Source organism: Luteitalea sp. (genome assembly GCA_009377605.1).
Lineage (GTDB): Bacteria > Acidobacteriota > Vicinamibacteria > Vicinamibacterales > Vicinamibacteraceae > WHTT01.
In genome coordinates, this window is record WHTT01000013.1 from 1 (window position 1) to 57,671 (window position 57,671).

General features: G+C 64.5%; 48 protein-coding genes (1 of these 48 running past the window's edge). 27 read left to right on the forward strand and 21 right to left on the reverse strand.

Going from position 1 to position 57,671, the window contains the following annotated elements; translation table 11 throughout:
- Together GEV06_06145 and GEV06_06150 are read right to left on the reverse strand one after the other, a co-directional pair.
- A partial coding sequence (locus GEV06_06145; protein MPZ17476.1) for a hypothetical protein occupies positions 1–577 on the reverse strand: 577 nt, incomplete at its 3' end.
- Positions 578–1,886: 1,309 nt separating this feature from the next.
- Entirely contained in the window at positions 1,887–2,546 is a 660-nt protein-coding gene (locus GEV06_06150; GenBank protein MPZ17477.1) for an NUDIX domain-containing protein, read from the reverse strand.
- A gap of 156 nt (positions 2,547–2,702) precedes the next feature.
- Between GEV06_06150 and GEV06_06155 the strand changes: the two genes are divergently transcribed.
- Positions 2,703–3,302 (forward strand): hypothetical protein, encoded by a 600-nt coding sequence (locus GEV06_06155; GenBank protein ID MPZ17478.1) that lies wholly within the window; start codon positions 2,703–2,705, stop codon positions 3,300–3,302.
- A gap of 123 nt (positions 3,303–3,425) precedes the next feature.
- Here GEV06_06155 and GEV06_06160 read toward each other — a convergent pair whose 3' ends face one another.
- A complete protein-coding gene (locus GEV06_06160) occupies positions 3,426–4,367 on the reverse strand; it encodes a DUF1080 domain-containing protein (GenBank protein MPZ17479.1) in 942 nt (313 codons plus the stop codon).
- Between the two features lie 228 nt (positions 4,368–4,595).
- Between GEV06_06160 and GEV06_06165 the strand changes: the two genes are divergently transcribed.
- From GEV06_06165 to GEV06_06190, 6 genes are all read left to right on the forward strand, one after another.
- The gene (locus tag GEV06_06165; protein MPZ17480.1) at positions 4,596–5,192 is read left to right on the forward strand and encodes a sigma-70 family RNA polymerase sigma factor; all 597 of its coding nucleotides are present in this window, start codon (positions 4,596–4,598) and stop codon (positions 5,190–5,192) included.
- Positions 5,189–5,809 (forward strand): hypothetical protein, encoded by a 621-nt coding sequence (locus GEV06_06170; GenBank protein MPZ17481.1) that lies wholly within the window; start codon positions 5,189–5,191, stop codon positions 5,807–5,809. Before GEV06_06165 ends, GEV06_06170 begins: the two co-directional genes overlap by 4 nt.
- Before the next feature lie 393 nt (positions 5,810–6,202).
- On the forward strand, positions 6,203–8,335 hold the full coding sequence (locus GEV06_06175) for a DUF1800 family protein (GenBank protein MPZ17482.1): 2,133 nt from the start codon (positions 6,203–6,205) through the stop codon (positions 8,333–8,335).
- A gap of 88 nt (positions 8,336–8,423) precedes the next feature.
- A complete protein-coding gene (locus tag GEV06_06180) occupies positions 8,424–9,653 on the forward strand; it encodes a DUF1501 domain-containing protein (protein MPZ17483.1) in 1,230 nt (409 codons plus the stop codon).
- Between the two features lie 95 nt (positions 9,654–9,748).
- Complete coding sequence (locus tag GEV06_06185) at positions 9,749–10,324, forward strand: Uma2 family endonuclease (GenBank protein ID MPZ17484.1); 576 nt, start codon at positions 9,749–9,751, stop codon at positions 10,322–10,324.
- Between the two features lie 194 nt (positions 10,325–10,518).
- Positions 10,519–11,133, forward strand: a complete 615-nt coding sequence (locus GEV06_06190) for a Uma2 family endonuclease (protein MPZ17485.1) — start codon at positions 10,519–10,521, stop codon at positions 11,131–11,133.
- A gap of 30 nt (positions 11,134–11,163) precedes the next feature.
- Here the strand turns inward: GEV06_06190 and GEV06_06195 are convergent, their stop codons facing one another.
- On the reverse strand, positions 11,164–12,042 hold the full coding sequence (locus tag GEV06_06195) for a PQQ-binding-like beta-propeller repeat protein (GenBank protein ID MPZ17486.1): 879 nt from the start codon (positions 12,040–12,042) through the stop codon (positions 11,164–11,166).
- A 29-nt stretch (positions 12,043–12,071) separates the two neighbouring features.
- Between GEV06_06195 and GEV06_06200 the strand changes: the two genes are divergently transcribed.
- Both GEV06_06200 and GEV06_06205 read left to right on the forward strand, forming a co-directional pair.
- On the forward strand, positions 12,072–12,326 hold the full coding sequence (locus tag GEV06_06200) for a hypothetical protein (GenBank protein ID MPZ17487.1): 255 nt from the start codon (positions 12,072–12,074) through the stop codon (positions 12,324–12,326).
- A gap of 14 nt (positions 12,327–12,340) precedes the next feature.
- The gene (locus tag GEV06_06205) at positions 12,341–13,828 is read left to right on the forward strand and encodes a hypothetical protein (protein MPZ17488.1); all 1,488 of its coding nucleotides are present in this window, start codon (positions 12,341–12,343) and stop codon (positions 13,826–13,828) included.
- Between the two features lie 11 nt (positions 13,829–13,839).
- Here GEV06_06205 and GEV06_06210 read toward each other — a convergent pair whose 3' ends face one another.
- On the reverse strand, positions 13,840–14,958 hold the full coding sequence (locus GEV06_06210; protein MPZ17489.1) for a thioredoxin domain-containing protein: 1,119 nt from the start codon (positions 14,956–14,958) through the stop codon (positions 13,840–13,842).
- A gap of 233 nt (positions 14,959–15,191) precedes the next feature.
- Here GEV06_06210 and GEV06_06215 point away from each other — a divergent pair, with 233 nt between their 5' ends.
- Complete coding sequence (locus GEV06_06215) at positions 15,192–16,766, forward strand: GAF domain-containing protein (GenBank protein ID MPZ17490.1); 1,575 nt, start codon at positions 15,192–15,194, stop codon at positions 16,764–16,766.
- An 85-nt stretch (positions 16,767–16,851) separates the two neighbouring features.
- Here GEV06_06215 and GEV06_06220 read toward each other — a convergent pair whose 3' ends face one another.
- The 3 genes from GEV06_06220 to GEV06_06230 form a co-directional block, all read right to left on the reverse strand.
- Positions 16,852–19,476, reverse strand: coding sequence for a hypothetical protein (locus GEV06_06220; GenBank protein MPZ17491.1), 2,625 nt, complete (start codon positions 19,474–19,476; stop codon positions 16,852–16,854).
- Positions 19,477–19,595: 119 nt separating this feature from the next.
- On the reverse strand, positions 19,596–21,086 hold the full coding sequence (gene amt / locus GEV06_06225; GenBank protein MPZ17492.1) for an ammonium transporter: 1,491 nt from the start codon (positions 21,084–21,086) through the stop codon (positions 19,596–19,598).
- 12 nt (positions 21,087–21,098) lie between these two features.
- Positions 21,099–21,437, reverse strand: coding sequence for a DUF3240 domain-containing protein (locus GEV06_06230; GenBank protein ID MPZ17493.1), 339 nt, complete (start codon positions 21,435–21,437; stop codon positions 21,099–21,101).
- Between the two features lie 336 nt (positions 21,438–21,773).
- Here GEV06_06230 and GEV06_06235 point away from each other — a divergent pair, with 336 nt between their 5' ends.
- Positions 21,774–23,069, forward strand: a complete 1,296-nt coding sequence (locus GEV06_06235; protein ID MPZ17494.1) for a DUF2264 domain-containing protein — start codon at positions 21,774–21,776, stop codon at positions 23,067–23,069.
- A gap of 170 nt (positions 23,070–23,239) precedes the next feature.
- Here GEV06_06235 and GEV06_06240 read toward each other — a convergent pair whose 3' ends face one another.
- A complete protein-coding gene (locus GEV06_06240; protein ID MPZ17495.1) occupies positions 23,240–23,851 on the reverse strand; it encodes an isochorismatase family protein in 612 nt (203 codons plus the stop codon).
- 62 nt (positions 23,852–23,913) lie between these two features.
- On the opposite strand from GEV06_06240, the gene GEV06_06245 reads away from it, so the two are divergent.
- Positions 23,914–25,248, forward strand: coding sequence for a nicotinate phosphoribosyltransferase (locus tag GEV06_06245; GenBank protein MPZ17496.1), 1,335 nt, complete (start codon positions 23,914–23,916; stop codon positions 25,246–25,248).
- 14 nt (positions 25,249–25,262) lie between these two features.
- On the opposite strand, the gene GEV06_06250 is transcribed toward GEV06_06245, so the two are convergent.
- Both GEV06_06250 and GEV06_06255 read right to left on the reverse strand, forming a co-directional pair.
- Positions 25,263–26,252, reverse strand: a complete 990-nt coding sequence (locus GEV06_06250; GenBank protein MPZ17497.1) for a hypothetical protein — start codon at positions 26,250–26,252, stop codon at positions 25,263–25,265.
- Positions 26,249–28,099: a glycoside hydrolase family 15 protein gene (locus GEV06_06255; protein ID MPZ17498.1), complete on the reverse strand. Its 1,851-nt coding sequence runs from the start codon at positions 28,097–28,099 to the stop codon at positions 26,249–26,251. The genes GEV06_06250 and GEV06_06255 overlap by 4 nt, the downstream gene beginning before the upstream one ends.
- A gap of 209 nt (positions 28,100–28,308) precedes the next feature.
- Here GEV06_06255 and GEV06_06260 point away from each other — a divergent pair, with 209 nt between their 5' ends.
- From GEV06_06260 to pdxH, 5 genes are all read left to right on the forward strand, one after another.
- Positions 28,309–29,400 carry a hypothetical protein gene (locus GEV06_06260; GenBank protein MPZ17499.1) on the forward strand — a complete coding sequence of 364 codons (1,092 nt, stop codon included), beginning with the start codon at positions 28,309–28,311 and terminating at the stop codon, positions 29,398–29,400.
- Positions 29,401–29,411: 11 nt separating this feature from the next.
- The gene (locus GEV06_06265; protein MPZ17500.1) at positions 29,412–32,249 is read left to right on the forward strand and encodes a hypothetical protein; all 2,838 of its coding nucleotides are present in this window, start codon (positions 29,412–29,414) and stop codon (positions 32,247–32,249) included.
- Positions 32,250–32,391: 142 nt separating this feature from the next.
- The gene (locus GEV06_06270) at positions 32,392–32,772 is read left to right on the forward strand and encodes a hypothetical protein (GenBank protein MPZ17501.1); all 381 of its coding nucleotides are present in this window, start codon (positions 32,392–32,394) and stop codon (positions 32,770–32,772) included.
- A gap of 425 nt (positions 32,773–33,197) precedes the next feature.
- Positions 33,198–34,235, forward strand: a complete 1,038-nt coding sequence (locus GEV06_06275) for a hypothetical protein (protein MPZ17502.1) — start codon at positions 33,198–33,200, stop codon at positions 34,233–34,235.
- Positions 34,236–34,295: 60 nt separating this feature from the next.
- Positions 34,296–34,877, forward strand: a complete 582-nt coding sequence (gene pdxH, locus GEV06_06280) for a pyridoxamine 5'-phosphate oxidase (protein ID MPZ17503.1) — start codon at positions 34,296–34,298, stop codon at positions 34,875–34,877.
- On the opposite strand, the gene GEV06_06285 is transcribed toward pdxH, so the two are convergent.
- On the reverse strand, positions 34,878–35,897 hold the full coding sequence (locus tag GEV06_06285) for a hypothetical protein (protein MPZ17504.1): 1,020 nt from the start codon (positions 35,895–35,897) through the stop codon (positions 34,878–34,880).
- A 308-nt stretch (positions 35,898–36,205) separates the two neighbouring features.
- On the opposite strand from GEV06_06285, the gene GEV06_06290 reads away from it, so the two are divergent.
- The 6 genes from GEV06_06290 to GEV06_06315 all read left to right on the forward strand — a co-directional run bounded on the left by GEV06_06290 (position 36,206) and on the right by GEV06_06315 (position 42,860).
- Positions 36,206–36,985 (forward strand): ATP-binding cassette domain-containing protein, encoded by a 780-nt coding sequence (locus GEV06_06290; GenBank protein MPZ17505.1) that lies wholly within the window; start codon positions 36,206–36,208, stop codon positions 36,983–36,985.
- Positions 36,986–37,155: 170 nt separating this feature from the next.
- The gene (locus tag GEV06_06295) at positions 37,156–38,754 is read left to right on the forward strand and encodes a hypothetical protein (protein MPZ17506.1); all 1,599 of its coding nucleotides are present in this window, start codon (positions 37,156–37,158) and stop codon (positions 38,752–38,754) included.
- Between the two features lie 71 nt (positions 38,755–38,825).
- Positions 38,826–39,938, forward strand: a complete 1,113-nt coding sequence (locus tag GEV06_06300; protein MPZ17507.1) for a PAS domain S-box protein — start codon at positions 38,826–38,828, stop codon at positions 39,936–39,938.
- On the forward strand, positions 39,935–41,557 hold the full coding sequence (locus GEV06_06305; protein ID MPZ17508.1) for a hypothetical protein: 1,623 nt from the start codon (positions 39,935–39,937) through the stop codon (positions 41,555–41,557). Before GEV06_06300 ends, GEV06_06305 begins: the two co-directional genes overlap by 4 nt.
- A 111-nt stretch (positions 41,558–41,668) precedes the next feature.
- On the forward strand, positions 41,669–41,917 hold the full coding sequence (locus tag GEV06_06310) for a hypothetical protein (protein MPZ17509.1): 249 nt from the start codon (positions 41,669–41,671) through the stop codon (positions 41,915–41,917).
- Positions 41,918–42,143: 226 nt separating this feature from the next.
- Positions 42,144–42,860 carry a CDP-diacylglycerol O-phosphatidyltransferase gene (locus GEV06_06315; GenBank protein ID MPZ17510.1) on the forward strand — a complete coding sequence of 239 codons (717 nt, stop codon included), beginning with the start codon at positions 42,144–42,146 and terminating at the stop codon, positions 42,858–42,860.
- A 73-nt stretch (positions 42,861–42,933) separates the two neighbouring features.
- Here GEV06_06315 and GEV06_06320 read toward each other — a convergent pair whose 3' ends face one another.
- A complete protein-coding gene (locus tag GEV06_06320) occupies positions 42,934–44,796 on the reverse strand; it encodes a PDZ domain-containing protein (protein ID MPZ17511.1) in 1,863 nt (620 codons plus the stop codon).
- Between GEV06_06320 and GEV06_06325 the strand changes: the two genes are divergently transcribed.
- Entirely contained in the window at positions 44,702–45,823 is a 1,122-nt protein-coding gene (locus GEV06_06325; GenBank protein MPZ17512.1) for an acetamidase, read from the forward strand. The two genes, GEV06_06320 and GEV06_06325, sit on opposite strands and share 95 nt — an antisense overlap.
- Positions 45,824–46,024: 201 nt before the next feature.
- The gene (locus tag GEV06_06330; protein ID MPZ17513.1) at positions 46,025–46,852 is read left to right on the forward strand and encodes a hypothetical protein; all 828 of its coding nucleotides are present in this window, start codon (positions 46,025–46,027) and stop codon (positions 46,850–46,852) included.
- Positions 46,853–46,924: 72 nt separating this feature from the next.
- Here GEV06_06330 and GEV06_06335 read toward each other — a convergent pair whose 3' ends face one another.
- The 3 genes from GEV06_06335 to glk are packed head-to-tail and all read right to left on the reverse strand — an operon-like array spanning position 46,925 to position 52,345.
- Complete coding sequence (locus tag GEV06_06335) at positions 46,925–50,548, reverse strand: TonB-dependent receptor plug domain-containing protein (GenBank protein ID MPZ17514.1); 3,624 nt, start codon at positions 50,546–50,548, stop codon at positions 46,925–46,927.
- 33 nt (positions 50,549–50,581) lie between these two features.
- Positions 50,582–51,271, reverse strand: coding sequence for an FCD domain-containing protein (locus tag GEV06_06340; protein MPZ17515.1), 690 nt, complete (start codon positions 51,269–51,271; stop codon positions 50,582–50,584).
- Positions 51,272–51,313: 42 nt separating this feature from the next.
- Positions 51,314–52,345: a glucokinase gene (glk, locus tag GEV06_06345; GenBank protein ID MPZ17516.1), complete on the reverse strand. Its 1,032-nt coding sequence runs from the start codon at positions 52,343–52,345 to the stop codon at positions 51,314–51,316.
- A 97-nt stretch (positions 52,346–52,442) separates the two neighbouring features.
- Here glk and GEV06_06350 point away from each other — a divergent pair, with 97 nt between their 5' ends.
- Both GEV06_06350 and GEV06_06355 read left to right on the forward strand, forming a co-directional pair.
- Positions 52,443–53,153, forward strand: coding sequence for a polysaccharide deacetylase family protein (locus GEV06_06350; protein MPZ17517.1), 711 nt, complete (start codon positions 52,443–52,445; stop codon positions 53,151–53,153).
- The gene (locus GEV06_06355) at positions 53,150–54,031 is read left to right on the forward strand and encodes a tetratricopeptide repeat protein (GenBank protein MPZ17518.1); all 882 of its coding nucleotides are present in this window, start codon (positions 53,150–53,152) and stop codon (positions 54,029–54,031) included. The genes GEV06_06350 and GEV06_06355 overlap by 4 nt, the downstream gene beginning before the upstream one ends.
- A gap of 68 nt (positions 54,032–54,099) precedes the next feature.
- Here the strand turns inward: GEV06_06355 and infA are convergent, their stop codons facing one another.
- The 5 genes from infA to GEV06_06380 all read right to left on the reverse strand — a co-directional run.
- The gene (gene infA, locus GEV06_06360) at positions 54,100–54,318 is read right to left on the reverse strand and encodes a translation initiation factor IF-1 (GenBank protein ID MPZ17519.1); all 219 of its coding nucleotides are present in this window, start codon (positions 54,316–54,318) and stop codon (positions 54,100–54,102) included.
- Positions 54,319–54,484: 166 nt separating this feature from the next.
- Complete coding sequence (locus GEV06_06365; protein MPZ17520.1) at positions 54,485–54,901, reverse strand: hypothetical protein; 417 nt, start codon at positions 54,899–54,901, stop codon at positions 54,485–54,487.
- Entirely contained in the window at positions 54,901–56,130 is a 1,230-nt protein-coding gene (locus GEV06_06370; GenBank protein MPZ17521.1) for a metal transporter, read from the reverse strand. Before GEV06_06370 ends, GEV06_06365 begins: the two co-directional genes overlap by 1 nt.
- Positions 56,120–57,202, reverse strand: a complete 1,083-nt coding sequence (locus GEV06_06375; protein MPZ17522.1) for a multicopper oxidase domain-containing protein — start codon at positions 57,200–57,202, stop codon at positions 56,120–56,122. Before GEV06_06375 ends, GEV06_06370 begins: the two co-directional genes overlap by 11 nt.
- A gap of 120 nt (positions 57,203–57,322) precedes the next feature.
- On the reverse strand, positions 57,323–57,671 hold the 3' end of the coding sequence (locus GEV06_06380) for an AMP-binding protein (protein ID MPZ17523.1). 2,234 nt of this gene lie beyond the right edge of the window; 349 of the gene's 2,583 nt are visible here — the last part of the coding sequence; its start codon lies beyond the right edge, outside the window — the gene reads right to left on this strand; the stop codon is at positions 57,323–57,325.

Consider the following 57,671-nt stretch of genomic DNA (forward strand, 5'->3'; position numbering starts at 1 on the left):
CGGCGATCCAGCCCGCGCGACTGGTCGCTGTCCAGCTGCAGGCGGTGTCAGTTCTCACCGCCACGGCTTCGGAGGTTCGTGCGGCACCGACGGTCCGACTCGCTGGTTGGAGGGCGTAGCTGCAGCCTGGCGGCGGCTCGGGGGACGGCGTCGGTGGCTCCGGCTCGGGCGTCGGTGGATCGGGCTCGGGCGGCTCAGGTTGGGAAGGCGGCTCCGGCGTTTCCGGCGCGCCTTCCTGACTGATCTCGATCTGCTCGCCGCTCACCTCAATCGCGCCCTGCCGCGGTGCAGGCGCCGCGTTCTCAGCAATGCCGTACTGGACGGTTGCATTACCTTGGCCACTGGTGGGCGCGCCGAGCGTGATCCAGTCGGCACCTGCTGCTGCGGACCATGCGCAGTCGCGCGACGTGGTGACGCGCAGCTGTCCGCTTCCACCATCCGGTCCGAACGTCGTCTGCGCATCGGCCACCGACACGCCGCACCTCGTCTCGCTGGGAGCCGTGACGTTGATCGACGAGTCGCTACATCCACCAGCGGCGAGGGCAAACAGCAGGATCGCCGCGACCGTCGTTCTCATGATCGAGATCGGCACTTGGGAGAGAGCGGCGTGCCACTCCCGTACCAACGCTGACCAGGCGCGCAGCCTTGCTTTCGCAGAGTGCTGGTGACATACACGGGGAGAAATCATCTTCAGGCTGTCTTCGTTCGGCTCGAAAGGAGACTTCGATCGCGCGTCATGAGAATGCGCTGCGGAACGCCAGAACGGCACCTTCGGCAAGCGCGCCCTACGGTGAACGAACAATCTCGGCGCGCATATCCCGAGGAGAGCATACGACGTGTCGCCGCCGTTCCTCAAGTTAACCTAGTGGAGTAGGGTATTAGCGCGCAAAGAGCGACCGCTCGCTCGAGCGTCAGTGTTTGCGCGCGTCGCGCGCGAAACGCAGGCGTGTCCGCCGAAGCGAAGCGCGAACGTGGACCAACACCTCAGAGATTACAGGCTGAACGGTGGGAACGCGGACCCTACCTCTGGAGTAGCAACGTTGTCAAACCTTTTTGCGCAGATTGATGGCGCGCGGCGACTCCTCGTCGGCACGCTGACCGCCGTCGTTCAGCGTCACCCGAATGCGCGCGATGATTTTTTTGATGATGACGTTACAGGCGCTGGGGACGTGAGGCAATACCCTCAGACGCCGGCCTCCCTGCCTCCGACAGATCGGAGCGTTGCCATATATAGTAACTGAGCATTAGTTATACTATTTAACGTCCATATTAATAGTTAGATACAGACTTGCTAGTAGCTGTTATTGGCACGGCTCTCGGCTTGTGTGAACGATCGCTCGTCGAACCGACGACGCGATGTTGACGAGAGGGAAAGACCCTACAGGACTTATCTAATACCCACTAATGACTGACATTGCTGTGCTTGACGGCTCCAGAAGTGATTTTCTATGCTCCTCCAGACCTGGAAACTGGCCTGCATGCTTGGGTCCGTTTCTCATCGCAGTCTGTAACAAGGAGAATCGACAATGTTCGAATTGATTGCTGCTATTGGAGTCCCGCTGCTCGGAACCGTTTCGGCTAGCCTTGGCTTCGCCGTGACCCTGCCGGCGCTGCCCTTGATCTAAGAAGCGCGCCACGACAAGAGCTTGGGGAGAGCACTAGGGACCGTGCGTTCGGCGAGCATGCCCTACCATTGCGGCAGGGACGCTCGCCGAGGCGCCCTCTGTTACGGCGCGTTCGGCGAACGCGCCCATCAGGGCCCCAGGGGAGGCGCGCAGGATCATGGGTTCTCCCCAAGCTTGGTTTGCGAACGAATCGATCCGCCGCGAGCTATCGACACCTCTGACCTCAGCCCAACGTAGACACGCCTTCACCCAGACCTCGGATCACTTCTTCAACAGCTGGACGAACTCCGCGAGGATCATCGCGGTCGCGCCCCAGACGATCTCGCCGCCAAGGTCGAAGTACGGGATGTCGCAGTCGCGACCGTGAAGCAACCAGTGTGTCACGTGGACGCGCGCGGGGTCGAGCAACTCGCTGACCGGGACTTCCAACAGGCGACCAACCTCCCGCGGATCAGGGCGGAACGTCAGCGGGGTGTCAGCCACCGCGACGAACGGCTCGACGCGAAACCGGCTGACGGTGATGTGCACCGTCGAGAGCGGGGCGACGACCTGCAGCTGCGAGGGATCGACGCCGACTTCCTCATAGGCCTCGCGCAGCGCGCCTGCCTGGGCCGTCTCTCCATCGGCGACTGCGCCGCCGGGCAATGACACTTGACCGGCGTGTTGGGGCAACGTCATCGCGCGCACTGTCAGAAGCACATGGGCCTCGACAGGCTCTGGGTACACCAGCAGGAGCGCCGCCGCACGGCGTGAGCCGGATGTCCGTCCATCGACGCGCTCCTGGCTGGGTGGATGCGTCTCACCACGCGGCCTCGGCTCCATGACCATCTGAGCCTGCCGGCCTGGGAGCACGCTTGCCGCCGCGCGCAATCGGGTTTCGATGTCAGCAACCGTCAACATCGCGCCTTGCATCGCTGCCAAGATATTCGCTCACTGACGGATCTGCACGAGGAAAGTCGACTCGGGGCTGGCTGCTGCGGCGTGCTTCGGCACGGATCCAGGGGACTCCTCCCCTTTCATGTAGCTATTCAGGCGAGTACTGAGGTGGTATCAATCAGTGGCTAGGGAGGGTTCCGCATGACTGACACATCACTCGGCCGTCGACAACTATTGGCACGCACCGGCGTCGTCGGGGCGCTTGGCGCGCTTTGGGGGACACAGGCGGACGCGCGATCGAAGCCACAGACGTGGCGCTGGCCTGGGCATGTCGTGCTCGACGTCGCGTGTCTCGGTTACACGTTCGCGCCATTCTTCGACGCTGCCCTGTCCGACGAGGACATGCGCGGCGCCAGCTTCTTTGTCGAGGGGAACATCTATCGGGCGAGGACGATTCCCGATGGGCCAGATTGGGACCCCACATCTGCCGACGCGATAGGCCACTGGTTCTGTCGCGGCTGGTTCATCTTTCATCCGGATCGACCGCTGCCGCACGTCATCACGACACAAGAGTACTTACTCGGCATCATCACGGCCGACGAGCCCACACCGGCGGACACGCTGGTGTCGTCTGGGCTCGAAGGCGGTGTCGAGCTGGCGCACCGTGCCGTCATTGGCGGCGCTGGCCGTTACCGCCACGCGCGTGGCCATGTGCTGCAGCAGACGATTGGCACGAACACGACGGTGCTGACAGGCGGGACAGACGCCGCACCGAATTTCCGGTTCGTGTTCCAGTTCTGACCAGGCGACCGGAGGGCAGACGATGGAGCGCCGACCGACGGACGGTCAGTCAGCAACGCTTGCGACTGTGGAGCAGTACATCGGCTTACGTGAAGGGCTAGTGGGCTGTATCAGATATAGCCACTAGCCCGCGCCCATGATGGGTGTCACCGTCACCCGACGAAACCACACCTTGCCGTGGTCCCCCTGTAACATGATGGGGCCGGCCATGGACTCGTTGGCGTCCAGCGCACCGCCCGTGATCGCCTGGATCGCCACGTTGTCATGGACGGTCTGGCCATTGAGCGTGACCGTGACACGATTGCCCACGAGCGTCGCCTCCATCGTCTGCCACTCGCCAGCCGGCTTGCTCGCGTTGACGCGCGGCGGCTCCCATGCGTAGATAGCCATGTGGCCGCCCTCAGCGATCGGCTTGCCATGGTCATCGAGCACCTGGAGCTCGTACCGACCACGCAGGTAGATCCCGCTGTTGCTCTCAGGCTCGAGCTTGTACTCCGCCTGGATCTTGAAGTCTGTGAACTTCTGCTTCGAAACCAAGTTGTTCGCCTTGGCCTGGTTGGTCATGGCGTCATCGACAACCGACCATCCTGAAGGCTGCTCCTTGTCTTGCACCTCCCAAGCATCGAGCGATCGGCCATCGAAGAGCTCCACCGGCGTACCGAAGGCGTGGTCGGCATTTGCATCGGCGTCACCCCATGTCGGAGGGCGCCGACCCAGCCACTTGATGGTGCGATCGCCCTCGGTAACGGTGCCGACGAGCTCGTCACCCTCGATGCGGGCGCGAAACTCCGGCGACGGTCGATCCGCCGGGCTCGCCGCGCGAAAGACCAGCTCTTCACCCTCCACTGAGATCGCCGGCAGAGGAAGTGGGCTTCCGCCACGGTTGAGGAGCGTGCCCGTGAGCGCACCGCCCTCCTCCCTGACCTCGAGCCAATAGACGTAGGTCGGCTCGTGATCAACGCTCGTCAGGTTCCACCGACCGAGAAATGGTGTCGGGTCGGCAGCGACGGGAATCACGTAGAGGACCACCACCAAGAACCCGACAACAGCGCGCGCGCGACGCATGAATGAATCTCCTTGGGTCAAGGGCCTACACAGCCCACTAGTGTAATCGGAAAATGGGAGAGGGCTCGGACCATCCACGCACCGCCCTTTCAACCTGCGGCGGTCCCGGCCGGTCTAATCCAAGTGGAGACGCTGGGTGAGTGGGAGACGAGAGTCGGCATGCTGAGCTACGCCGGGCGCGTGCCCTTCGCAGCGCTGCCGCGGATGGGCGAGAGTACTAGGCGTGAGATGCGCGACGTGACGCCTAGCTCTGCCTCATCGCCCGCTTCCTCGGCTCCTCCTGCAGCAGACGAGCGTCGGTTGGTTGCCGCCGCCGGCGAGGGCGACTGTCACGCCTTCGATGAGCTCGTCGAGCGCCACCAGCGCTTGGTCTACGCAGTCTGTTACCGCTTTGTCGGGAATCAGGAAGACGCACGTGATTTGACGCAGGACGTCTTCGTGCGCGCGTATCGAGGGATTCGCCGATTCCGGGGCAACGCGGGGGTCAGCACGTGGCTGCATCGGATTGCCGTGAACAGGTCCCTCAATCATCTCGCCTCACGGCGTCGAGCCCATGAGCCCATCGAGCCAGAGACGCGCGTAGACGAAGATGCGCCGGCTCCGGACGAGGGCGTGGCCTCCGCTGAGCGCGCTCGGCTCGTTCGCGCCGCCATTGCGAGGTTGCCGCGGGTACAGCGGGCAACGCTCATCTTGCGCCTCTATCGCGACCTGCCGCACGAGGAGATCGCACGTATCCTTGGCAACTCGGTTGGGGCGTCCAAGGCCAACCTCTTTCACGCCCTCAACAACATCAGACGGCAGCTGGAGGGCAAGGACTTACGATGAGACATCTGTCCCGTACCGAGCTCGTCGACCTCGCCGAGGGCCTGCTTGCGGCCGAGCGCGCTGCCCACGTCGACGAGTGTGCTCGATGCCGAGCGGAGAGCCACGCGCTCCGACGCGTCGCGACCAATGTACGGGCCGTCGAGATGCCGGAGCCATCACCGCTCTTTTGGCAGCACCTCAGCGCGCAAATTCGCGGAGCCGTCGATCGCGAGCCGCAACCGAATCGCGTGGACGATGGCGCAGGTTGGTGGGGGACTGTCGGGCGCCGATTCCTGCCGCTCGCAATGGCGCTCGTCGCAGTCATGGCAGCCGGCTTGTGGTGGCTCGCCGCTTCGCGCTCCTCAGTGCCCGCGAGCACGGTGCCGCGGCTCGTCGAGCGTGAATCGCTATCTGCGCCGGAGCGGATCGAGCCCATATCACCGGACGTGGCCTGGGAGCTCGTGTGGAGCCTTGCCGATCAGCAGGGCGCACTCGACGTCGAGGGCCTAGACGTGGAGATCGCTCCGGGCGCGGCAGAACGAGCGGTTCTGGGCTTGACCCCTGATGAGCAGCGAGAGCTCGTGCGGTTGCTGGATGAAGCCATTGCGCATGGTCCGGAACCGACGACAGGGACCTAGCACTAACGATGTCGTCGACACGTCGACTAGCAGGCGCGGCTCTGTTGGTGATCATGGCGTATGCGGTGGTCCCGGCGCGTGTGTGCGCGCAGCCGGCGCAAGGAGCCGCCCGAGCGCCGCAGCGGGCGTTGCCAAAAGACCCGCAAAATCTGTCGCCAGGCGAGCTGCAGCGCCTATTCGATGCATACACGCTGATGAAGGCGCAGGAGGCCCTCAGGCTGAGCGACGATCAATACGGGACGTTCGCCGTGCGCTTGCGCGAGCTCCAGCGCGTGCGGCGCGCGAGCGTCCAGCGGCGTGCGCGGCTCCTGCAGCAACTCAACCACCTGTCGAAACAGACCCCGCCCGCAACCGAGCAGGCGCTGAACGGGGCGCTCGAGGCCTTGCAGGATCATGACGCCACCGCGCACACCGCGCTCAGCCGTGCGTACCGGCGGCTGGACGAGGTCCTGGACGTCGCCCAACGCGCCCGCTTCCGCGTCATCGAGCAGCAGATCGAGCGGCGCAAGCTCGAGCTCATCGCACGAGCCCGGGAACGGCAGCGGTTGGAGCAGCGTGGGCCGCAACGGGATCCTTAAACTCAAACCGCAGTACTCGGGTCGTACTAGGTGGAGGCTGCCCGTGCATCAGATCCACCGTGAGTCGAAACTTCGCCAGCTCGACCGCTCGACCATCGGTGGCGCGGCGGCGGCGGTGCTGCTGTCGATTGCCAGCAGCTCGGTCCTCGTCGCCGACCGAACATCGTCGGCCATACCGAGCGACGCGGACGATCGAACGATTGTCCACGTCTTGAACCGCCTTGGCTTCGGTCCATCGAGCAACGACTTGGAGCGCGTGCGGCGCTTGGGGCTGGAGAAGTACATCGATGAGCAGCTACATCCCGAGCGCATCCGCGAAAATGAGGCGCTCGAGGCAAAGCTTGCGTCGTTTGAAACCTTGAAGCTCAGCACGCAAGTGCTCACGCAAGAGTACGATGAGCCCGTCAAGCAGCTTCGACGAGCGGCCGCTCGGCGACAGTCCGAGGACAGCGACCGGGGAACGGCGCCCATGGATGAAGCCGAGCGACCGAGCGAAGGGGTGCCTCCCGATGCGAGCCAGGCGTCTGCGATGACCGGCCGTAATGAGAACGGGCAGGTTGCGGATCCGGCCATGGATGACTCGCAGGGTGAACGCGAGACCGTCGTCGACAAGCGGTCACCTGAGAGGCGAGACGAGCTGAAAGCGGCAATACACAAGCGTGCGCTGGTCGGCCAAGAGCTCGCGCAGCAGAAGGTCCTGCGTGCGACCTACAGTGAGCGGCAGCTGGAGGAAGTCCTCGTGGACTTCTGGTTCAATCACTTCAACGTCTTTGGCGGAGGCAACACCTACACCTATGTCACCGAGTACGAACGCGACGTGATCCGACCGCACGCGCTTGGCAAGTTTCGGGATCTCCTTGGTACCGTGGCGCACAGCCCCGCCATGCTCCGCTATCTGGACAACTGGCGAAGCGTTGGTCCAAACGCGCCCGGGCCTCGTCGACCGAGCCGCCGATCTGCAGGCGTCGTGCGTCCGCGTGGTCGCGCACCGGTGTGGCGACAACCGCCGGGCAGAGTGGCACGACGCCTACCGACGACTCCGCCCACGCCGGCGGCATCCACCGTCGAGCCGAAGCGCGCGCAACAACAGCCGAAGACCAAGCCTGGTCTAAACGAGAATTACGCGCGTGAGCTCATGGAGCTGCACACGCTCGGCGTAGAAGGCGGCTACACGCAGCAGGACGTCATTGAGGTGGCGAAGTGCTTCACTGGGTGGACCATCCGCCCGCCAAAGCAAGGGGGTGAGGCCATCTTCAATCCTGGCATGCACGAGCCGGCAGCGAAGCGGGTCCTCGGCCACGAGATCGATGCCGGCGGCGAGCGAGACGGAGAGGAGGTGCTGGATCTGCTGGCTCGACACCCCTCGACCGCCACCTTCATCGCGACCAAGCTCGCGCGGCGTTTCGTGGCAGACGACCCGCCAGAGGCGGTCGTCGAGCGCGCAGCCGAGCGCTTCCGCGAGACCGACGGCGACATTCGCGAGGTGGTTCGCACGATTGTCACGGCGCCAGAGTTCTTGGACGCCCAGGCCCATCGGGCGAAGGTGAAGTCGCCGTTCGAGTTCGTGGTCAGCGCGTTGCGTGCAACCGATGCGCGTATCGAGGAAGGCGAAGTGCTCGTCCGAACCGTGCGGCAGCTTGGGATGCCACTCTACGGTGCGCAGCCACCGACGGGCTACATCGACCTCGCGAGCAGTTGGACGAGCTCCGGCGCGCTCTTGGCTCGTATGAACTTTGCGCTCGCGCTCGCCAACAATCGGCTCCCTGGCGTGACCGTTTCGCTCGCGCCGCTCCTCGGCAACGATCCAGCGGCCGCGCACGAGCGATTGCTCACCTCGTTGTTGCTGAACGACGCCTCATCGGAGACGCGCGCCACGACTGCCAAGGGCAAGAACGTCGCGCAGGTCACGGCGCTGACGCTCGGATCACCAGAGTTTCAGCGCAAGTGATCAGGAATCAGGATCGGGAATCAGGAATGGGCATGTAGGCCCGACCTTTAGGTCGGGCGCATCAGGAATCGAATGTGGAGTCAGGACCATGCAGACTCGCAGAATCTTCCTCAAGAACGGAGCCTTGGCGCTGGTCAGCCTTGGTTTTGCGCCCTCGTTTCTTGCCAGGACGGCGTCGGCAGAAACACGGCGCCAGCGCGTGCTCGTCGCGATCTTTCAGCGGGGCGCGGTCGACGGCTTGAACATGGTGGTGCCCTTTGGTGACAACGCGTACTACGCGGCGCGGCCGACGATCGCCATTCGGCAGCCGCGTGGCGAGGGTGGCGCGCTCGATCTCGACGAGTTCTTTGGCTTCCACCCGCGCATGGCGCCGCTGCATCCGTGGTACCAACAGGGGCAGCTCGCCATTGTGCATGCGTGCGGCTCACCGAATGCCACGCGCTCACACTTCGACGCCCAGGACTTCATGGAGACGGCAACCCCCGGAGCCAAGAGCACACAGGACGGTTGGCTCAATCGCTACTTGCAGGCTCGACGTGTCGAGGAGCAGACACCGCTTCGTGCCGTGTCGTTGACGCCGCAATTGCCGCGGAGCCTTCAGGGTACGGCGCCCGCGATTGCCATGACGCAGATCAAGAGATTCGACCTGCGCGCCGCGGCTGGTATGCAGGCTTCGTTCGAAGAGCAGTACGCGGCGGCTGCGGACGAAGCGCTCGGCAAGACCGGCGGCGAAGCGTTCGAAGCCATCAAGATGCTCCGTACAGTAGGCGGGAAGCGCTATCAGCCGGAGAACCGTGCGCGGTATCCCCGCTCCCCGTTCGGACGGGCGCTCACACAGGTTGCACAGCTCATCAAGGCAAACGTTGGATTGGAGATTGCGTTTGCCGAGATGGGCGGCTGGGACACGCACTTCAGCCAGGGCGGGGACGTCGGCCAGCTCGCAACACGCCTGAACGACTTCTCCTCCGGCGTCGCGGCGTTTGCTCGAGATCTCGGCTCGCGACTCCAGGATGTTGTCATCCTGACGATGTCGGAGTTTGGACGAACGGTCAACGAGAATGGCAGCCGTGGAACGGACCACGGCCACGGGAACGTGATGCTCGCGCTCGGTGGGAATGTCCGCGGTGGCAAAGTCTACGGCAAGTGGCCCGGCTTGGCGCCCGAGCAGCGGTTCGAAGGACGTGATCTCGCGATCACCACGGACTTCCGCGACGTGTTTGGTGAGACTGTTGTCCGCCATCTCGGTATCCGTGACCCGAGCCACATCTTCCCTGGTTACACCATCTCACCGGAGAACTTCGTTGGCATTCTCGGTTAGTGTCGCCGCCTCTCGATGCAGGTCTTCAACCGTCCGGGAGGTGTTTCGATTCGAGGGCAGAGCGGGGCGCTCATGGGATGCTAGAATCACGGAAGATGTCCAGCACAGGGCGGCGACTCCACTACACGTATGAGCAGTACCTCGCCCTCGAGGCAGAGAGCTTTATTCGCCACGAGTATCTGGACGGCGAGATCTACGCCATGGCAGGCGGGTCGCCGGACCATGCCGCTCTGGCGGCGACGATCATTGGCCTGCTACGCCCCCAGCCGCCGCCGGGCTGCCGCGCATTCACATCAGATCTGCGGGTCCGTATTCCAGCCACGGGCCTTGCGACCTATCCGGATATCGCCGTCGTCTGCGGACGCACACAGCGGGCAACAGACGACGCGCTCGCGGTTGTGAATCCAGTGCTCCTGGTGGAGATCACTAGCAAGTCGACAGAGGAGTACGACCGGGGCGAGAAGCTGCGCCACTACCAGCATCTCCTGAGCGTTCGAGAAATCCTCATCGTCTCGCACTGCGAGCCCTGTCTCACGCTGCATCGGCGCGAGCAAACGGCGTGGGTCACGATCGAAGCGAGACAACGGCAGGAAGTTGCTCTTGCCGCGGTCGCGGCTCGACTCTCCGTCGATGACGTGTACCGCGACGAGCTCGAAGACGCACACCGATAGCGCTCCTCCGTACGATCGCCTCAGCGCTGTGCAAGGGCTACGACGGGATCCACGCGGGCAAGCTGTGTACCGAGCTCGCCCGGGGCGCGTTGATTGAGTCGACTCGTGTCAAGATGCGCGACACGAATCCTAGTCATGTGCGTCGACTGCAGGTACCGTTTCGGCAGCGCGGGCATCTCGGCTAGACTAGAGGCATGCCTCTCCCGCAGGCGACGTCGTTCTCCAGCGTTGCGGAGTATCTCGCGTTCGAGCGCCAGGCCGAATGTCGCCACGAGTACCTTGACGGGCAGATCTATGCGTTGGCCGGCGAAAGCCTGGAACACAGCGCAATCAACGCGAACGTCATGATACGGCTCGGCGTGCAGTTGGAGGGTAAACCGTGCCGGGTCCTGTCTCCAAACATGAAGGTCCGCACGGCGACGGAGGGTCTGTACGCGTATCCGGACGTATCTCTTGTTTGCGGTGACCCCCGCGTTCACGACGAGCGTCGCGACATTCTGATCAATCCCACGGTCATCATCGAGATCCTGTCTCCCTCCACGGAAGCCTATGATCGCGGGGAGAAGTTCCTGCGGTACCGCCAGATCGAAACGTTGCGAGACTACGTGCCGATCGGCCAGAGTCAGCCGCTCATCGAGCACTACGAGCGGCAACCTGATGAATCGTGGGTGTACCTCGCTGTGAACGACCTCGCGGGCACAGTGTCGATTGCGTCGATTGAATGCTCTCTACGTCTGATCGACGTCTACGATCGGATCACCTTCCCAGCGGTCACGCCAGCTCCGGCCGCCGATACCTTGAAGGGCTGACGCGGGTCCCTTGCGTTGGCGCAAACATTGTCAACGTGGCTGTGCCTTGTTCGCTGCCGGCGCGCCGAGCTCGAGTGCCATGATCGTGGCCCTGTCGCGGAGATAGAGCCGCGTGGCGACCAACGTAGGCGGCGTCCACGATATGCGCTTCAAGAGCGAGACGCGCGACAACACTTGAAAGCGCTGCGGCGTGGCGCGTGCGAGCGCGAGCACGCCATCTTCGTCGAGGATGATGAGCTTGCCGTCCGCATGAAGCAACTGCGCTTTTGCGAAGCCGCGCCTTTGCCAGACGATGCGCCCTGTCTCGAGCTGCACGGCCGTCATGAATGCCGGCCCCGAGAAACCGCTCGACAAGAATGCGTAGCCGCTCTCGGTAATCGCATTACCGAAATGAAGCTGGATGCGGGGGTTGTGCCACAACTCGGTGACGGTGGTCTCGCCGCCGCTCCGTGCGAGCCGCAAGACGCGCGCGCCCCCGCTGTAGGCCGATGAAACGAACAGAAGGTTGCCGTCGGTCCAGACGGGCGTTGAAACGGCGAGGCCGTTTTGTGTTGGGTGGGGGTGACTCCAGAGCAGCTCGCCGGTCTCCGGGCTGAAGCCAATCACCTCGTCCGCGAGAAGCGCCACAGCTTGAGGCTGGCCGTCAACGTTGATCAACAGGGGCGACGAGTGTGCATTGGTAAATGAGAGATCTTGCCAAGCAGTGGCGCCGTTGCGCTGTTGGAACGCCACGGCCGCGCTGCCCTGTCCAAAACCGAAGTACGGCGCCCGGCCGCCAGCCAGATAGATAATCGTGTTCTTGTACGCAAGCCCATGGCAGGAGTATCCGAACGGCAGCTGGGTCGCACGGAGCTCGGCGTACAGTGATCTGCCTAGACGTCGCGGAGTAGACCAATCGCGACGTCGCAGGAGTAAGCTGGAGTCGAGGAGAACGCGAAATGACCCAGCTCCAGGAACTTCTGGAGCGCTGCCGCGAGCAGCTGCACGCCGTTCCCGGGGTGACCGGCACGGGTCTCGGCCTCAAGCAGGGCACCACCAGTGACATCGTCATTTGCGTGTTCGTGCGGCCGAGCACCGACGTTACCAAGGTCAAGGAGGTCGTAGAGGCCCTCGTGGGGACGGATCGAGTCGAGATTCAAGCGATGGATACGCCCGAGGGCTCCTCGAGCCTGCCCCCGACAGACGATAGGTAACCAAGGAGTGGGCCGTGGCCTCAACGGATCGAATCAGTCGAACTGCGTTTGCCCAAGAGCAGCACACGCCGCGGCTGCTCGGCATGTCGAACGTCGTGGGCGTCGGCACGGGGTACAAGGTCCGCGGTGGCAGACAGACGCGAGACCTGTGCGTCCAGGTGTTCGTGCAGCGCAAGCTTCCAGAATCGGCGCTTGCCGCTGACGACCTCGTGTCACGGACCGTCGAGGGCCGTGAAGGGGAAGCCGTACGGACCGACGTGGTCGAGATTGGCATTCCGGAGGCACTCCAGGACACCACGCGCTATCGCCCGGTCCCCGGCGGCTGCAGCATCGGGCCGGAGATGAGCGTCTCGGCGGGCACGCTCGGCGGGTGGGCTTGCGATCAGAGCGACGACACCATCGTCCTGCTGACCAACAACCACGTCATTTCCAACCTCGACACCGAGCCGACACTGCGCCGCGTGGTGCAACCTGGCCGACTGGATGGCGGTACCCTGCCAGCCGATGTGATTGGATCGCTCAAGCGCGACGTGACCGTTTCAACGGTGGTCAACACGCCTACCGCCGTGGCGCCGGTGTCGGTGGTGGACGCCGCCATTGGCACCGTCACCCCAGACCGAACGGACAATGTGATCGACATTGCGCCGGCCGTCTACGAGGTGCAAGCGCCAGGGCTCGGCATGCGCCTCCAGAAACGAGGCCGGACGACCCTCCTGACGACGAATGGGCGGGTGACGAGCGTCAACGTTACCATCAATATCACCTATCGAAATCGGACGCGGCTGGGTCAGATCGCCAATAGCTTCATCATCTCCTCGACCGACGGGAACGCCTTCAGCGCCGCAGGCGACTCCGGCTCGCTCATCTTCAATCACCAGACGGGCGAGGTCGACGGCACGCTCCCGGTCGTCGGGCTGCTGTTCGCCGGCGGCCAGGCCAGCGACGGCACGCCGATTACCATTGCCAACGACATCAACGCCGTGTTCGGCGCGCTGAACCTGACCACGGTCTGCACCTGCGCGGCCCGGGCCGTTCTGGGAGCGATCTTCAGCGCATCCGAGGTCTCAGGGCCGCTGTCCGCGCGTTCGGAGATCCTGGCGTCGAAAGAGCGGCAGTTGCGCCGGCTACGCTTACAGCTCGCGGGCGCCACGGTGTTCGGCAAGCGCTTGGACCGCTTCATCACGAAGGCGGCAGCAGAAGTCGGCCAGGTGTTGACCGAAGACGAGGAGGGCTTCGGCCTCGCGGTACGGCTCGTGGAACCGTGGCTGAAGCACCGCACGAATCTCGATCTGCTCGACGCGACGCTCGACAAGGCAACGATCGAGCGATTTGGTGAGTTCGCCGAGCAGGTCGCCAAGCGCCGACCCGCGGTGAGAGCTCAGATGCGAATGCTCAAGGCGATTGTCGCGCGCTTCGAGGGTGAGACACTGCGGCAGCTGTTCGAGCGAGCGCGCTTTGCCGAAGGCACCTCACGCAGGCGCCGCCGGCCGCTGGCGAAGTGATTGGGTGGCTGTCACCGTGTCACCTGCTCAGCGTTACTCCCGAGCTCTTCGTCGATGATCTCGCTGAATGCGTCGAGCGGGAGCCCGCCGACGAGCGGCCGGCCGTTGATGAAGAAGGTTGGTGTCCCGGTCAACCCAAGCCGTTGCGCCTCTTCGAGGTCGCTGTTAACGCCTGCAGGCGCTTCGGCGCCCGCCGTACACGTCTTGAACTTGGCCTCGTCCAAGCCAATCTTACTGGCGACCTTCTCGAGCGCTGCGGGGCTGGCGTCGTTGCCCGCCTCGAAGAGCCCGTCGTGGTACTCCCAGAACTTGCCCTGCTGCTGCGCGCACCACGCCGCCTCGGATGCCTTCCGAGCCGTCGGGTGGAGCTGGTCGATCGGAAAGTGCCGAAAGACCAGGCGCACTTTGCCTTTGTACTTCGCGAGGAGCTCCATGAGCGTCGGCTGCACCCGCCGGCAGTACGGGCAGTGGAAGTCTGTGAACTCGATGACCGTGACGGGTGCGGAAACGTCGCCTCTCACAGGCGCCTCGTCAACCTCCAGAGACGTGCGTCGCGGAGCAGGTGGGGTCAGACGACGGTCGACGCTGGCTGCCTTCTCGAGCGTGCTCACGTATGCGCGCCGCCGCTCGTCGCGCTTCTGCTCGTGGACCTGGTCTCGGATGAAGGTCTTCAGCCGTTCGGGATTCCCCTGCGCCTGATTTTTGTAGCGCTCGAAGACGGCCGCAACCTCGCTGTCGGATGGCGGCGTCACTCCGGCAGCGATCTCCTGCTGCTCCAGCACCTCGACGGTCATCCCGCGACGTTTGGCTTCAGCGGCGATGAGCCGCTCGGCAATCAGGTCTTCGAGTCGATCCTTGCGCAGGTCGTACAGGCGCTCCTCGATTTCTGAGAGCTGCATGCCGATAGCGCCGTCCAGCTCCGCCTGCGTAATCGCGGAGCCGTCGACCACAGCGACCGCGGTCTTGGCATCCCGCGTCGCGCTGGCGTCGCGCGCTGGTGACCCGTTGGGCTGCTCGGCTGGCGCGTTGTCTGGACTCGGCTGTGCGGCGCTGCCGCAGCCGACTACGCTTACCCACCCCGCGAGGACGGTTGCACCCACTCGGACTGACATTATCGGTGTTCCTTCCATCCTCTTGACCCTACCACGGCCCGGCGGAGACGACTCCGGGACATTTATGGCCCGAAAGCCTCTCTATGGCAACTATTCTGTTGAAATCGCCTCATGGGCCGACACCTGTCGACATTTCCCGTGGATGACCCGGGCCCGCCAGCTCCCATGGACATGATTGTCGGCTTCTCAAAAATGGCGACAATTATGTATGTAGGCTTGTTAGCAACCGCAATTCTGTAGTATCCTGCATCATGCTCTCGTTGAAGGTCACGCGTGAGACGAGCGACCTCGAAGTTCTCCTGGAGCTGAGTCGCACCCTTGGGACAACGACGACACTGAAGGGCGCTTTCGGGCGAGTTCTCGAACACCTGGAGGATGCCTTGGGCGCCACGAGCGCGAACGTGATGCTCCGCGAGACGGATCGCGACGAGCTTCGCATCGCGGCGGCTACTGGCGTCGCCTGGCAAACGGCCCAGCGAGTGCGGTACAAGCTGGGCGAGGGCATCACGGGCCGCGTCGTCCAGAGCGCTAAGCCAGTCGTCGTGCCCCGCGTGAGCAAGGAGCCGCTCTTCCTGAACCGCACGGGGATGACCAAGCGCGTCGGGCCGCGCGAGGCATCCTTCATCTCGGTGCCGATTCCGGGCGACGGGCGCGTCGTGGGGGCGCTCGGTGTTCTCCTCCCGTATCGGGCCGACACGCGCCTCGACCGCGAGGTCCAGCTGCTGCTGGTCGTGGCCGGCATGCTGGGCCAGGCGGTGCGCGTGCAGAGCCTGCTCTCGGCGGAGCGGCAGCGGCTGCTCCAGGAGAACACGCAGCTCAGGCAAGAGCTGCGGGAAAAGTACGACTTCCGCAACGTCATTGGCAATAGCCGGCCGATGCAGGGCTTGTACGAACAGATGGCGCAGGTGGCGCCGACCAACACCACCGTGCTCATCCGGGGCGAGTCGGGCACCGGCAAGGAGCTCATTGCCCACGCGCTCCATTACAACTCGCCGCGCTCCAGCAAGCCGTTCGTGAAGGTGAACTGCGGCGCCTTGCCCGAGGGGCTGGTCGAGTCCGAGCTCTTCGGCTACGAGCCTGGGGCGTTCACCGACGCGCGTACCATGAAGAAAGGCCGCTTCGAAATCGCCAACGGCGGCACGGTGTTCCTCGACGAGATCGGGGAGCTGAGTCCCAGCACGCAAGTCAAGCTGCTGCGCGTGCTGCAAGAGCGGGAGTTCGAGCGGCTGGGCGGCACCCAATCGATCAAGATCAACGTGCGCTTGATTGCGGCGACCAACAGTGATCTCGAGGCGGCCATTCGCGAGCGCACGTTTCGTGAGGATCTCTACTATCGCCTCAACGTGTTCTCGCTCTTCGCGCCGCCGCTTCGCGAGCGCAAATCGGACATCCTGCTGCTGGCGGATCACTTCGTCGAGAAGTATGCGCGTGTTCACGCCAAGGAAGTGCGCCGCATCGCGACCACCGCGATCGACATGCTCATGAGCTATCACTGGCCGGGCAACGTGCGCGAGCTGGAGAACGTCGTCGAGCGGGCCGTGCTCGTGTCCACCGGTGGCGCCCTTCATGCCCATGACCTGCCGCCCAGCTTGCAGACCGCGGAGGTCTCAGGGACGCTGCCGCGCGTCTCGCTCGATGAGGCAGTGTCGTCCCTCGAGCGGGATCTGATCCTCGATGCCCTCAAGTCTGCCCGCGGGAACATCGCCCGCGCGGCCCGGCTTCTCGACTCGACCGAGCGGATTGTGGCCTACAAGGTGCGCAAGCACGGCATCGACGCACTCCGGTTCAAGTCGGCGCCCAAGCCGCACATGATCGTGGAAGGCTAGAACCACGAATTCAGTGACGAGTGAGGGCACATCCGTAGGTGGGGGCTAGCGGCGAGCGCATCGGAGCTTCGCCGGAACCCCAACGTTAGCCGTAGTGCCACGCTGCGCCGGCTCGGCACTCGTCACTCGTCGCGTCGCGCGCGCCGGCCAGGACTTCGAGAAGCTCAGCGCGCAACGGCCGCTGCACATCTCCAGTCAGCTTGCGTCCTTCGCGGGTAATGTGAAAGACGTCAATCGCGCGCCGGCCCTCGGTCGAGATGAGCACCAGGTCGATGTCGCAGCCGTGACGAGAGACGACGCGGCTGACGCGGAAGAGGAGTCCCCAGGCGTTATCGGCCACGATTTCGAGAATCGTGTGGCGCTGGGAGTACTGCTCGTCGAAATGGACCACCGGTTTGATCCGCCGTGGACGATGCCGGCCGAGAAGGCCGCGCGCCTTGCCACGGAGCCTGGACGCGACATCGAGCCGGCCGGCGACAGCCTCCTGCAGCACGCGAATGAGCTCGCGGTCCGCGGCGGCGTTCAGGCGGAGGAAGTCGTCGCCGTCCACGAACTCGAAGAGGTCGAGCACGAGTCCGTGCCGGTTGGTCATGGCCTGCCCCCGCAGGATGTCCATGCCGAAGTACGACAGCACGCCGCAGATGTTGGAGAAGAGCAGCGGCTTGTTGAGCGAGACGACGGTCAGGTGCCAGATGTCGCGGCCACGGCCCCCGTCGTGCTTGCGCGTCAACGCGCAGTGGACTTCCTCCGGTTGGATGTTTTGCGAGAGCCGCACGTGCTCGCAGATCGTAGGCGGGGCGACCAGACGTAAGTATCGACGGGGCAGCCCGTCGAGGAATCTCTCGAGCGTGGCCTCGGACACGTCAGGGAGCCCCCTGGCGAGCTCTTCCAGGTTGTTGTCGGTTGCCCGAATGATCTCCTCGCCGTAAGCGAGCGTCAGGTAGTTGTACGTGTCGACGTACAGCCGCCAGAGCAGATCCTCTTGCCATGGCGTGAGGACGTCGGGGCCCACCGCGTCGATGTCGACCAAGGTCATGAGGCAGAGCAGCTTGAGATTCAGCTCTGTCCCCACCAGATTCGCGAAACGCTTGACCACTTGCGGGTCTTCGATATCCCGCCGAAACGCCACCGCAGACATTTCCAGATGGTTGGCGATGAGGAACTGCACCGTGTCGGCGATGTCCGGTGCCACCTGAAACCGCGCGAGGGGACCCTGCACGAGCCGCACACTCTCGCCGGCGTGCCCGCCGTCGGTCCATTTGCCCACGTCGTGGAACACGAGGGCGAAGACCAGCACCTCTGGCTCCTCGAGCTCCTGAAGGAGTGCGGCAAACCGCCGCCACCTGACGGGCGGCCGCGTGCTCAGGCGCTCGAGGCCGCGAATCGTGAGGAGCGTGTGCTCGTCGACCGTGTACTTGTGGAAGAAATCACGAATGACACGGCAGTACACCTTGCGGAACTCCGGGAACATCTGGCCGAGCAGCCCGCAGTCGTGCATCTCGGAGAGCCGGTCGTACAGGCCGGTGTGGGGACGCAGGAACAGAAGGAACGCGTCACACTCGGCGTCGGTAGGGAGGAACTGTTCGGCGCTGTATCGGCCGACATGGCGCTCGATGCAGAGAAGCGCCTCTGGCGAGACCGGACAACCGCGCTCGAGCGCGACACGAAACGCGCCGGGCCAGGTCTGCGGCTGGAGGGAGGCGCGCGCCATGTCGACGAACCGAACGCCGGACGCAACCAGCTCGAGGTTTTCGCCCGCCTTCGCTTCGCTTCGGCGAGGCAAGCCCGACCTGGCACGCTCGACTGGACGCGGCGCGGCGGCTTGCACGGCCGCCTCCAGCGCCCGGAAGACGAGGCGCGCGTGGTAGAAGTAAGCGCTCATGAGCGCTTCGACCTGGTGGTGCGGCTCGGCACCCGGACAGCCGAACAGTGCGGCCACCCGTTCCTGCAGGGCCGCATCCAGGACGTTCGCGTTGCGGCCGCGCTCCAGATGCAAGATCGATCGAATGCGGAACAGGAAATCCTCCGCCTCGTCGAGACGATTGCCATCGTCCGCCCGGGCCGCATCCATTGGACCGAGCGCGCGAATGGCCGTGACGTCGCGCAACGCGCCGGGCGCCTCCTTGACGTCGGGCTCGAGCTGATAAATGGTCCCGTTGAAGCGTGTGTGCCGCCGATCGATGAGCGAGCGGAGCATCTGGCTGGCCGGCGTCCGCCACGGGGAGCTGTCCTCGAGGCAGAGTCGCGCGAAGGTCTCGTAGACGGCCTTGTCGCCGTCGAGCAGCCTCGCGTCGAGCAGCGCCAGCAAGAACTCGGGATTGTCGTGGTCGACCTGCTGCAGCTCTGCGAGCTCACGAACCTGGTGGCCCACCTGCAACTGCAGGTCCCAGAGCGGGTGGAGCAACGCCCTCACGAATCGCGCTTCGGCGTCGCGGATCGGACCGTCGACCAGCACCAAGATGTCGATATCGGAGTGGAGGCAGAGCTGCCTGCGTCCATAACCGCCCAGAGCCACCAGGGCGAGTGGCGTGTCGGTATGCCGGCGCGCGGTCGAGTACAGACGACGAACAATCTGATCGATGTCGTTGGTATACCGGCCGATTGCGTCGATTCCACCGCGCGCAACGGCGATCTCAGCGGACACGGCCGCGCGGGCGGCTTCGAGCGCCCGGACGAGCGGGAGGTCAGTTTCTGAGGCTTGGACGTTCACGGGAACTAGGAATCGGGCCGGAGCGCGTGACGCCTTGCATTGTATTCTCGTACGTAGCGGGCGAGGGGCCCTGAGCTTGTCGAAGGGACCCCTCGCTACGTACGGATCCTGATTCCTGCCTAGACGTGGGCAATCGAATCGCCCGGGTAGGCCTCCATCCCCATCTCGGTGACGTCGAGGCCTTGCATTTCGCCCTGAGGATCCACGCGGATCCCGCCCAGCGCTTTCAGCACTCCCCAGACCACGAGCGAGAGTGCCAGGGTGAAGACTCCAACGGCCACCACGCCGACGATTTGGCTCCCGAGCAAACCGAAACCGCCGCCGGTGAACAGGCCATTGCGGTCGATGCCGCCAGGCGCCGCCGTGGTGGCAAACAGCCCGACCGCGAGCGTGCCCCACACCCCGTTGGTCAAGTGGACCGACAGCGCGCCGACCGGGTCGTCAATCCGAGCCTTGTCGAAGCCCATCACGCTCAGAACCACGAGCACGCCGGCGATCAGCCCGATGATGAGCGACGCCCCGACCGAGACGAACGCGCACGGTGCCGTGATGGCAACCAGTCCGGCCAGCGCGCCGTTGATCGTCATGCTGAAGTCCGGCTTGCCGAGCACCGCCCACGCGGTGATGGTGGCCGCCAGCAGACCGGCCGCGCACGCGATGTTGGTGGTGACCACGATGTGTGAGACCGCAGCGGCACCTTCGCCTGAGATGCCCATCGTGCTGCCTGGATTGAACCCGAACCATCCGAGCCAGAGGATCATGCCGCCCAGGAACGCGAGCGCCATACTGTGCCCTGGAATCGGGTGCACGCGGCCGTCCCGGTACTTCCCGATTCGCGGGCCGAGCAGCAGAATACCGGCGAGCCCGGCCCAGCCGCCGACCGAGTGCACGACCGTCGACCCGGCGAAGTCCCACATGCCGAGCTCGGCGAGCCAGCCGCCGCCCCAGATCCAGTGGCCGGTCACCGGATAGCCGATGGCCACGAGGACGAACGCGAAGATCATGAAGGCTCGGTAGTGGATCCGCTCAGCGACGCAGCCCGAGACGATCGTGGCCGCGGTCCCGGCGAAGACGAGCTGGAAGAAGAATTTCGCAAACAGCGGCACACCGGTCCAATTGATGGACGAATAGACGCCCTGGTACGCGTCGCCGGTCACGGGGCTGTTGTCCGCACCCAGCAGCATCCATCCGGACGTGCCGAACCAGGACGTGCCATCGCCGAACATGAGCGACCAGCCGACGAGCCAGAACGCGATGGACGAGATGCCGAACACCACGAAGTTCTTGGCCAGGATGTTGACGGCGTTCTTGGCCCGACAGAATCCGGCCTCCACGCAGCCGAATCCGGTGTTCATGAAGAACACCAGGAATCCGGCGACGAGGACCCACAGCGTGTCGACCGCCACGTCGGTCGTCCACACTGTCTCGGCCGCCTCCGCCGCTTCCTGCGCCCATGCGGCGCCAGGGATGGCAAACACCATACCCATGCCGAGCAAGGCCAACGCTAAACGCGGCCGACGCCGGTCCGAAATCTGTCGTCGATCGGTGTGCATCATGACTCCCTGTCCTCGCTCTCTTTCGCCTGGTAATGAAATCGCGCGACCACTCATGGAAGGCGTCCTTCAGAGGGCCTCGGTCCCTGCCTCACCGGTCCGGATGCGCACGGCTTGCTCCACGTTGCAGATGAAGATCTTCCCGTCACCAATGGTTCCCGTCCGTGCCGCTGTGGTGATCGCGTCGACAATCTGCTCCACGCGCTCGTCTGCGGCGACGATCTCCACTTTGGTCTTCGGGACGAAGGCGACGGAGTACTCGGCGCCCCGGTAGATCTCGGTGTGTCCCTTTTGGCGGCCGAAGCCCTTGACCTCGGTGACGGTGAGCCCCTCGACACCCACGCCGTGCAGCGCGTCGCGGACGTCGTCCAGCATGTGGGGCTTGATGATGGCAGTGATCAGTTTCATCGCGTGTTGTTCCTCTCAGGTTCGATGACGGCAGACGCCTGCCGAGACAACCCGTAGAATCCCAGCAAGACGTTGGCCAGGTTAGCTCGACGAGCTGTTTCTGGTCGGATTTCCAATGATTAGCCGCAAAAATGTGGAGATCTCCTGCGAGCGCGGCGAGAGGCATCACAGGATCATTACAACAATTACGTCGCAAGTTTGCCGCATAGGCGACAATCGTGTCAGATTGAGCCGCCCGTCCTTCATCAGCGAAGCGACACACGTTCCCCTTCTTCTCTTCGTCTGCATTCCGCACCCCCCTTTACCGCAGTCCTCCCGTTGGGCACAATGCGAGGGATGGATCGACGCGCATTCCTCGGGTGGGCAGGCGGCCTGGCCGGCGTTGCCGGCTTCCCCCGCGAGATCGACGACACTCCGGCGTTTCGCGTCGACGGTCGACGCGACGTTCCCAGATACAGCTCCAGTGCGACATCTGCGAGCGGCGCCGCGGATCGACAGCGCTGGATCGAGCTCCTCACGCGGCTGGCGGATCCGGTGCTCACCAACCTCGCGGAGGGGCGGCTGAAAGAGCGCATGCCGGTCGAGGCAGCGCCGGAGACCGTCGACGAGCGCCGGCTCTTCACCCACCTGGAAGCCGTGGGACGTCTTCTCGCCGGTCTCGCACCCTGGATTGAGCTGGGAGACGATGGCAGTGAAGAAGGACGGTTGCGTGGGAAGTACGCAGAGCTGGCGCGCCGAGCGATTGCCGTCGGCACCGATCCGGCGTCGCCGGACGCCCTCGATTTCACCAACGGTGGCCAGGCGCTGGTCGATGCTGCCTTTCTCGCGCACGCCACGCTACGCGCCCCACGCGCGCTGAACGACGGGCTCGATACGGCGACGCGCGAGCGACTCGTGGCGGCGTTGGGCGCCGCCCGCGTGCACCTGCCCGGGTTCAACAACTGGCTGTTGTTCTCCGCGACGCTCGAGGCAGCGCTGTGCAGAATGGGTGCGGATTGGGACCGGATGCGCGTCGACTACGCGCTCCGCCAGCACGAGCAGTGGTACGTCGGGGATGGGCTGTACAGTGACGGTCCCAACTTCAAGTGGGACTACTACAACAGCTACGTCATTCAGCCGATGCTCATCGACATCCTCGCATCGTGTGGCAAGGAAAGTAGCCAATGGCTGCCGTTTCGCGAGCCGGTGCTCCGTCGCGCCCGCCGGTACGCCGGCGTCCTCGAGCGGCTGATCGCGGCCGATGGGTCGTTTCCGGCCATCGGACGCTCGATCGCATACCGCTGTGGCGCATTCCAGCTCTTGGCGCAAATGGCGCTCAGGCGCGAGCTCCCGTGGCCGATGCCGCCCGCGCAGGCGCGCACCGCGCTCACGGCTGTCATTCGGCGCACGCTCGAAGCGCCCGGGACGTTCGATGACGACGGCTGGCTCACGATTGGTCTCTGCGGGCACCAGCCGGAGATCGGCGAGACGTATATGTCCACGGGCAGTCTGTACCTGTGTGCCACGGCGTTCCTGCCGCTTGGCCTGCCTCCATCCGACGAGTTCTGGACGGCACCGCCGCAGCCCTGGACCTCCCAGCTTGCCTGGTCCGGCCAGCCGGTTCGCGGCGATCACGCGTTGCAGCCCACATAAAGGTTCGAGGTTCGAGGTTCAAGGTTCGAGGTTCAACGTACGTGCAAGGTTCAACGCCGGAGGTGTCCTTCGATGCTTCAGAGTAAGGGCTTGACGGAAGGGTTCGGCGTTCCAGCCCCGGCGCTCGACGCCAACCCGTCCGCAGGAACTCACCTCCCACCTCGAACCTCTTACCTCGAACCTCGTACCTCCTTCATCAATGCCTCGGAGGAGGCGACCCGCGCGCCGGCGTGCTGCATCGCGTCGATGGCTGCCTCGGCGTCTCCAGGCTTCACGCCAACCGCCGCCACCGCGTCGCGAATCACGTCCACCTCGAGGCCGTGCCGCCGTGCGTCGGTGACGCTGTTCTTCACACAGTAGTCGGTTGCCAGGCCGCCGACGTAGAGATGCGTGACGGCGCGCCGCCGCAGATCGGTCAGGAAATCGGTCCCGTCATGTGTGGTTCCCTCGAACGCCGAGTAGCCGTGGCTCTCCGCATCTTGTCCTTTGCTGATGACGAGCACGGTCTCGGGGAGCGCGAGATCCGGATGGAACGCCGCGCCAGCCGTATTCTGCACACAGTGCACTGGCCATGGGCCGCCGTATGCGGCGAAGTGGCTGGTGCGCGGCGGATGCCAGTCACGCGACGCATACACCGGCCAGCCCTTTGCCCGAGCGTAGTCGATCCATCCATTCAACACAGGAACGACGGTGTCTCCCCGCGATACGGCGAGTGCCCCTCCCTCACAAAAGTCGTTCTGCACGTCGACGATCAACAGCGCAGCGTGAGATTCGTCGCTCATGAGATCATGATAGCCCGGGCGTGACGTCCGGGAGTCTTGAGTCCTCAACGCCTTTGACCCTTATGCGGGTGAGTGCTCTCGTTAGCGATCTGTACGAGCTCACGATGACGGCTGGCTACCACGCGTCTGGCCAGGCGCGTGCCACCTTCGAGCTGTTCGTGCGTGAGCTCCCGCCGACAAGGTCTTTTCTCATCGCGGCCGGGATCGATCAAGCCCTCGAGTACCTCGAGCCGCTGGCGTTCGCCCAGGATGAGATCGCGTACTTGCGCTCGGTACCGGCGCTCGGCAACGCACCGGCGTCGTTCTTCGACGACTACTTGGCGCGGTTTCGTTTCACTGGTGAGGTATGGGCCGTCGCGGAGGGAACGCTGGTGTTTGCGCAGCAACCGCTGCTGCGTGTGACCGCACCCGTCGGCGAGGCCCAAATCGTCGAAACGGCGCTCCTCAGTATTGTCGGATTCCAAACATCGGTTGCCAGCAAAGCCGCGCGGGTGGTCGCGGCGGCCGAGGGGCGGCCCGTGGTCGAGTTCGGCAGCCGCCGCGCGCATGGACCGGAGGCGGCTCGCTACGCGGCGCGCGCTGCGTATCTGGCTGGCTGCGCCTCGACGTCGAATGTCGAAGCCGGCTTCCTCTTCGGCATCCCGGTCTCGGGGACGATGGCGCACTCCTGGGTGATGTCGTTTGCTTCCGAGCTCGATGCGTTTCGGACGTTTGCATCGGTGCACGGACCGGATAGCGTGTTCATCATCGACACCTACGATCCGCTGGTGGCGGTCGGCCGCATCGTCGACGCTGGGCTGCGTCCGTCCGGCGTGCGGCTCGATAGCGGAGATCTCGTGGCGCTGAGCCGTGCTGTCCGCCAGGCGCTCGATGCTGGCGGTCTTCGTGAAACGCGTGTGTTCGCGAGCGGCGACCTCGATGAGCACCGCGTGGCAGCCCTCCTTGCCGCCCAGGCGCCCATCGATGCGTTTGGGGTCGGCACGGCCGTGAGCACGTCGAGTGACGCCCCCGCGCTCGGTGCCGTCTACAAGCTGATCGAGATCGAGCGGCAGGGCGTGCCGGCGCCCGCCATGAAGCTGAGCCCAGGCAAGCGCCTCTATCCTGGGCGCAAACAGATCTGGCGTCTCGTCGAGGATGGCGTGATGCGGCGCGACGTTGTCGCCACGGCCGACGAAGCCGGTCCTCCAGGCGCCACGCCGCTTCTCACGTGCGTCATGCGTGGCGGACGCCGACTCGACGTGCGCGCCTCGCTCGCGGCCCTGCGCGATCGGTCGGCCGCCGAGCAGCTGCGCCTTCCGCCGCGCGTGCGGCAGCTCCGCGACGGCGACCGGTACCCGGTGGCGATGAGTGAGGGGCTCGAGCGCCTCGCCGACGAAGTTGCGGGACGAATACAGTGACCACTGACCACTGATCACTGATCACTGTATTTGATCCGTGTGACTCGGAAGCGTGCGTCGCGCAAGAGCGCCGGGATTCCTTCCGGGCCCGAGAGGTGGAGGGCGCCGACCGCGAAGAAGTGCACTGTGGATGGCTCGGCGCGCCGAATCGCGGCGATGCGCTCCGCCATCCGCCGGTTGCGCGAGACGAGCATGACGTCGTGAAACTTGCGGGCGAGCGCCACATCAGTCGCGGTGTCCATCAGAAGCTCGTTCAGTTGGTGGAGATTGCCAGCGAGATAGGCCTCGACCAGCTCCTCTGCCGGCGTGGTGTGCGTTTGACGCGCGCGATCCAATTCGTCGAGTGCTGCGCGCAGCATGGCAGTCTGCTCGGCGTGGGTGAAGCGGTCGAAGGCTGCAACCTGCTCGTCCACCGTTTCGAGGGCTGCGACCTGTTTGCCGTCTGCGTGGGCGCGTGCATACAGCACGGCGTCGAGCGGCTGGCGTCCTGCGGCAAGCTCAGGGAGGTAGTCGAGCAGCGCGACCTGCCCGAGGGCGGCCCACGGCTTCAAGCGGTCGAGCATCGTTTCGAGTGCGTCGGCAGTGGCGTCCGGCACTGCGGCGTCGCTCATCGCGGTCTGGAAGGTCTTCAACAGCCGTGTGTGTAGCGCCTCCCCGAGAATGTCTTGCAGGCGCTGGTGAGGCGGCAGCGTCACGCGATCGTTGAGCGTCAGCCGCGTCGTGAGATCCATGGGAATCTCGGTGTAGAGCGCGCTCGCCTCGGCAAGCGCGTCGTCGACGGGTACCGGGAGCTGCAGCACCCGCGCGTCTGGGACGTGAATCGTGCCAAAGAGGTAAGCAGGAGCACGACCGTCGACCCGCCAGAGGAGCGGGTCGCTTGCTGCAGGTCGGTCGGCGGCGTCGCCTTTGGGTTGTGGCGCTGCGCCCGTGAGGGCGATCGTCAGCGCGAGCAGCACCGCGGTTGCCGTCGAGACCAATAGCCTCACAGCCACAGACCCCTTTATCCCTTCCTCCCCAGAGCTCTATCGAGATTGAACGCGGCGCTGATAAGGGCCAAGTGCGTAAAGGCCTGTGGGAAGTTGCCGAGGGCTTCACCGCTCGGGCCCGTCTGTTCTGCGTAGAGCCCGAGATGGTTCGCGTAGCCCAGCATCTGCTCGAACAGGAGACGCGCTTCCTCCAGACGCTGGCCGTCGAACTGCCCTGCACGCGTCAGCGCCTCGACCAACCAAAACGTGCACATGTTGAACGAGCCCTCGTGGCCCCGTAGGCCGTCGACGCCGGTGCGCGGATCGTAACGATAGACGGCGCTGCTCGACATCAGGCCCCCCTCGTGAAGTGGCTTCATCACCGCATCGATTGTGCGCAGCATCCGTGGATCGCTCGGCGAGACGAAGAACACGAGCGGCATCAGCAGCGTCGCTGCATCGAGGTCGTCGGAGCCATAGTACTGCACGAACGCGTTGCGCTGCTGGCTCCAGCCGCGCTCCATGATCTCCAGGAACAGCTTGTCGCGCTCGGCGAGCCACACCGTTCGGTTGGAAGGGAGTGAGCGCTTGTCCGCCAGGCGGACGGCGCGATCCAGCGCGACCCAACACATAAGCTTCGAGTAGACGAAAGGCTTCCGTCCACCGCGCACTTCCCAGATGCTCTCGTCGTCTTCGGCCCAGTTCTCCACGACCCAGTCGACCAGGCGGGAAACGGCGCGCCAGAGGTCGGTCGAGATCGGCCGACCGTACTTGTTGAACAGATATACGGCGTCCAACAGCTCACCGTAGATATCCAGCTGCAGTTGTTCCGAAGCGCCGTTGCCAATGCGGACGGGACGTGAGCCGCGGTAGCCGGCGAGATGATCGAGCGTCACTTCCGGCAGATACGGGCGGCCATCGATGCTGTACATCGTTTGAAGGCCCACGTTGGTGGCTTCGTGACATCGCGCTTCGATCCAGCCCATGAAGTCTGCGGCTTCACTGGTGAAACCGATCCGGATCAGCGCGTAGAGGGTGAACGCCGCATCGCGGACCCAGACGTAGCGATAGTCCCAATTGCGCTCGCCGCCGATGTGCTCGGGCAGGCTACAGGTTGGCGCGGCAATGAGCGCGCCGGTTGGCTCGAAGGTGAGCAGCTTCAAGGCGAGTGCCGAGCGATACACCGTCTCGCGCCAGCGGCCGGTATAGGTACAGCGTTCGAGCCAGCGTCGCCAGAATTGCACCGTCTCGCGAAAGAGCGCCTCTCCCTCTTCATGCGCCAGGCATGACAACAGCGGCCTGTCGTCCCGGAGCTCGTAGAGGACGAAGACGTGCTCCTCCCCCTCCTGCAGCACGAACTCCGCCGCGACGCCTGATCCGTCGCGGACGAGCGGCACCGGTCCACACAACGCCAGACGCAGTCGACGGCCGCTGAACCGGGCGCCATCCTGGACCAGCTCACACTCAGGGACCTCGCGCGCGTAGTCGAACATGAGGCGACACTCGAGCCGAAAGCGGATCTCGCCGCGCGAGCAGCGGACGCGGCGGATGATCGCGCGCCGGAACGGGTGATCTTCGGCAACATTGACCGGCATGAAGTCCACGACCTCACCGACACCCTGCGGTGAGAGAAAACGTGTGACGAGCACGTTCGTGTCCGGCCAGTAGAACTGCCTCGTGACGCTGTCGTGATCGGTGTAGATGCGGAACGAACCGCCACGCGCTGGGTCGAGCAGCGCGGCACAGACAGTTGGCGAATCGAAGAACGGCCAGCAAAGCCAATCGATCGATCCGTCGCGACCAACGAGCGCGACCGTGCGCATGTTGCCGATGATGCCGTAGTCCTCGATAGGCTTGAACGCGTCCAAGGTATGGGTTGTGTGCATGGTCTCGCGTTAGTTTTTACGTTCTTAACAAACTCTTAGCCGGCCGTTAACCACGTCGCCGGGCAAGTCGTATCACAATCACCTCGGTAGGGCCGCCTCGCCGAGGCGGCCGCGACGGCGCGTTCCGCCTTCGCACTTAGCGCTACGGCGGACGAGTCGGCGAACGCGCCCTACCTGATTCGAGGCGCGCACGCGCGCGGAGGTGAATCATGCAGGCCAGGATCCCGTACAGAGCAGCGATAGTGATCTCGGCGGCGCTGGCCATGCTGGCGAGCGGGGCGCCGAATCCGCAAGTCGTGAGCGCTGCGAGCGCGACCCGCGCGCAGGAGCCTGCATCGCGGCCAGTCACGGAGGCCGCACCCGGAGGGGAGCAGGGCTCTACGCCGGCTCCACCCTCCGAAGCCAGTATTGCGAAAGCCAAAGAGGTGCTTCAAGCGGTCAACGAGGCGGTGGGCGGTGCCGCGGTCGCTGATTTGCGCAGCTTGGCCTTCGAGGCGGACACGCGCCGTGTATTCGGTGAACGCCAGATGTCGAGCACGTTCACCATGCGCGTCTTGTTTCCCGACAAGTTCCAACGCGTCGAGGAGACTGAGCGACCAGACGGTACGCCGGGCGGTACCGTCACGCTGACCGTGAACGGACAAGAGAGCTGGATGGAGCGTGAGGGCGGTGGCGGTTTCCGGGGGCGCGGGCGAGGCGCTCGGGAGGGCGGATCCGGCGAGGCGGGAGCGGCACAGGGAGGACCGGGCGGGCCGGCAATGGGCGGTAGCCGCGGCGGCGGCCGCGGGCGTGCCATGCACGGCGAGTTCTACCGTGCCCTGCTCGGCGTGCTGCCCAGCGCAGCCCCGCTCGCCGGGCTCACGCTCGCGCACGTCGGCGAGGCACAGGCGCCGAACGGCCAGACGGCTGACGTGCTCGATGTGGCAGGTGACGGGTTCAAGGCTCGCGTGTTCGTCGACCGGCAAACGCACCTCCTCCTCATGATGACCTATCAGGCGCCGTCCTTCCGAGGTATGCGCCGCATGGGGCCGCAACGGGGCGGGAGCGAGGACGAGCGGCGCAAGGCTCTCGAGGAGATCCGCCGGGAGAGGCAGGCGCAGGGGCCGCCACCCTTGGTCGAGACCCAGCTCTTCTTCAGCGACTACGGTGACGAAGGTGGCGTGCAGGTACCGCACAAGATCATCCGTCAGGTCGACGACCAGGTCGAGGAAGAGTGGACGATCACCAAGGTCGAGCTAAATCCAGACCTCGAGCCCGAGCAGTTCAAGGATAAGAGAAAGCAGTCAAGGAATCCTGAGTAAGCAGGTTGACGATGGTTTGTCGTATCAGATATGCCGGCGCGTGGTTCGTCGTTGGTCTGATGGCCGCGGCGCTCACGCCGGCTCGGTGGGCCGGAGCGGCGCAGATTGCAACGCAGTCGTCGTCGGTGGGGGCACAGGCGGCCTTCGCGGGGCAGTCTGCAGCTCCGGCCACACTAGCGGCGCGTTCGGCGAACGCGCCCTACCCCGATGGTTCGGCGAACGCGCCGTACCACGATGGCGGTAGGGACGCCTCGCCGAGGCGCGCTGACGATGCTGCGGGTCAATCCGCCGGAACCGTCAGCGTCGTTGTCACCGATCCCCTCGGTGATCGTATCCCTGGCGCAGATGTGACGCTGGTCGGCCCGCAACCTGCCACAACGCCTATCCCCATGGTGACGGATGACCGCGGCGAGGCGCTCTTCGAGAGCCTGGCGCCTGGAACCTATGCGCTGCGTGTCGAGCTGTCCGGGTTCGAGCCATTCGACGAGCCGAGACTGGTGGTCACCGACCGGCAGCGGGTCACGAGAGAGGTGGAGCTCGCGCTGAGCAAGGTTCTCGAAGACGTGGCGGTCACGCAAGACCCGACCGAGACGGCGCTCGCCAACAACTTCACGCAAGCCTTGACCCAAGAGCAGATCGAAAATCTCCCGGACGATCCCGAGGAGATGGCGGAGGTCATCGAGGCGATAGCCGGTCCTGGCGCCGTCATGCGAGTGAACGGGTTCGAGGGCGGGCAGTTGCCGCCCAAGTCTCAAATTCAGGAGATTCGCTTCCGTTTCGATCCGTATTCGGCAGACAACCATCAGGCCGGCCGGCCGCGCATCGACATCGTGACCAGGCCGGGCAGCGGCGACTTTCGGAATCAGGTGAATCTCGGCTTTCGTGATCAATCGCTCGATGCGCGCAGCCCCCTCGCCCCAGAGCGAGGCGATGGCCAGACCCGCCGGTTGCGATGGAGCACGAGTGGCCCCATCGTGAGGAACAAGACCTCGTATGCGATCTCGGTCAGCGGCTGGGACGCGTTCGATGCACAGACGATCAACGCGCGGCTGGACAGCGGGCCATTCAGCGACATCGTCGAACAGGGCAATCGTCGGCTCGAGATGGACTTTCGCCTCGAGCATGCCTTGACGAGCGAGCAGATGCTGCGCTTCGAGTACCAGCGTGAATCGCGCTGGCAGCGCGATCTCGGTGCCACTGAGCTCGATTTACAGGAGCGTGCCTACGATCGGGATTCTTTCGAGAACCGTGCCCGTATCAGCACGTCGGGCACGTTCGCGAAGCGCTTTCTCAACCACGTGCGCTTCGAGTACGCGTGGGATGACACCGAGACGATGTCGGCCAGCATGGAGCCGACCATCGACGTGCTCGGCTCGTTTACCTCGGGCGGCGCGCAGCTCGCCGGCGGCGAGCGCGCGCGGGAGATCGAGGTGGCCGACGACCTCCAGTTCACGCTCGGCAAAATGCACAGTCTCAGTGCCGGCTTCGAGATCGACGTCTCCCGTTACCGCACCAACGAGCAGTCGAACATGGGCGGGACGTTCACCTTCGCGAGCCTCGACGATTATGTCGCGGGACGCCCGCTCCAGTTCTCCCAGCGTGAGGGCAACCCGGAGGCGACCTACTCTCGCCACGAGGTCGGCTGGTATGTTCAGGACGACATCCGTCTGCGCAAGGACCTCATGCTCGGCGTTGGCCTGAGGCACGAGTTTCAGTCACAAATTGACGGCAAGGCAAACTTCTCACCGCGCGCCAGCATCGGTTGGACGCCGTTCGCCAGTGGACGAACGACCATCCGCGCAGGCGGGGGCATCTTCTATGACTGGTACGGGGCGGACACGTACGCGCAGACCGTGCTCGTCGATGGACTTCGTCAACGGGACATCATCATCCAGAATCCCTCTTATCCAGATCCGTTCGCAGGGGCGGCCAGTGAGACGATTCCACCGAGCCGGATTCAGGCTGCCGAGGATCTCCGGCTGCCCAGGCTGACACGCGTGTCGGTCGGCGTCGACCAACAGCTGACAGAGTGGGCACGGCTTCGCACCAACTATTTCCGCGAGGAGACCTCGCATCGACTGCGTGGGCTGAACATCAACGCGCCTATCGACGGCGTGCGACCGTCTCCGGAGTTCGAGCGTATCACCGAGATCCAGTCGATTGGACGGGCCGAGGAGCAGGGGGTCGACCTGAGCCTCATGATGTCCTACATGCCGCGCAGTCTGTTCGGCGTCATCAGCTATCGATACGGCAGGTCCATGAACGACGCAGACGGACCGCTCAGCCTGCCGGCCGACGGCTCCGACCTCGCCAGCGAGTGGGGACCGGCGAGCGGCGACATTCGCCACCAGATCTTCAGCTTCATCAACGTGCAACTCCCGAAGGGCTTTGGTCTAGGACTCCACGCGCGCGTGAGCTCTGGTGCGCCCTACAACAGAACGCTGGGCACTGATGCCAACGGGGATACGGCCACCAACGACCGGTCCGAGGGGGTGTCACGTAATAGTGAGCTGGGCGACTGGCAGAAGAACGTGGATCTGCGTTTGAGCTGGGGGTTCGGCTCCGGCGTTGGCCGCGGCGGTGGTGGCGGTCGCGGTGGTGGTGGACGGGGCCCTGGTGGGCCCCGCGGTGGTGGTGGTCCACCCGGCGGTGGGCCTCAGACCGTCGGCATGCGAGATCGGCAGCAAGGGCGTCCGACGGGGCTCGAGGTCTATATTCAGGCGCTCAACGTGTTCAATATTGCCAACTACACACGATATGGCGGTGTCGAAAGCGCGCCGAACTTTGGCGAGCCCATCAGCGCCATGCCTGGCCGCCAGCTGGAGCTCGGCATGCGCGTCTCCTTCTAGTGGTCTGCTGGACCCTCCAACCTCCTCCCAAGGGGCAGGTCAAACCCACCTGCCCCTATTTTTTCCCGCGAGCGTCGCTCCTCGACTCGCCCGCTCCAACCTCGGACAGTAGTAAACTCGCGGCGAGAACGGAGGCGCGTCGATGGAAGCTGACAGCGTACGGCGGTATCAGGTGCAGGCCCGCTCGACGGATATGCTCGGCCGGGTCTTGTGCAGCGCCAGGCAACATCACTTCGTCGTGGATGGTCCGGCGCAGAACGGCTGTCCCGGCGAAGCGGTGACGCCAGCCGAGGTCTTTCTCGCGGGCGTCGCCTCCTGCGGTGTCGAGCTGATTCAGGTGATCGCGCGCGATCAGGGTATGACGCTCGGTGGCGTCACGGCGCAAATCGACGGCTGGGTCGACCGCGAGCACCCTGTCCGCAGCGATCACACTGTCTTCAACGGGGCCCGGCTCCGGCTCCAACTCACCGGCGTGACGTCCAAGGAGGCTGAGGAGCTCGTGGAGAAGTTCAAGTCGAGATGACCGCTCTATGGCACGCTTGCAGTTGCAAGCCCGGACGTTGCGGTTGAGCTCGACGTCATTTGACTGCCTTGCCGCCATCCGAACCTCGGTAACGTGGCGTCACCGAGATCTGTTCCTGCCGCGTAGTGTCTCAGTACACCGTCTGCTAAGGGGCCGATCGCACCGACCAGCCTCGGCCGTAGCGTTCCCGGCGGATAGCGCGCGGTGTGGTGCGTCCAGCGTTCCGTATTTTCAGCACACGGATCAACTGGCGCGGATCTCGCATAGGCTGCACAGCACGAATGGTCCGAGGAGGGACGACAAGGGCATTCGATGGGTGCCAAACTGAGCCGTGCATCGCATTGGATCGTCACGGCAATAGCCGGGGCGGGCCGGCGCGAGCCGTCCGACACCGGCGTTGCACACGGCGTCGCTGCTTGGCCGTTGTGGCGGTTGCCGCATCGATTCTCTTGCCGTCTGCGAGCGTCAGCGTTCAGGAGGAGCGCCGAACGCTGCAGAATGTCCTCCACGATATCGGTCTGAATGCTCGCGATGTGCGAACGGTCGAGAGCGGGCGCCCTGTCTCGATGCTCCTGAGCACGGATCTCGCGCACGAGATTGCGGTGTTCGGCAGCGTCCGCATTGACGTCTCTGCAGCGACATTCGTGGAGCGCTTTCGCGACATTGCCAGGTTCGAGTCCGGAGAGAGCGTCAGGCAGATCGGCACATTCCGTCAGCCGCCAACGCTCGACGACGTCAAGGCACTTCGCATGCCACTCGACGATCTCCGGGCGTTGTCGCAGTGCGAGATTGGCAAGTGCGCCGTGAAGTTGCCCGCGGAGGCAATGACGCGCATCCGGCGAGAGGGGGGAGGAGGGACCAGCGCGCGCGCGCGTGCCGACGCGATACTCAAAGACATGCTCGTCGGCTTCGTCACGGCGTATCGCGCACAGGGCAACGGCGCCCTGCCGGAGCTGAGCGACCAGGATCAGCCCCTGCGTTCCGGCGACGCGTTCGAGGAGATGCTGGAGGAGAGCAGCTCGCTCCTCTCCAGTCAGCCGGAGCTCAGCGACTATCTGCGATCCTACCCCAGAGCGCGCCTTGCCAACGCCGACGACTTCTTCTACTGGTCGTTGGTGGACTTCGGTATCAAGCCCACGCTCCGCGTCAATCACGTCACCATCTACCAGCCACCGCCTGATCGAGGGATCGACTACGCCATTGCCTCGAAGCAGATCTACGCGAGTCACTACTTCGACGCGGCGCTGGAACTGAAGTTCCTGGTGGAGGACCCGCTGCAGGAGGGGCTCGATCGCGTGTATCTTCTGGTTGTGAACCGCGCTCGGATTGGCGGACTGACAGGCCTCCTCCGCGCGCTGATCCGTCCCTCGGCGCGCCGCAGGACGCGCGACGCTCTGGACCGCTATCTTCGAAGCACAAAGGCGCGACTCGAACAGGCGTCGGCCGAGGCCGTGACGCGGTGACCGGAGATAATCGTCTGTAGGCCCGACCTTCAGGTCGGGCGCTGGAGCGTCTACACGTCGATGAACGATTCAGATCCGCTCGCACTGTTCCGTCACGCCTTCGAGCGCGCCGCGGCACAGGCGCCGTTCGATCACACCGCGTGCGCGCTGGCGACCGCGTTGTCCGACGGCCGGCCTTCCGTCCGGGTGGTGCTCCTCCACGGCTTGGATGAGCGGGGCTTCGTCTTCTACACCAACTACGCGAGCCGCAAGGCGCGCGAGCTCGACGACAACCCGCGCGCGGCGCTGTGCTTCTACTGGCCCTGGATCGACGAGCAGGTTCGCGTCGAGGGTGTCGCGGCACGAATTGCGCCCGACGAATCGGACGCGTACTTCGTGACCCGTCCGCGCGGAAGCCGGCTTGGCGCGTGGGCGTCGAAGCAGAGCCAGGTGCTCACGTCGCGTGACGAGCTGCTGGCGCGCTTGCGCGAGACCGAGGCACGATTCCCTGGCGAAGACGTGCCGCGGCCATCGTTCTGGGGGGGATATCGCCTGACGCCAGACGTCATCGAGTTCTGGAAATCCGAGGAGTTTCGGCTGCACGATCGCGTTCGGTACCGGCGAGTCGAGCACGGTTGGCAACGCGAGCGACTCTATCCGTGACTATCGAGAGGGCTTCGTGACGTCTCGCATGCTCAATAGCTGCGTGAAATCCTCGTATTGATCGGTGGCGACGAAGTCCACGCCCGCCTCGATGGAGGCGCGCCATCGTTGCTGCACGGCGTCGAGTGAGCCGAAATTGTAGCTGGCGGTCCAGCCGAGCGCCTTCGACGTTTCTGGTCGGGACCCGTTGAGGGTGTAGAAGCGGATCCAGAGTCCTTGGGCGTGTGCTCGATCGACGAGCGCCTGGAGCCGCGCGCTGTCCTCGGTCGTCCACTCTGCTGCGCGCACCTGACCGCCTGCTTCGACGACTGCCCACGGGAAGTTGACCCAGCGCCGATAGTTGGTCGCGCGCTCACCAATCGCCACCTCTGGCGTCGCGCGTGCCGCCGACATGAGCCGCTCCTCGTCGGTCGTCCCGGATGGCGGCGGGACCCGCGTTGCGCCGAACACGCGTAGACGCGTGCCGATCGGCAGGCGGTCATGGAAGCTCTTCTGCTGCGCGTCATTGCTCCCGGTGAGGACGAGAAGAGGCTTGACGTCGAGCGGCATCACGCGCGCCGGATCAGCATCCTTGACCGCGGTCGTGAGCCAAGCCTCGTATTCGCCGAGGAGCGTCCAGATGGCGGCGTGGTGCTCGGGCTCGTCCGACTTGAGGTCGAGATTCAACGTGATGAGAGGCCAGTCGCCGCGGCGCTGCTCCGCCAGCGCACGCTCGACGTACGGCCGGACGCGCTCGAAGAAATGCTCGCGCAAGCTTGGTGCCGAAGGGGCCTCTTCGAGGCCGTGCGCAACAACCGACCGCGACGTTCCTTTCTGGGTGTCCGTGTACCAGATGAGGTCTTGCTCGATGGCCAGCGGAGCACCGGTCGCGAGAGCACGGTCCACTCGATCCGTCCAACGTCCACTGTACGGATAGCAATTGTGAGCATCCAACAACACGCGTCCGCCAGGGAGGGCGGCTTCGTCTCCAGCAGACGACGGAGCGGCGGCTTGTGGGGATGTTCCCGCGGCCGGTGGCACGGAGCGTCCGGCATCGGCTCGAGACGCCCAGCTCTCGGTACGATCGGCACGGGTCGACGATAGCTCAACGGCGCCGAGTGCAACCAAGAGCAGCAACCACGCAAGAAGAGACTGTCGCTTGGGCTTCGTCACGGCGCTCGGGCAATCCTTGGAGATACTATGCCACGATTGGTTGACGAAGTTGTGTCGCTTGGTCAGGATATGAGACCTCGTCTGCCTGCGTGATCGTGAGGTAGGGCCGCCTCGCCGAGGCGGCCCTTATCTCGCCGAGGACGCGCTGGCAGAGCTGCTCGACGCCGATCGCATCCATGATCGAGGTCCATGATCTCACGCACCGTTACGGGCAGCTCCTGGCTCTCGACGGGCTCTCGTTCCGCGCCGATCCCGGTGAAATTCTCGGCCTGCTCGGCCCGAACGGCGCCGGAAAGTCGACCACGGTGCGCATCCTCACGGGCATGATGAAGCCAACCGCCGGGCAGGCACGGGTGGCGGGATTCGATGTGCTCGCCGAGCCGCTTGCGGTCAAGCAGCGCGTTGGCTACGTGCCGGAATCTGGCGCGTTGTACGAGGCGCTGACGCCAGACGAGTACCTGAGCTTCGTTGCGTTGCTCTATCACCTCGAAGATCGCGTCGCGACCGTTCGTGCCAACGAGCTGGTGCAGCTGTTCGATCTGGCCGACGTCCGAGCGAAGCGGATGGTGGAGCTCTCGAAGGGGATGAAGCAAAAGGTGCTGATTGCGGCCGCGCTCATTCATGCACCGGATGTCCTCGTTCTCGACGAGCCACTCACCGGGCTCGACGCGAACGCTGCGCTCGTCGTCAAGCAGCTCCTGCGTGGTTTGGCGGCGCAGGGACGGACCGTGCTCTTCTGTTCGCATATCCTCGACGTCGTGGAGCGCGTGTGCTCGCGGATCCTCATTCTCGACAAAGGACGGAAAGTCGTCGAGGGAACTGCCCCCGAGATCGTGAAAGACGCCGGCCGCGCGACGCTCGAAGAGGCGTTCGTGGCGCTCACCGAGACGCGCGATGCGGGCCGCGTGACTGCCGACGTGCTCAGCACGCTGTCGCGCTCCATTCGACTCGACTGACGGCACACCTTCGGCGAGCCGTCAGCCTCGCTCATGGCGAGCCACAGAGGAGTCGAATGCCCTGAGCCCCTCGACTGTCGCTCGGGGCTCCCTGAGCGAAGTCGAAGGGAGCGAGCGAAGCGAGTCGAAGGGTGAATTCTGTTTCCTGTTTCCTGCTTCCCGATCACCTCATGCCTTTTGGAATCGACGTGCAGCAGTGGCGGGCCCTCGTCCGACTCTCGCTGGTGCTCGACTTGCGGCGGACGCGTGGCTTCAGCTTTGGCGTGCACGAGCGCCGCGGCGCGCGTGGGACGTTGATCGGGCTGTTCCTGTTCCAGGCCGCGCTCGGCGGCCTGCTCGCGTACTTGATCGCCGTCCTGCCGGATCCGTTCGCCTCGGCCACGCTCTACTTTCTCTTACTCATTGCCTCGTTGGCTGCGCTGCTGCTGACCGACTTTCATACGGTCGTCCTCGCGCCCGACGACTTCGCGATCCTCGGCTATCGCCCTGTCGCGTCTCGAACGTTCTTCGCCGCCCGGCTGACGAGTCTGCTGTTGTTTGCGTGGGTGCTCGCGCTTGCGACAAGCGCCGCGCCGCTCGTCGTGTGGATACGGCTGGCCGGCGGACCGCTGGTTGGCGTGGCGGCCCTCGCGGCGACGCTAGTGGCGAGCGCGCTGACGGCGGTGACCGTCGCAACGGTCTACGGAATGCTTCTGCGCGTGCTACCGGCGGATCGGCTGCACCGGTGGCTCGGCTACGCGCAGCTCCTGTTCACCTTCGTCGTTTACGGCAGTTTCCTGTTGCTGTCACGCCTTCAATCGGCGCTGTTGCACGTCCGCGTCGAGAAGGGATGGTATCTCTATCTCGATCCTGCGGCGTGGTTTGCCGCATGGCTGGAGATCGCCGCTGGCCGCGCCGGGTCACTCGACTTCACAGCCGCAGCGGTGCCTGCTGTGTTACTTCTCTTGCTGGGCCCCGTTGCAGCGAGGCGCCTCTCGCTCGAGTATGCCGACCGTCTGGCCAGCCTCTCTGCGGCGACACGTGTGTCGGATACGCCAATCACCTCGCTCGGCCCGCGGATCCTCACGCCGGAGCATCGTGCGGTCGACCTGCTGGTACGCGCCCAGTTTCGCGTCGATCAACGGTTTCGTCTCGCGATCTTGAGCATCCTTCCACTCACCGTGCTCTACCTCTTCATGGGAATTGGCGGCGCCACGCCGTCGAGTGGGCTCGGCGTGACGCTGCTGGACGTGGCGGTCGTGGTCTTTCCGTCGGTGCTCCGCCAGGCGCTCACGCGCAGCGACTGGTTCCGCGCGGCCTGGGTGTACTTTGCGTTGCCAGCCGATCTGATGGCGATTGTGATCGCGACCAAGAACGTCGTGCTCGTCCGCTTTCTCCTGCCTTACCTGCTCTTCGTCACCGCGCTGCTTCTCGTCCAAAGCCTGTCCGAGGGCGCGCCAACCGGCGGTGTCGTGGTATTCCACGTGACTCACGCACTCTGGCTGGGCCTTCTCAGCCACGCGATTCTCATGGTCGAGCTCGCCGCCAATCCGGCGCTTCCATTCTCCGTCCCTGGGGGCAAGGGTGAGCGGACGTGGCACATCGCCCTGATCACCGTTGCCGCGATTGCCTTGGCAGAAGCCATGCCGTTCGCCTACGGCATCCTGTTTGGGTCGGCCGCGCACATGGCTGCGGCGCTGGCCGGCCTGCTGATCATCAACGTGCTGTTACACCGGGTGCTGCTATGGCGGACGCGACGGATCATTCGCCATCTCGCGTACGCCGGCTGAGGCGTGAACGCGATTGGCGGGGCTGCAGCCCCGCCTTCAGTTGAGACCAAGTAGGGTACAGTAGGAACATCATGGTTGACCGGGCGTTCGCGATCGACCAGCGTTACATGGCCCTCCTGGAGCAAATCCGCGACGCCGTGTTGGTGGTCGACGGTCATGGTCTGCTGACGCTCGTCAACGCCGCCTTGGTTCGCCTCGCCGGACAGACCGCCGATCAGCTCGTCGGTCAGCCCTTCACGGCGCTGGTCGCGCCCGAGAACCGGGGAAGCCTCCGTCATGGTCTCGAGAGCCTGACGACCGATGCTGAGGTCCAGTTGGCGATGACCCTTGTCCGCCCGGATGGCGCGCGCGTCGACACCGCCGCGCGCGCTCGCCGCATCGGACCGGACGCCGTGCAGTTGCTCTTCGATCCGGTCATCCAGTCGCCTCAGCACGAGGAGCGCCTGAGACATGCGCAACGCATGGAGGTCGTGGGCCGCCTTGCCGGCGGCATCGCCCACGACTTCAACAACTTGCTCACGGCAATCGTTGGCTATTGCGATCTGCTCGAAGAGCAGCTCATGGAGGCCGACGTGCGTCGCGGCGACCTCGAAGAGATCCGTGTAGCGGCCATGCGGGGCGCAGCGCTCACACGCCAGCTGCTCGCGCTGGGCCGCCGTCATGTCTCGCAGCGGTCGCCACTCGACCTGAACGCGCTGCTGCATCAAATGGACCATCTGTTGGAGCGCCTCGTTGGCGGCGAGGTCGCCGTGGTGTTCGACCTGGCCTCCGATCTCCTGATCATCGAGGCGGACAGGGCCCACGTCGAGCAAGTCGTCCTCAACCTTGCGACGAATGCTCGCGACGCGATGCCCGATGGTGGTACCTTGACGATTCGCACGGCGAACGAGGTGCTCGAGGCGGCACAGGTCCAAGACCACCCGGGGATGCCGCCGGGGCTCTTCATCCTGCTCGAAGTGAGCGACACGGGTGTGGGCATGACGCCGGATGTCCAGGCGCGCATGTTCGAGCCCTTCTACACGACGAAGGAGCCGACCAAGGGGACGGGGCTCGGATTGCCAATGGTGCAGGCGATCGTGTCCGAAGGCCACGGGTTCGTGGAGGTCGAGAGCGCGTCCGAGCGCGGCTCGACGTTTCGCGTGCACCTGCCGGCCGCCGAGCTCGCGTCGGATGACGCGAGATGATCCGAGCATCCGTTGTCCGCACAGCGGCGGCGCTCGTCTGCGCTAGCGGCCTCGTTGCTCGCGCCGATGTCACGGTTGACCAGGCCGACTCAGGGAAGCAGTGCAGCGCTGAGGCGTCCGCGCACGCGGATAAGGGGAAGCGCCTCGCCCTCGTGCTCGCGATGGACGAGGCGCGCCAAGCCTTTCAACGAGCCGCCACGCTCGACCCGCAGTGCCCAGTTGTTCAGTGGGGGCTGGCGGTCAGCAATCTGCCATGGCCCGGGGCAACGCCCACGCGTCTTGCGGAGGCACGAGCCCGCGACGAGCTGACGCGGGCAGGTGAGGCCGCAACCGGCCTGCAGCGCGCACACGTTCAGGCGCTCACCTCGCTGTTCGAGCCGGCAGACGAGCCGTTCCCTCGCCGCAGACTGGCGTATCGCGACGCGCTCCGCCGACTCGTCAAGGCGCATCCAGGCGACAACGAAGCGGTCGTGTGGCTCGCATTTGCCGAGCTGGCGCTTTCGACGGTGCCAGGTGACGAGGCGGCCAAGCGGGCAGCGGCGGTCGTCGGCGAGCGCTTCGGTGGCGTGCCGCGCGTGGCGAGCGCAGCGTTCGCACTGCTGCTGGCGATTGACGACGGCGCCAGTCCCGGTGACGATGCCCATCGGGTGGCGGATGTGGTGGCGCGCACCGCACCTGCTGTGCCTGGGCCGCGTCACGCCTCTGCACGACTGTATCGAGAGCTTGGTCTGTGGGAAGAGGCGGCGCGGCAGGACGAGGTGGCCCTGGGGCTCGTGGACGCGCTGATCGATCGGCGCTTGATGTACGGTCCGGGGCAGCAGTCGTTCATGCCGGAATCGCTACTCAGCTCGTACACGGAGCTGGGGCGGTTCGAGGACGCGGCCGCGCTCGTCGAAAGGATCGAGGAGGCGCTCGCGCGACCGGATGAAGCGCCGGAGCCCGCGACCGTCGATCGTGCGCGGCGTGGGCTCGCCGAGATGCGGGTGCGCCTGGCTCTCGAGCGCCAGGACTTGACCCTGGGCGCATCGCTTCCTCGTCGCCTCTTCGCCGATCAGGACCTCGATCTCTATTGGTTTGCGCGCGGGATGAGCGCCGCACGCTCCGCGTTTCCGCACCAGGATCAGGCCGCCTTTGCCGAGGCGCGTGAAGCGGCTGCCGAGCTCGAGGTCCTTGCGCGCGCGGCTGGTGCGTCGAGCGAGAGCATGCGCCGTTGGCTGTTGGTGCGGGCGGCGATCGCGGGCGGGCAGTATGAGCGCGACGAGATGACCGTGATGCTACGCCAAGCGCAAGAGATCGAGGGAAACCTGCGCGCGAGCGGCCAGCTCCGCCAGCCGCTCCTCTGGGCAGAGGAAGTCGCAGGCGATCTCCGCTTGCAGGTCGACGAGACCGGCCACGCCCGGCTGCATTACGTCAACCTCTTGGCGAAACAGCCACGCCGCGCACGGGCATTGCTCGGTCTGGCACGGGCAGAGCGCCTGCGCGACCAGCCTGCCGCGGCTGGCGCGGCCTACCGCCGCTTTCTCGAGGTCTGGGGCCAGGCGGATGCGGGGCGGCCCGAGCTCGACGAGGCGCGGACGTTTCTAGCAGAGGGCGCGTTCGGCGAACGCGCCCTACCATAGGCAGGAGGTAGGGACGCCTCGCCGAGGCGTCCGTTACTGATCCCGGCGTCAGCTGAGTTACACTATTTGGATGTTCGCCGGTACTTTCCGGCAGGGAGAAGGGGACAACCTATGAGTGACGCTGGAGAGGGCCTAATCGACGCCGAGGCCCGGTTACAAGAGCAGCTTGACGCACGTGAGCATGACCGTCGCCGGCGAGGACTGGCGGCTGGTCTCGACCCCGAGCGGGTGCGGCAACTCGAATCGTGGCGTCTCGCTCGGGCCGAGCTCCTCAGCCAGCTCGAGGCGACGCAACATCCCGTCCGGCGCGAGCAGCTCGCCCTGGCAATCGCCGAGCTCGACCGGCGCCTCGCCGAATAGAGCAGGAATCAGGATTCAGGAAATAGAAAACGGGAAACGGGACGGAAACCGTGGGAATCGGGGCTCCGGCGTCAGCCAGGGGCGGCGAGCGGGCGGCCGACCTGCAACGCTTGCCTCAGGCTGGACCGTGCTCCCTTTAACCCTGATCGCTCGCAGTCCTTCCTGACCATGCTGATGCCTGACCCTACACGTGATTCCCGATTCCTGAATCCCGATTCCTGATTTCATGTCCTTCGTCCGCTGCGCCGCGGCGTACGCAGTACACGTCTACACGGCCTCTGGCGCGCTTTGTGCGTTGGCGGCGCTTGGTCCAATCACACGGCACGATTCAAGGACCGCGTTCCTGTGGTTATCGCTGGCCGTCATCATCGACGCCAGTGACGGTGCGCTCGCGCGTTTGGTCCGCGTTCGCGAGCACGCGCCCCTCATCGATGGCGCCCGCCTCGACGATATCGTCGACTATCTGACGTACGTCCTCGTCCCCGTGCTGCTCTTGCTGGAGGCGGGCATGTTTCCGGCGGGCTGGGGTGCTCTGGCTGCGAGCGCTGTCCTCCTGGCAAGCGCGCTAGGTTTTGCGCGGCGCGACGCCAAGTCAGCGGATCACTTCTTCACCGGATTTCCATCCTATTGGAACGTCGTCGCTCTCTATCTCGTCGCGTTCGAGTGGTCGCCGTTCACCAACATGTTGGTCGTGTCGTTGTTCGTCGTGTTGGTGTTCGTGCCGATCGGGTACGTCTACCCCTCGCAGATTCCCACGCTTCGTCTCCTGACGGTAGCCTGGTGCGCGGTGTGGGGCATTCAGGTGCTGGCGATTATCTGGGCGTTGCCTGACGTCAGCCGCACGTTGCTCTGGAGCTCGCTAGCATTCCCGGTGTACTACGGGACGTTGTCCATTGTGCTGCATACGCACCGCCCAAGGATTCATCGCAGCGGCGCGTGTTGACTGCTGACCGTCATGGCGCGAGACCTGAAGGCCCCGCGCTACGCCGAGACTTTGAGTGCGTAGCGCGCGGGCTCTAGCCCGCGCGTCCTCCAGTGCTGGCGCCTGGTTCGCTGCCGTTGAGCCAGGCGCGGAGGTTCGCGCGCTGCGCGTCGGTCGCATCCGAATCCACTTCCAGCGTCCAACGGTCAGCTGCTGGTTCTTCTCCCAGCGTGATATCGAGGTGCATCAGTTGGTCCCGTCGTGCCACGAGCATCGACACGTTGCTGCCCGGTTGGTAGCTCGCGAGCCGCCGATCGAGCTGCCCACGCTCAGGGGGCACGCGGAAGTCATCGATCGCCAAGATCTCGTCATCCGCGTTGAGGCCTCCGTCGAAGGCAGGCGAATCTCTCACCACTCCTGTCGCAACGAGACGCCCCTCCTTCACAGCCGTCTCCGTACCGAGCCACGCCTTGGAGCGGCGATTTGGATCAGTCGGTTTGAAGCGGAGGCCGTACCACTCGAGCGCCGCGCTGTAATCGAGCTCCTTGGTCGTATCAATGGCATCCTGTAGCCATGACTCCAGGTCTACGCCTGCGACCTCGGTGAATGTTTGCCTGAGCTCCGCTTGCGTGTACCCACGAGGGCCCGCGAAGCGCTCGTACGCGAGCCGCATCGCATCGTCGAGCGATTGCCGTCCATTGGTCGCCTGCCGAATCCTGGCGTCGAGCAGAAACCCGACGACGGCGCCCTTGGTGTAGTAGCTGATCGTGGTATTGGCCGTGTTCTCATCGGGCCGGTAATGCTTGATCCAGGCGTCGTACGAGGCGCCGCTGACCGGCTGGACAGCCCTTCCTGGCGTCGTCTGCAGCCCTTTGATCGTGTTGCCGAGGCTTCCCAAGTACTCATCGTCGGTCGTGAGACCTGCACGACGCACCAGCAGGTCGCCATAGTAACTCGTGAATCCTTCGCCCACCCATAGCCCGGTTGTGTGGACCTCGTTTTCGTAGTCGAACGGGCCGAGCTCACGCGGGCGCAGGCGCTTGATGTTCCATGTGTGGAAGAACTCGTGGCTGACGAGGCCGAGCCAGTCGCGATAGCGCTCTCGCGTGCGGGTCCCCCAGCGGCTGAACATCAACGTCGTCGAGTTCTTGTGCTCGAGCCCGCCGCCCGCCTCGGTGAGAAGATTGAGGAAGACGTACTTCTCGTACGGCAGGGTGCCCCAGAAACGCTCGGTGGCACGCACGACCTGCTCCACATCGCGCGCCGAGCGTGGGCCGTCCCACACACCGTCCTCGCTGTCGTTGACGAGCGCGTGCTTCTTGCCTGCCACCTCGAACTCGTACACGGCAGGATTGCCCGCGACGATCGGCGAATCCACGAGCGTATCGAAATCAGGCGCCACATAGTGGTGTGGTGTGCCCTCTGGCGCCGCCGGCAGGGAGGTCTGTGTCGTCTTCCATCCATCCGGCAGGCTGAGCGTTACATCGTGCGGCCGCGCCACGCTTGTCTCTGCAAGCGTGATGAACGTCGGCGCACCATTGAGCAGCGCAAATCCGGCGTCGACCCAGTTGGTTCGCACCGACATCTCATGTGCGTACACTCGGTACTGGACCACGACGGAGGAGGCGCCTTGGGTGGTCACGCGCCAGCGGTTCTTGCGGGTCTTCTCGACGGGAAGGGCAGAGCCGGTTGGTGCCTTCGCCGTCAGATCCTCGACGTGTCTGGAATATTCGCGCACGAGATACGAGCCAGGTGTCCAGACAGCCATCATGAGCTCAATCGCTGGCCGGCCACCGGTCGGGTATGTCGCTTCGATCTCCACGTAGTTCGTCTGTGGGGCGGCGAAGCGAACAGTGTAGCGAATGGGCTCAGGGACGGTTTGCCCAGCGAGATTAGAGGCCATCGTCATGAGGCACAGAGCGGCGAGGAGCGAGAGTCGAAGACAACCCACGTGCATAGCGATATCGTATCAGGGCTTGGTCTACTGGCATCGTCGTGACATTGAAAAGGAGCTGTCCATGAGAATGCTGACCTGCTTGGCCGGGGCCGTGCTGCTGGTAGGGGGCGCGGCGCGAGCGGAAACACATCGGCTGACGCCAACTGTCGGCCACCGCACGTTTGCCGCGCGGCCACCGGTGCTGACCATCAAGCCGGGCGACGTGGTCGAGAGCGAGACGTTGTGGGGCGAATGGTATGAAAAGGCAGGCGGCAAGTGGCCCGGCGAGGTCGGTCCGATCGCCATCGAGGGTGCGGAGCCCGGCGACACTCTCGTTGTCGAGGTGCTTCAGGTGCAGCCCAATCGCGACACCGCCGTGTCGACCCAGGGCGGCACGTTTGGCGCGCTGGTGCCGGACAGCGGCACTGCATTTCTCAACGAGTCGTTTCCGCGCGGCCGATATATCTGGCGACTCGATCGCGAGAAGATGACGGGGACGCTCGACATGCCAGCCAGTCGCATGACGTCCATCACCGTGCCCCTCAGACCCATGCTCGGCCGTGTGGCGGTGGCGCCCCCGGGTGAAGAGGCGTTCGATGGCCTGTGGCCAGGACGATTCGGCGGCAACATGGATATCTCGGACGTGCACGAGGGAACGACGGTCTACCTGCCCGTCTTTCACAAGGGCGCGCTGTTCTATTTTGGCGATGGCCATGCTCTTCAGGGCGACGGAGAGGTATGCGGCTCTGGTCTCGAAACGTCGATGAAGGTGGCGTTTCGGTTCAATCTCTTGAAGGGAAAGAGTATTACCTGGCCGCGTCTCGAGGACGAGCAGTTTCTCATGGTTGCTGGCAGCGCGCGTCCCCTGACCGATGCGCTTCGTATCGCGTACGTCGAGCTCATCAAGTGGTTGGTCGACGAGCATGGGTTCGACAAGCAGGACGCGTATCAGCTCGTGTCACAGGTTGGTGTCGTCCGCGTCGCGCAGGTCGTGGACCCCATCTACACGGTGGTCGCCAAGTTCCCGAAGCAGTACCTGCCTCGATAAAAGGAACCGGGTACCTTTTCGGGAGCGAAAGGTACCCGGTTCCTTTTCGAGTGTCGAAAATGGCGGGTGCCATTCGACTAGTGGGTGTGGCCGGGCTGTGATCCGGCAAAGGAGAATAGACATGCGTTACATGCTACTGATCTACGACCGCGAAGCCGACTGTGCGACCTCACGACCGAGGAGATCGCGCGGGCGTTCCTCGTGCCGGCGCCGACCATGGGGCAACGCTTGGTGCGGGCGCAGCGGAAGATCCGGGACGCGCGAATTCCGTACGAGGTGCCACCGGAGTCAGACCTCAGCACTCGTCTCAGTGCCGTGCTTCGCGTCATCTATCTCGTGTTCAACGAAGGATATGCGCCAACGCACGGTGAGACGTTGATCCGTCCAGAGCTGTGCGTCGAGGCGATCCGTCTCGGGCGACTGCTCGTCGAGCTCTTACCCAACGAGGGAGAGGCTCGCGGCCTGCTGGCGCTCATGCTGCTGCACGACGCCCGGCGCGGCGCTCGTGTTGGCGCGGATGGCGAGCCGCTGCTCCTCGACGAACAGGATCGTTCAGCCTGGGATCGCCGACAGATTCGCCAGGGCGTCGGGCTGGTCGAGAGCGCGATCAAGAGGCGGAAGGGACCGCTGCCGGGCTCGTACGCGCTTCAAGCGGCGATTGCCGCGCTGCATGCCGAGGCCAAGCGTTCGGAAGATACGGACTGGCGGCAGATCACCGCCCTCTACGGTCTGCTGTTACGCGTCGAGCCGTCGCCGATCGTCGAGCTCAATCGCGCCGTGGCAGTGGCCATGGCGGAGGGAGTCGAGCATGGACTCCGCATCCTCGATGGCTTGGAGTCACGCGGCGTGCTCGGTGAGTATCACCTACTGCCCGCCGCTCGCGCGGCTTTGCTGCTGCAGCTTGGCCGCGAAGCCGAGGCACGCGGCGCCTATGAAGCTGCTCTGTCTCTCGCGCAAAACGCGGCCGAGCGCCGCTTCTACGAGCGTCGAATTGCCAGCCCTCGCTCGCCTCCGGTGAGCTCCGGCTAGGCAAGCCTGCTTCCAGCCTTCGCTCGCCCCCGCGAGCTACGGCTGGCAGGCCTGTTTCCTGACTCCTGATCCTTAGAACGTGTACTTGAGGCCCATTTGGATCTTCCGTGACGAGCTGATCACGTTGTTGAGGATTTGGCCAAAGTTTGAGTTCGTCATCACCGCCGCGCTCGTGGGCAGAGCGAACGTCGGTGTATTGGTCAAGTTGGTAATGTCCAGTCGGTACTCAACCGCGTGAGTGCCAAACAACGAGAACCGCTTCGTCACCGACAGGTCCGACCTGAACGAGCCCGGGCTGCGGAAGGCATTTCGGCCGACGTCGCTGAAGCCACCACCTTCCGGACCGCTGAACGCCGCGCGCTCGTCGCCGTTGAGGTACCAAAGGATGCCATCCTCCTCGGCGAAGACGCTGCCTGCGCTGCCACTGCAGCCGGCGCAGTTGGCCGGTGTCTGCACGACGTTTGAGAGCGTATGCGCGCCGCTGTAGACGGTAAATGGCCGACCGGTGTAATAACGGAGGATCCCCGCGACCTGCCAGCCACCAATGAGCGCGTCGAGCGCTGGGCCGGCGTCATCGCCGACAAGCTTGCCGCGCCCGAACGGCAGCTCGGTCACGAAGCTCCCCTGGAACACGTGGGTGCGGTCGAAGTCGGACGGTGCGAAGTTGAGCTCTCGGTTCTGAATATCGAACGGCGTGCTGGATGCGGACTGGTTGGTACCCGTCGACACGCGCGTAAATGCCGGGTCGAACGAGCGTGTGTCCTTCGACTGCGAGAGCGTATATCCCAGCAAGTAGCCAAAGCCGTTGCCGAACCGTCGCTGCCACGTGACCTCGAGCGCATGGTACGTGGAGCGATCATTCGAGTCGATCACGTTCATCCCGCCGAGATACTGCGGATACGGATAAAAGAAGTACGGCCCGAGGCCGGCCAGCTCGGAGAGCGTCTGATCATTCTGTACGCGTTCGGCGAGTGAATCGGCCACCTCGGCGACTGAGTCTCGGCTGATCTCCGACGAGAACTCCCGTCGCAGGAAATCCGATCCGGTCTCACCTGGGCCGAGACGGGAATCGACGCCCAACAACTGATTCATCAACGCACTCTGGCCGCCGGCCTTGACCGTATTGAACGCGTCGAGGAAGCCGTTGTCATGCAGCTCCGTCTGGTTGACGTTGTAAGCGCCAAACAGGTTCTGTCCTCGGCGTCCGATGTACGCGACCTCGAGCACCGACTTGCCCCACAGCTCGCGCTGGTAGCTCAGGGCCCAGCCGTGGGTCAGGGGCGCCTCGAACTCCGTATCCATGACGTGAATGCTGCTGTTACTGACCGGGGGCGGCGTGACGAAGTCTTCGGGTTGCCCTGTCGGTTGGAGCGTCGGCAAGTTTGGCAAGCGGCCGCCGTTTTGACCGAATTCCGTATTCGTTTCCGTCCGCGTGATGCCGGGGATACTCTGAAAGATCGTGGAGGAGAGGACAAATGTGTTGATGCGGTCGTAGGCGATGCGGTAGTTCCCACGAACGACGCTCTTTCCGTCACTCCCAACGTCCCAGGCGACGCCAACCGACGGCGCCAGGTTGTTGATGTCGTCGTCGTAGAGCGATTCCTGCACCCACGTGAGGGCGTTGCTGGGAGGTTCAGCAACAGCCACGCGCTGGTTCGGCCGGAGGATGAGATTCTCGGGATTGCTCGGCGCCATCTTGAGCTCCCATCGAAGGCCAGCGTCGATCGTGATGTTGGGTCGAATCTTCCAGTTGTCTTGCAGATATAGATCCAGCTCTGGGAAGCGAGCGTCGTAGTTGAAAGGCGTTCCACCCGGCGCGTAGCCGTCCCCCTGTTGGACGAAGCCCTGCGCGACGGTACCCACCCTGCCGAGGAGGAAGTTGACGGAGTCTCGCAGGTCCGGCAGGTCGTTCTCCACGTCGATGTCGGACGGCAGACCGAACACTGCCGAATCGACCGTATTGACGTCGTCATCGAAGTTCACGATTGCGTTGACGTTCGTCGTGCCGACTGAGCCACGGACGTCCTTGTGTTGCTGATACCGGAAGTTCAGACCGCCCTTGAACGTGTGCGCGCCCCGAACGTACGTCGTGTTGTTGACGATCTGGTAGGTGTTGACGGTTCGCAGATTCCCGATCTGAAAGCCGTGCGGCATGGTGATGTCACCAAAGGTGAGATCGACCAAGCCTGGTTGCGCCTCAGGCGTCACGAAATCGAAAGTAAAGTGATTGCCACCCACGACCAGTTCGTTGACGACACTGCCAACGGGATTCCAGCGCCAGCTGGCGGCAACGTTCAACGGTGAACGCTCGGTATCCACGAGGCAGGACAGGCCAGGGAACGGCGCGGTGCCATCATTGACCTCGTCACACAGCGTGTTCTGTTGGCCCCAGGCCACACGAGCGAACGCATAGTGCTTCGGCCCGAGCACCTGATCGACGCGCAGGAGCACATCGTGCTGCTCCTCTTCTTCTTCGGGATTCCAAGTGTATCCAGCAAGGTTCAAGCCGTCGCCCACCGAAAAGTCATTCGGCAGCGGCGTCTCGCCGATGAGCCCCTGGACCTGCTGATCGAGACCGATACCTTGGGGATCCTTTCCCGCAATGTTGTAGCTTGCCACGCCGACGATGGGGTTGCCCGAGCTGTCGACCGAAGCGCCGCTGACGCCCGCGGGTGCGTTGCGACCACCCGGAACGTACCGCCAAATCCCTTGGCGAGCACTCTCCGTATAGACGTTACGCGTCAGCGTGTGTTGCTGCTGCCCGCGTAGGATCTGCACGTTGCCAAAGAAGAACGTCTTGCTCCGGCGAATGGGTCCACCGACGCTGAAGCCGCTGATGTTGAGCCGTTCTTCCGCCTTGGGCAGGTCGCTGAAGTTGTTCTCCCACTCGTTGGCGTTGAACTGCGGCCGCCGTGCGAAGTAAAAACCGGTGCCGTGGAACTCGTTGGTCCCGGACCGCGACACCATCGCCACCTGGCCACCGCTGTTCCGCCCATACTCGGCGGTAAAATTGCCCGTCAACACCTTGAACTCGGTAATGGCGTCCGGATTCGTACGGAGCGGCGAGAAGTTGCTGCCGCCTGCGCTCGACTCGTTCGTGTCGATGCCGTCGAGCGTGAAGTTCCAGGCTCGGTCGCGCGCGCCGTGCACGTGCGTGCCACCTCCGGTGTTCGCGCCGGATACGACGCCCGGCTGCGTGAGGACGAGTTCGAGGGGGTTGCGCCCGCGGCCGCCAATGATTGGCAGCGACTCGACCGACCTCTGATCGATGACGGAGCCGTAGTTCCCGGAATCGGTCGTTTGTACCGCCGGCGCAGCCGCCGTGACTTCGACGGTCTCCGTGAGGCTGCCGGTTTCGAGCACGGCGTTCACCGTTGCCGGCGTACCGATGTTGACGATGGTGCCCGGCGCGACGAACGTCTTGAAGCCGTCCAGCTCGACCTTCACGGTATACATGCCGACGCCAACCGCCTCGAAGACGTACACACCCGTGCCAGACGTGATCGTCGTGAACGAGACGCCCATCGACTCGTTGGTCAGCGTGACCGTGGCGCCAGGAATTGCCCCGCCGCTCGTATCGGTGACGGCGCCGCCGATGCGCGACGTCGTACCTTGGGCCCACACGCGTGGTGCCGGCCCCATCAGTACGGCGCACATCGCTGCCGCACACACGACGATAAGGAATCGCTTCACCATGGCTGCTCGTCCTCCCCCCAAAAGTAAGACGACCTACAAATGCACGGCCGCTTCGCCGCTGGCATCGAACGCATCGTCGATGTAGCGCCGATTGCGGTCGTAGCTCCAGTGGATATCACGAAAGTACGCGCCGAGTGCCTCGCCGTCCTTCGCGATCGCCAGTCGAATGATCTCGCGGTGCTCGCGAACGGACTTCCTCAGCCATTCTGGAATCGAGTGGCGCCGAACCGGAAACGTGTAGAGACGGTCGCGGACGATGTCGCAGACTTCGCGCAGCGTCCGGTTCTCCAGCTTCGAGAGCAGGACGTCATGAAACTCGCGGTTCCACGCGCCGAACGCCTGCAAGTCGCCCTGCTTGGCGGCGGCACGCATCTTCGCGTTGAGGCGCCGGAGCGCGCCGAGATCCCTGTCGTCGATCACGCTGGCGATTTGGCGAACAGCCGCGCCTTCCAGGATGCCCAGCGTTTCGTAGATCTCCTTGACGTCGTGAACGGTGAGCAGCCGCACGTTGTAGCTGCGCCGGCTGTTGCAGACGACAATGCCCTCACTCTCGAGTCGGAGCAGCGCTTCCCGGATCGGCGTGCGGCTGATCTGCAGCCGCGCCACCAGCAGCTTCTCGACAATCCGCTCGCCAGGACGAAACTGCCCGGCGGCGATCTCGTGCCTCAGTAGCCGATAGACTTTATCGGCAATCGATTCGGGCCGTATGTCTTCCGTATCCAATCCAGTGGGCTGGCGCGAAGATATATCAGAATATCAGCATCGTCAAGATGCGTTTACAGGGTTCACGAGGGGCGAGCGGTCCAGGGAACGTCCCGTCATGGCAGAAGCGTACACCGCGGCGCCGAGGAGGCCCGCGCGCCGATTGAGGATCACATGGATCGGGATGCGCTTGAGCATGTGCTCCATGGGCGGTTTGCGCAGGAATGCCTCGAGGAAGAGCGGAAGGTCGAACGCGTCAAGGATCTTGGAGGGGATGCCACCGCCGAGGAACACGCCGCCCGTGGCCACGGACTGCAAGGCGAAATTGCCGGCGGCGGCGCCGAACACACCGAGAAACAGGTGGAGCGCCTCCACGCAGTGCGGGTCGGATCCCTCGATGCCTCGCTTGGTGATGGCGGCCGGGATCTCGCGGTCGGAGCAGCGGTCCCCATTCTCCTTCAAGAGCGGCGACTGGCCCTCGCTCGTGAAGCGAAGGAGGTTCACGAGGCCGGGACCAGAGACGATGTGCTCGGTATGCGTACGGCCATGTTCGCGGGTCAGATACTGGAGTAGCTCGATCTCGCGTGCCGTCCGAGCGGCGAAGTCCCCGTGGCCGCCCTCGGATGGGCAGGGGAGCAGCCGACCCTGATGACGCACCAGAATCGCCTGTCCGAGGCCCGTCCCGGCGGTCACCAGACACATGTTCCCGTCGGCGTTGAAGACGCCTTCTTGCAGCGTGTGCAGCTCGTCGGCCTCGAGCGCCGACACGGCGTAGGCCATGGCCTCGACGTCGTTCAGCAGCCACAATCGTGAGATGCCGGTCTCCTCGATGACGTCCCGCCCATTCACCCGCCACGGGACGTTGCTCAATCGCACGACCTGCTTGATGATGGGCCCGGCCACCCCAAGACACGCCGCTTCGATCTCGTTCGGCCGGGTGCCGGTCGCGTGCAAGAAGCTCACGAGGATTGCCGAGAGACCGGGAAAATCGAGCGTCGGGAACTCTCGCGTGTCGAGCAGCTCGGGGCGCCCGCCCGTTCGTTTGAACAACCCGACCAACGTCTTGGTGCCGCCCAGATCACTCGCCAACAGCATGGTTGTAAGAAGATAGCATCAGGAATCAGGATTGAGGAATCAAGCTTGCTTAGCCGTAGCTCGCCAGAGGCGAGCGAAGGCTGGAACATAATTCACCATGGTGTGGTTGCTCCTGATTGGCCTGGGCGCCACCTGGCTCGCCCACACGGCACCGTTTCCGTTCTTGCTGGACTACGGCTTCCGGTCACGCGCCGTGTGGAAGATGCCGACGCGGCCCGGCGACCGGGTCGTCTATCTGACGTTCGATGATGGCCCGAACCCGGACGCAACGCCGGCGTTGCTCGATGTCCTACGTGCCAATGACGCACGCGCGACGTTCTTCGTGATCGATCGGTACATCACGGAGGATACCGCGCCCATCGTGGCGCGCATGGCGGCGGAAGGGCACGACGTCGCGCTGCACTCCGATCAGCGGGAGCTCATGTTTCTCACGCCGGACGCGCTCGCCGAGCACCTCGGCCAGGCCGCGCGGCACATCCAGGAGATCACCGGCCGACCGCCGTGCGCGGCGTTTCGACCTCACGGCGGCTGGCGCGGCGGGAACATGTTTCGCGGTCTCGCGCGGCTCGGCTATCGCCTGGTCGGGTGGGGTTGGAACCTGTGGGACTGGAACTGGTTTCGGCGTCGCCGTGCCGAGACCATCGTGCCCCGGTTGCTCGAGAACGTCGACAACGGCGAGATCATCGTCATTCACGACGGCCACCACCGCAACCCACGCGCCGACCGCCGCTATGCCGTGGAGACGGTGGAGCGCCTGGTGCCCGCCTTGGAGGCGCGCGGGTTCCGCTTCGGGACGATCTGCGAGTGAGCTATCTTTACATCGAGAGAAAATGGGGACAGTCCAGGGCTGTCCTCGTTCTCCCGCAACCGCGCATGACCCAGGAACGGTACACGGCACGCTCGATTCGGCAGAGATACCCCCACTTGCGCGATGATCATTTGCGCTACCTCGCCAAGTGGGGACTCATCCACCCAGCCCGAGCGGGCGGCGAGACGACCTACGGGTTTGCCGACCTGGTCGTCATCCGACAGGCGGCAGCCGAGCTCGAGCGAGGCGCCCGCTTTCGCAGCGTGGTCCGGAGCCTCGTGGCCGAGCGCGAGGGACAGCTCGCGCTCGACTTCCAGTCTGCGCGCCAGGAGTCCTCTCAGGCGCGCATCGTCACCTTGCGACCGCGGCCGCAGCGCCCGACGCCGATCGAGGCGTATCCCTCGGTGACGCGCGAAGACCAGGAGCTGGCCGAGCGGTACTTCCTCGAGGGCACGTCGCTGGACGAGGCCGGACTGGACATGCAGGAACAGGCCATGGCCACGTACCGCAAGGCGCTGGCCCTCGACCCGGAGCTCGTCCCCGCCATCGTCAACCTCGGGAACATCCGCTATGGACGCAACGAGATTCCAGAGGCGCAAGGCCTCTATGAGCGCGGCGCCCGCCTCGATCCGTCCTCCTTCGAAGCGCTCTTCAATCTCGGCAACGTCCACCACGACAGCGGCCACTACGCTGAGGCTGCCCACTACTACGAGCAAGCGCTGACGATCGATCCGAGCTACGCCGACGCGTACTTTTACCTGGCCGTTACCCTCGAGAAGATGGGCCGGTCGGTTGAAGCCCGGCCCCACTGGCAGACGTACCAAGAGCTCGCGCCTGAGGGGGAGTGGGTCGAGCTGGCAAAGGAGTTTTCGGAGTAACGGAAAAGGGGACAGGCCCCTTTTTCGGCCGCATACGTTCACGAAAAAGGGGCCTGTCCCCTTTTCCGTCACTTGGCCCGGAACGTGATGATGCCGCGCACCGGATCGTATGGGGAGATACCAACGGTGACTCGGTCGCCCGGCACCACCTTGATGCGGAATCGCCGCATTCGGCCGCTGAGTTGCGCGAGCACTTCTTGGCCCGAGTCGGATTGCACACGGTAGATGCCGCCGCTGTGCACGGCAAGCACCGTTCCCTGAATATCGATCAGATCATCTTTGCTCAAAGCGTCTCCAGGACCTCGAGGTCCGCCACGGCATGATTCTGCGCCACGGGCGCTCCCGCCCCTGTATGCAGTCTGCCATGAGTTGCTATAGGGCTGCAACGCGATGGGGAAGAGGGACAGCCTTGTTTTACGCCCTTCGTAAAACGGGGGCTGTCCCCTTTTTTCGTTATTGGGCCTCGATTACACCGTGCATCAGCGCGGCATGTGGCGTGCAGACATAGGAGTATCGGCCGGGGCGGTCGGGCACGCGGACGACGACTGAGGCGGTTTCACCGGGCTCGCGAGGGAGCGGCTGAGAGAGCTGCCAACTGCTCACCGCGAAGTCGTGTGCCATGCCGCGGTCCTCGTTGCGGAACAGAAACCGCACCTGCTCGCCCGCTTCGACGCGCAGCACGGGGTTCGCTTCGGGCTGCCCATCGACGTAGAACGCGACGCCGCGCGCCACGAGCGTGATGTCGCGCACCTCGCTCTTCGAGCCGGCAGCCAATGCCACGACCGCCATGCATGCCAGCAGGAGCAGGATTGACAGCAAACCTACCGTCGGCCGGCCCACCTGACGCTGCCAGAAGTCTGTCATGGCCATTACCCCACGAGCATGCCTGTGACGTACATGACCGCGACGCCGCTCATCAGCCCGGCCGCTGTCGCCGTTCTCGTGAAGTAACTGCTGATTGGCTGATCTCCCGCCATCTGCCGGGCAATCTGCACGACCACCTGCGCGATCGCGCCGGCGCCAATCGCGAGGAACAGGACCGACCAGACCGGCGAATACACGAAGCCGCCGAGCCAGGCGCCTGCAATGGTCGGCGCTCCAGCCACGAGACCGAGCTTGACGAGATTCCACAGGCGAACGCGCTCGCGGGCGAGCGGGGCAACGATGGCGAGACCCTCGGTCGTGTTGTGCAACGTAAAGCCTACGATGAGCATCGTTCCCAGTGCAGCTTCGCCCAGCGCGAACGCGGCGCCAATCGCCAGGCCTTCGCCGAAGTTGTGCAGGCCAATGCCAATGGCGACCAGCAGCGCCAATACCCAGCCCGTCCGATCGCCTGCGCGCCCCGCCCGCGCTCGACGCAACCACGCGCCGAGCGTTTCCAACGCGAGATAGGCGGCCGCTGCGCCGAACACGAAGAGGACGGGCCCCTGGAACGAGCCTGGCAGCCCCGCGGCGAGCTCCAGTCCCTCACCGCTTGCGTCCACCAACAGGAAGAGGAGGAGACCGATCGTCAGCGCAAGCACGAAATCGAGTCCTCCCCGGCCGAGGCGGACGACCATCGAGCGCCAGAGTAGGCCGATTGCCACCGGGATCACGCCCACATACAGGCCAATGAGCGCGAACGCCAGCACGGCTCGCGGGCTTGCCTGCGGCGTCTCGATCGCCACGGCAATCTCGTGGTCGAAGGTCACACCCGTCGAGGTCACGAGACGCAGTGCGTGCGCTTCACCCCAAACCCACGGATACGGGATCGTCAACCGCGCTCGTCCGAGGTGGCCGAGCGTCGCGCTGGGCTCCGCCGAGAACGACCAATACGCATCGTCTACTTGCACCTGGGCAATCGTGACGGGGTCGGGACCGTCGTTGAGCACCGTGGCGACCATGCCCTCCGGACGGAGCTGCACCGCCTGGAACGTCAGACGCTCCGTCGGCGGGACGTTCGTGCCGCGCACCAGCTCCGACGGCCCTTGCCAGGCGAGCAGCGCGAGCAGCAGCCCGAGCAGCACCAACGGGAGCAGTGCCACGAGCCACAGTGCCGCGCGCGGCCGGCCAAGGGCGGGCGCCAGCCTCGGCGAGTGCGACGCCACCTCAGGTTTCATGGCGAGTGCCCTCAGCACGGAACAGGCCCATCCAGCCGAGCTCCGCGAACTCGGTCTGATGCGCATGGAACATGAAATCGCCCGGGTAGCGGAACGTCGTTTCGATGATGCACCGCTCTGCCTGACACAGCATGACGGTATCGGTGTGCTCGGTCGTCGTAAGCCGCGTGCCCGTGCGGTACACGTCGAAGAACATTCCGTGCAAATGAAAGCTGTTCAGGACATCGAACTCGGTCACGTTCACGAGGAAGATCCGAACGGGCCGTCCAACGGTCACACGAATGGGCTCCTGCGCATAGAAGTTCGCCACCGTGTTGACCGCGTACACCTCATTCTCGACATCGAAGTTCGTGTCGAACCCGTTCATCACCATGACGAGCTCGTCTGGCGTGCGCTCGTGCGATCCCCACGAGCCATCGCGCGGGTCGATGATGAACGCGCCGTAGAGGCCCTTGTGGATGTGTCGCTTCAGCGGTACGGCATGACAGTGATAGAGGTGCAGGCCAAAAGGCTCCGCCGTGAACTCGTAGAGAAACCTGCCGCCAGGCGGCACCTGATGCTCGGGCAGCGACCCATCCATCTCCGGCGGGTGCCATCCATGAAAGTGAATGGTGTGGGGATGCGTGCTCTGGTTGACGAACGTGACCCGGACGCGGTCGCCTTCCGTTGCCCGAATCGTTGGGCCCGGCACTTGGCCGTTGTAGGTCCAGGCCGGAAAGAAGACCCCTGGCGCGATCTCAATCTCACGATCGACCGCAAACAGGTTGTACTCGCGAAGCAGCGTGCCGTCCGGCTGCCGCGTCTCGCGATAGTACTTGGCCCGCTCGTTGGCCGCTAGATCAGAGAAATTCCACGCGCGGACGAAACTGGTGGGATTGAATTGATCGGTGCCGACGTGGCCAACCGGACCCATGACGTGCCCCTGATGGCTGGGGGAGGTCTCATGCGTCAGAGGCGCGTGAGCACCGTCCCGTTGGAGCGCTGCCGTTTGACGCGCCAAAACTCCGGCGCTCCCCACCAACGAGCCCAAGCCCGCGAACCGAAGCCACGACCGCCGAGTCACAGTGCCCATATTTTGACCAGTCAAAAATATAGGCTCCGCATCTCAAAAAGTCAAGAGCATATCGGCAGAAGAAAACGGGGACAGCCCTCGTTTTCCGACATGCGGAAAACGAGGGCTGTCCCCGTTTCGTCAATTCTCGACAGGGTCCAGCGCCCGGACAGCCTCCTCGACCTGCTTGGCCAGGGCTGGGTAGTCATCGCCGTCGAGATGCAGCGGGGGGCCAAATCGCACCGTGGCCGGGTGCACGGCCGGCCACTTCCAGGACTGGTGCAGGACCTTATCCAGATCTTTGATACGCACGGGAACGACGGTCACGTGGAGTCGCGCCGCGATCATGCCGATGCCGGGCCGAAATGCATTGATTTCGCCCTGCTCGGTGCGCTTCCCCTCCGGATAGATAAGCACGGAGTAGTCATCTTCGATGAGCTCGCCGATGTACCGCAGCGTGTGCCGCGTTCCCGCTTCACGTTGCGGCAGC

What these genes read in the sequence shown, in the direction of transcription:
- GEV06_06155 (MPZ17478.1), top strand. Translation starts at nt 2,703, where the DNA reads ATGACTGACACATCACTCGGCCGTCGACAACTATTGGCACGCACCGGC.
- GEV06_06160 (MPZ17479.1), bottom strand. Translation starts at nt 4,367, where the DNA reads ATGCGTCGCGCGCGCGCTGTTGTCGGGTTCTTGGTGGTGGTCCTCTAC.
- GEV06_06165 (MPZ17480.1), top strand. Translation starts at nt 4,596, where the DNA reads ATGCGCGACGTGACGCCTAGCTCTGCCTCATCGCCCGCTTCCTCGGCT.
- GEV06_06170 (MPZ17481.1), top strand. Translation starts at nt 5,189, where the DNA reads ATGAGACATCTGTCCCGTACCGAGCTCGTCGACCTCGCCGAGGGCCTG.
- GEV06_06175 (MPZ17482.1), top strand. Translation starts at nt 6,203, where the DNA reads ATGACGCCACCGCGCACACCGCGCTCAGCCGTGCGTACCGGCGGCTGG.
- GEV06_06180 (MPZ17483.1), top strand. Translation starts at nt 8,424, where the DNA reads ATGCAGACTCGCAGAATCTTCCTCAAGAACGGAGCCTTGGCGCTGGTC.
- GEV06_06185 (MPZ17484.1), top strand. Translation starts at nt 9,749, where the DNA reads ATGTCCAGCACAGGGCGGCGACTCCACTACACGTATGAGCAGTACCTC.
- GEV06_06190 (MPZ17485.1), top strand. Translation starts at nt 10,519, where the DNA reads ATGCCTCTCCCGCAGGCGACGTCGTTCTCCAGCGTTGCGGAGTATCTC.
- GEV06_06200 (MPZ17487.1), top strand. Translation starts at nt 12,072, where the DNA reads ATGACCCAGCTCCAGGAACTTCTGGAGCGCTGCCGCGAGCAGCTGCAC.
- GEV06_06210 (MPZ17489.1), bottom strand. Translation starts at nt 14,958, where the DNA reads ATGGAAGGAACACCGATAATGTCAGTCCGAGTGGGTGCAACCGTCCTC.
- GEV06_06215 (MPZ17490.1), top strand. Translation starts at nt 15,192, where the DNA reads ATGCTCTCGTTGAAGGTCACGCGTGAGACGAGCGACCTCGAAGTTCTC.
- amt (MPZ17492.1), bottom strand. Translation starts at nt 21,086, where the DNA reads ATGAGTGGTCGCGCGATTTCATTACCAGGCGAAAGAGAGCGAGGACAG.
- GEV06_06230 (MPZ17493.1), bottom strand. Translation starts at nt 21,437, where the DNA reads ATGAAACTGATCACTGCCATCATCAAGCCCCACATGCTGGACGACGTC.
- GEV06_06235 (MPZ17494.1), top strand. Translation starts at nt 21,774, where the DNA reads ATGGATCGACGCGCATTCCTCGGGTGGGCAGGCGGCCTGGCCGGCGTT.
- GEV06_06240 (MPZ17495.1), bottom strand. Translation starts at nt 23,851, where the DNA reads ATGAGCGACGAATCTCACGCTGCGCTGTTGATCGTCGACGTGCAGAAC.
- GEV06_06245 (MPZ17496.1), top strand. Translation starts at nt 23,914, where the DNA reads ATGCGGGTGAGTGCTCTCGTTAGCGATCTGTACGAGCTCACGATGACG.
- GEV06_06255 (MPZ17498.1), bottom strand. Translation starts at nt 28,099, where the DNA reads ATGCACACAACCCATACCTTGGACGCGTTCAAGCCTATCGAGGACTAC.
- GEV06_06260 (MPZ17499.1), top strand. Translation starts at nt 28,309, where the DNA reads ATGCAGGCCAGGATCCCGTACAGAGCAGCGATAGTGATCTCGGCGGCG.
- GEV06_06265 (MPZ17500.1), top strand. Translation starts at nt 29,412, where the DNA reads ATGGTTTGTCGTATCAGATATGCCGGCGCGTGGTTCGTCGTTGGTCTG.
- GEV06_06270 (MPZ17501.1), top strand. Translation starts at nt 32,392, where the DNA reads ATGGAAGCTGACAGCGTACGGCGGTATCAGGTGCAGGCCCGCTCGACG.
- pdxH (MPZ17503.1), top strand. Translation starts at nt 34,296, where the DNA reads ATGAACGATTCAGATCCGCTCGCACTGTTCCGTCACGCCTTCGAGCGC.
- GEV06_06290 (MPZ17505.1), top strand. Translation starts at nt 36,206, where the DNA reads ATGATCGAGGTCCATGATCTCACGCACCGTTACGGGCAGCTCCTGGCT.
- GEV06_06295 (MPZ17506.1), top strand. Translation starts at nt 37,156, where the DNA reads ATGCCTTTTGGAATCGACGTGCAGCAGTGGCGGGCCCTCGTCCGACTC.
- GEV06_06300 (MPZ17507.1), top strand. Translation starts at nt 38,826, where the DNA reads ATGGTTGACCGGGCGTTCGCGATCGACCAGCGTTACATGGCCCTCCTG.
- GEV06_06305 (MPZ17508.1), top strand. Translation starts at nt 39,935, where the DNA reads ATGATCCGAGCATCCGTTGTCCGCACAGCGGCGGCGCTCGTCTGCGCT.
- GEV06_06310 (MPZ17509.1), top strand. Translation starts at nt 41,669, where the DNA reads ATGAGTGACGCTGGAGAGGGCCTAATCGACGCCGAGGCCCGGTTACAA.
- GEV06_06315 (MPZ17510.1), top strand. Translation starts at nt 42,144, where the DNA reads ATGTCCTTCGTCCGCTGCGCCGCGGCGTACGCAGTACACGTCTACACG.
- GEV06_06325 (MPZ17512.1), top strand. Translation starts at nt 44,702, where the DNA reads ATGGGCTCAGGGACGGTTTGCCCAGCGAGATTAGAGGCCATCGTCATG.
- GEV06_06320 (MPZ17511.1), bottom strand. Translation starts at nt 44,796, where the DNA reads ATGCACGTGGGTTGTCTTCGACTCTCGCTCCTCGCCGCTCTGTGCCTC.
- GEV06_06335 (MPZ17514.1), bottom strand. Translation starts at nt 50,548, where the DNA reads ATGGTGAAGCGATTCCTTATCGTCGTGTGTGCGGCAGCGATGTGCGCC.
- glk (MPZ17516.1), bottom strand. Translation starts at nt 52,345, where the DNA reads ATGCTGTTGGCGAGTGATCTGGGCGGCACCAAGACGTTGGTCGGGTTG.
- GEV06_06350 (MPZ17517.1), top strand. Translation starts at nt 52,443, where the DNA reads ATGGTGTGGTTGCTCCTGATTGGCCTGGGCGCCACCTGGCTCGCCCAC.
- GEV06_06365 (MPZ17520.1), bottom strand. Translation starts at nt 54,901, where the DNA reads ATGGCCATGACAGACTTCTGGCAGCGTCAGGTGGGCCGGCCGACGGTA.
- GEV06_06370 (MPZ17521.1), bottom strand. Translation starts at nt 56,130, where the DNA reads ATGAAACCTGAGGTGGCGTCGCACTCGCCGAGGCTGGCGCCCGCCCTT.
- GEV06_06375 (MPZ17522.1), bottom strand. Translation starts at nt 57,202, where the DNA reads ATGGGCACTGTGACTCGGCGGTCGTGGCTTCGGTTCGCGGGCTTGGGC.